This is a genomic window from Rhodococcus sp. WB1 (assembly GCF_001700945.1).
Taxonomy (GTDB): domain Bacteria; phylum Actinomycetota; class Actinomycetes; order Mycobacteriales; family Mycobacteriaceae; genus Rhodococcus; species Rhodococcus aetherivorans.
This window is the reverse complement of record NZ_CP015529.1, coordinates 2635935-2693605: the sequence shown is the minus strand read 5'-3', so window position 1 is coordinate 2693605 and position 57671 is coordinate 2635935. Positions and strand designations below refer to the sequence as shown.

Genomic DNA, 57671 nt, shown 5'->3' with positions numbered 1-57671 from the left:
GCAGATGCTGCTGCACCAGGCGTTCGGCCAGGTCGAGCAGTTCACCGGCCGGCCGGCCCCGCGGGAGGCGATGGCGGCGGCCGTCGCCGGCTGAACCACCGGTAGGTGCTACCGTCCGGTTGCACATCGTCCGGGTAGGTGCAACCATGAAGTTGCATGTCATCGGACGAGGAGGTTCCCATGGACACGCAGGACCGCATCGAACGGGAGATCCGCATCGAGGCGCCCGCCGCTCGGGTGTGGCAGCTCGTCGCCCGGCCCGGCTGGTGGATCGGCGACGGCGACCGTTCCGGGCACACCGTGACCACCGACGGCGACCTGATCGTCGTCCACGACCCGCGGTACGGGAAGTTCCCGATGTACCGGGTGGCGTCCGATGAGCCCCGATACCTCGCGTACCGCTGCTCGGCGGTGATCGACGAGCCGCCCCGTGACGGCGCCGCCACCCTCGTCGAGTTCGTCCTCACCGAGGTGGGCGGCGGCACCGTCCTGCGCGTCGTCGAGAGCGGGTTCGGCGCCCTGGACGGGACCCCGGCACAGCGCCGCGAGGCGTTCGAGGGCAATACCGACGGCTGGCGGCAGCAGCTCGACATCGCCAAACGGGACGTCGAGAGTGCCTGACCCCGCCGATTCCGCCGTCGGCGCGGTGCTCGCGGCGCTGGCCGACCCGACCCGCCGGCTCATCCTCGGCACGCTCGCCGAACTGGGGAGGGCCAGCGCCACCACGCTCGCCGGGCGGGTCCCGGTCTCGCGCCAGGCGGTGGTCAAGCAACTCCAGATCCTCGAGACCGCGGGCCTGGTCGACGCCGCCCGCGCCGGCCGGGAGGTGCTCTACACCCCGCGCCCCGAGACCCTGGACGGCTCGGCCCGGTGGCTCGCCGAGCTGGCCGACGCCTGGGACCGCCGTCTCGGGGCGGTGAAACGCGCCGCCGAAGAGGGCCGGCCCTCCCGCTGACCGGCGGAGGAAGAAAATTCCGCGCCGGATGTCGATCCACCCGCCGGCCGTTCGTGTACAGGTTGGATCACCGGCACCGGGCCGGGGACCGCCACCGCGAGGAGGATCGGCCATGACCCAGTACCTGCTGAGCATCTACCAGCCCGACGGTGACCCGCCGCCGCCGGAGTTCCTCGACCCGATCATGCGCGACGTCGAGGCCGTCGATGCCGAGATGCGTGCCGCCGGCGTCTGGGTGTTCGCCGGGGGACTGCACCCCCCGAGCACCGCCACCGTGCTCCGGCTCGCGGGCGACGGCATCCTCACCACCGACGGCCCGTACCTCGAGGGCAAGGAACACATCGGCGGGTTCACCGTGATCGAAGCGCCCGACCTCGACGCCGCCCTGGAGTGGGGCCGCAAGCTCGCCCGCGCGATCACGCTGCCGATCGAGGTGCGGCCGCTGCAGGGCGGGCACTGCGGGTGACACGCCCGTGCCCGAGGTGACGGACGCGGAGATCGCGCGCGTGTTCCGCGCCGAACACGGCCGTGCGGTCGCCGCGCTCGTCCGCGCCTTCGGGGACATCGACCTGGCCGAGGAATCCGTGCAGGACGCGTTCGCCGTCGCCGTCGCCCGGTGGCCGGTCGACGGGCTGCCGCCGAGCCCGGCCGGGTGGATCGTCACCACCGCCCGGCGCCGCGCGATCGACCGGATCCGCCGGGAGAAGGCCCGCGCCGGCAAGCACGCCGACGCCGCCCGGCTGCACGAATCCGGGGACACCGCCGTCGACGGCGAGGAGACCGTCGTGCCCGACGACCGGCTGCGCCTGATCTTCACGTGTTGCCATCCCGCGCTGGCGCCCGCCGCCCGCGTCGCCCTCACGCTGCGGTTGCTCGGCGGCCTGACCACGGCCGAGATCGCCCGGGCCTTCCTCGTCCCGGAGACGACCATGGCGCAGCGGCTGGTGCGCGCCAAGGGCAAGATCCGCGACGCCCGCATCCCGTACCGCGTTCCGGACCCCGGTGAGCTACCCGCCCGCCTCGGCTCCGTGCTCGCCGTCGTCTATCTCGTCTTCACCGAGGGGCACACCGCGGCCGGTGGGGACCGGCTGGTCCGCGACGACCTGTGCACCGAGGCGATCCGGCTCGCCCGCCTGCTGGCCGAGCTCATGCCCGACGAACCCGAGGTGCTGGGCCTGCTCGCGTTGCTGCTGCTCGCCGACGCGCGACGACCGGCCCGCACGAACGCCGCCGGGAATCTGGTGCCCCTCGCCGAGCAGGACCGCGGGCTGTGGGACCGCGACCGGATCGCCGAGGGACAGGCCCTCGTCCGGCGCTGCCTGCGGCTCGGGCGGCCCGGCCCGTACCAGATCCAGGCCGCGATAGCCGCCGTCCACGGCGATGCCGCCACGGTCGAGACGACCGACTGGCGGCAGGTCGTCGCGCTCTACGATCAGCTGCTCGTCGTCGCACCCACCCCGGTCGCCGCCCTGCACCGGGCAGTCGCGGTGGCCGAGGTCGACGGCCCCGCCGCGGGTCTCGCCCTCGTCGACGCCCTCGACCTGGACCGCTACCACCTGTTCCACGCGGTGCGCGCCGACATGCTCCGCCGGCTCGGCCGCATCCCGGAGGCCGCCGCGGCGTACGACGCGGCGCTCGCGCGGACCGCCAACGCCGCCGAGCGCAGCTTCCTGCAGCGCCGTCGCGCCGAGCTCAGCTGACCGGCGACTCCTCCGCCGGCGGCCCGGTCCTGCCGTTCTGCCACGGCCACCGGCCGGAGATCTCGAGCTGCAGGGACCAGCTCAAGAAGGTCCGGATGAGGACGATGACCGCCAGTACCCCTACCGAGGTGAAGGTGGGGGTGACGGCGACCGTCTTGATGATGTCCGCGGCCACCAGGAATTCGAGACCGAGCAGGATCGACCGCCCGAGATCGCGCCGATAGCGTTCGTAGATCGGTGCGGCGGCGGAGCGGCGCCAGGACCGCACGGCGACCCAGCTCGCCACCGCCGCACCGACGACGATCACCGCCACCCCGACCACGTCGACGGCGCCGCCGACGGTCTCGAGCACGCGGGACAGCTCCATGCGAACCTCCGGGGTGCGGACGGGACGATTCGGTCATGTTCGCAGGTCCGGCTCGATCCGTCCCGGCAACCGGTTGTCCACACCCGGACCGGTTATCCACAGATTCCGCCTGCGGGCGGCGAGATCGCCGTGCCGGCGCCGCGCGCGCGGCACGCTGCCGCCATGACCGTATTGCTGTTCGCCGTGCTCGGCGCCGCGGCCGGTGCCGGCGCGCACCGCCTCGTCGCCCGCCTCGCCGGGCGCCACCCACCGCGCGGGGTGTGTGAGGCCGCCGCCGCGGCGGCGGCGCCGTGGCCGTGCTCGCCACCGCCACGGCACCGGGTGCGGCCGCCGTCGCGGCGCTGATCTGGTGGTGTGTGTGCCTGAGCGCGGCCGACCTGTCGGCGCGGCGGCTGCCGAACGTCCTGACGGTGCCGGGCGCCGCCGTCGTCCTCGCGGTCGCCGCAGGAGCGGGACACGCGGCCCCCGCGCTCGCCGGGGCGGTCCTGCTGGCCGGGCCGTACCTGCTCGCTCACCTGGCCGCCCCGCGGAGTCTCGGCGCGGGCGATGTGAAGCTCGCCGCCGGGCTGGGGGCGGCCGCGGGCGCGAACGGCGCGGCCGCGTGGACGACGGCGGCCCTGCTGCCACCGCTGCTCACCGCCGCGGCGGGCGCCGTCGTCGTCGGCGCGGGTTGGGTACGGGCACATCGCCGCCCGCGCGGTGTGGTGCTGCCGCACGGGCCGTCGATGTGCGCGGCGGCCGTCGCCGCGGTCCTGGCGGCGGGTTGACCGGGGCGGCGTCCTGCCGGTGGCGGTGCACGTGGAAGGATGGGATTGTGCTGCGCTGGATAACTGCTGGAGAGTCCCATGGTCCCGCCCTCGTCGCGATGCTCGAGGGGATGGTCGCCGGTGTCGAGGTGACGTCGAGCGACATCTCGGAGCAGCTGGCGCGGCGCCGCCTCGGCTACGGCCGCGGCGCGCGCATGAAATTCGAGGCCGACAAGGTCACCATCCTCGGCGGCGTCCGGCACGGCCACACCCTCGGCGGCCCGGTGGCCATCGAGATCGGCAACACCGAGTGGCCCAAGTGGGAGACCATCATGTCCGCCGACCCGGTGGACGCCGAACTGCTCGCCGGGCAGGCCCGCAACGCGCCGCTGACCCGTCCGCGACCCGGCCACGCCGACTACTCCGGCATGCTCAAGTACGGCTTCGACGACGCCCGGCCCGTCCTCGAGCGCGCCAGCGCCCGGGAGACTGCGGCCCGCGTCGCCGCCGGCACCGTGGCCCGCAACTTCCTGCGCCAGGTGTTCGGCGCCGAGGTCGTCTCGCATGTGATCTCCATCGGCGCGTCCGAACCCTACGTGGGGGTGGAGCCGACCGGCGCCGACCTCGCCGCCATCGACGCCAGCCCGGTGCGGGCCTTCGACAAGTCGGCCGAGGAGTCGATGATCGCCGAGATCGAGTCCGCCAAGCGCGACGGTGACACCCTCGGCGGTGTCGTCGAGGTCGTGGTGCACGGCTTGCCCGTCGGTCTCGGCTCGTTCATCAGCGGTGCCGACCGGCTCGACGCCCGGCTCGCCGCGGCCCTCATGGGCATCCAGGCCATCAAGGGCGTCGAGGTCGGCGACGGCTTCGAGACCGCCCGCCGCCGCGGCAGCGTCGCCCACGACGAGATGCGGCCCGGCCCCGACGGCGTGCTCCGCTCGACCAACCGGGCCGGCGGCCTCGAGGGCGGCATGACCAACGGCGAGGCGCTGCGGGTGCGGGCCGCGATGAAGCCCATCTCCACGGTGCCGCGCGCCCTCGCCACCGTCGACATGTCGTCCGGCGAGGAGGCCGTCGCGATCCACCAGCGCTCCGACGTGTGCGCCGTGCCCGCGGCCGGCGTCGTGGCCGAGGCGATGGTGGCGCTCGTCGTGGCGCAGGCCGCGCTCGAGAAGTTCGGGGGCGACTCGATCGACGAGACCCGCACCAACGTCCGCAACTACCTCGAGGCCGTCGCGGCCCGGGTGCCACGGTGACGACATGACGCCACGCGCAGTTCTGATCGGGCCGCCCGGGGCCGGCAAGTCGACCATCGGCCGCCGGCTCGCCCAAGCCCTCGACCTGCCGTTGCTCGATACCGACGCCGAGATCGAGCGCACCACCGGGCGCACGATCCCGGACATCTTCGGCACCGACGGCGAACCGGCGTTCCGGCGGATCGAGGAAGAGGTGGTGGCCGACGCGCTCGCCCGTCACGACGGGATCGTCTCGCTCGGCGGCGGCGCGATCCTGTCCGAGCGCACCCGCGCCCTGCTCGAGGGGAGGACGGTGATCTACCTCGAGATCAGCGTCGCCGAGGGCCTGCGCCGCACCGGGACCAACACCACGCGGCCGCTGCTCGCCGGGGCGGATCCCGCGGCGAAGTACCGGGAGCTGATGCGCCGGCGCCGCCCGCTGTACCGGCAGGCGGCCACCATCCGGGTGCGCACCGACGGGCGCAGCCCCGGCCGCGTGGTGCAGCAGGTCCTTGCCAAACTGGAGGCGCAGACGGATCTGGCCGCCACCGGTGCCCACCCGTCCGCTGCCAGCGGGACCAGTACAGAGAATCGGAGCAATCAACCGTGACCGAACCGGTACGCGTCGACGTCCAGACGGCCCAGCCCTACCCGGTGATCATCGGCCGAGGCCTGCTCGGTGAGCTCGTCGACGAACTCACCGGCACCCGCACCGTCGCGATCCTGCACCAGCCGCCGCTCGCGGAGACCGCCGAGGCGGTGCGCACCGCGTTGGCGGAGAAGGGGATCGACGCCCACCGGGTCGAGATCCCCGACGCCGAAGACGGCAAGGACCTCGCCGTCGCGGGATTCTGCTGGGAGGTGCTCGGGCGCATCGGGTTGACCCGCAGCGACGCGATCGTCAGCCTCGGCGGGGGAGCGGCCACCGACCTGGCCGGGTTCGTCGCCGCGACGTGGATGCGCGGGGTGCGGATCGTGCACGTGCCCACCACGCTGCTCGCGATGGTCGATGCCGCGGTCGGCGGCAAGACCGGCATCAACACCGACGCCGGCAAGAACCTCGTCGGCGCCTTCCACGAGCCGTCCGCGGTGCTCGTCGATCTCGCGACCCTCGAGACGGTGCCGCGCAACGAGATCGTCGCCGGCCTCGCCGAGGTCGTCAAGACCGGCTTCATCGCCGACCCGAAGATCCTCGAGCTGATCGAGGCCGACCCGGAGGCCGCGCTCGACCCGGCGGGAACGGTGCTGCCCGAACTGATCCGACGCTCGATCGAGGTCAAGGCGAAGGTCGTCGCCGCGGACCTCAAGGAGTCGAGCCTGCGCGAGATCCTCAACTACGGGCACACCCTCGGGCACGCCATCGAACGGCGCGAACGCTACCGGTGGCGTCACGGCGCCGCTGTCGCCGTCGGCCTGGTCTTTGCCGCCGAGCTGGGCCGCCTCGCGGGGCGCCTGGACGACGCCACCGCCGACCGGCACCGCAGCATCCTCGAGCTCGTCGGGCTGCCCACGACCTACGACGCCGACGCCTTCCCGCAGCTGCTCGAGGGCATGCAGTCCGACAAGAAGAACCGCGCGGGCATGCTCCGGTTCGTCGTCCTCGACGGCCTCGCCAAGCCCGGCAGGCTCGAGGGACCGGATCCGTCGCTGCTCGCGGCGGCGTACTCGGCCGTCGCGCGGGAGGGGACCGCCGACCCGGGCACCGTGCTCCTGTGATCCGCTGAGCCCCCTCGACGGGCCGGCGCACCGAAGGGTGCGCCGGCCCGTTCCATTTTTCCGGGATCCCTCGGCTTACTCGGGCAGAGGTAATTCGAACCGGACGGAATCAAAGAATTTTCCGAATCGAAGGTCGCGGCCCCACCGGACGGCCGACCGCAGCCACGGAAATGAAAGACTTTTCGCCGCAACGTGTTCGGATTCGCCCTCGGCTCTTCGTTGATTTCCGGGTGGTACCGGCCGTACGATTCCCGTCATGATGAACGCTCAGCAGGTCACGACGACGCCGGATGCCTTCCGGCGCCGCGTCGCTCACTGCTGACCCACCACGCGAGCCCCGGGAGTCGACGTCCCGGGGCTTTCGTCGTGTTCGGGCACGTCGCTTCCTCTCGCCGACACGAGAGTCGAGGAACGGATCATGAACGGTGCAGATCACCGAGTGCTCGGTCGCGAACTCGAAATGTTCGCCACCGCACCGATAGTGGGTGCGGGCCTTCCGCTGTGGCTGCCGGACGGTGCGGTGATCCGTGCCGAACTCGAGGCCTTCGCCGCCGAGGTGGCGGCCGAAACCGGCTGTCGCCGCGTCTACACCCCGGTGCTCGCCAAGAAGGAATTGTTCGTCCGGTCCGGCCACTGGTCCAAATTCGCCGACGACATGTTCCCCGAGATGCGGGTCGGAGGCGAGAGTTTCGTTCTCCGGCCCGCCAATTGCCCCCACCACGCCCAGATCTTCGCCTCGCGGGGCCGCAGCTACCGCGACCTGCCGATCCGCCTGTCGGAGCTGGGATCGATGTTCCGCAGCGAACTGTCCGGCGTGCTCGCCGGCCTGAGCCGGGTCCGGCAGATCAGTCTCGACGACGCGCACGTGTTCTGCGCGCCCGAACAGGTCGGCGCGGAGGTGGAACTCGCGCTGAGTGCGATCGAGCGCTGCTACGGGGTCCTCGGGCTCGACGACCGGCGTTACCGCCTGTCCCTGGGTGACGCCGGCGGGCGGTATCTCGGCACCGGCGAGCAGTGGGCGCACGCCCAGGATCAACTGCGCGGAGCGCTCGAACGGCGCGGGCTGGACTTCTTCGAGGCCGAAGGGGAGGCCGCGTTCTACGGTCCGAAGATCGACATCCAGGTCGCCGGCGCGCACGGGCGCGAGGAGACCGTGTCCACCGTCCAGCTCGACTTCACTCAGCCCGAGCGCTTCGGCCTCGAATACACCGGCGAGGACGGGCGCAGGCATCGGCCCGCGATGATCCACCGGGGTGTGCTCGGGTCGATGGAGCGGCTGATCGCGATGCTCGTCGAACGCTTCGAAGGGCGCATGCCGCCCTGGCTGTCGCCCCGCCAGGTGGCGGTCCTGCCCGTCGGGGACGGCCACGGCGACGGGGCCGGCAGGCTGCGGGACAGGTTGGTGGCCGAGGGGATTCGCGTCGACGTGCTCGCCGGGGGTTCGTTGGGCAGCCGTATCCGGGCCGCGCGCCTGCACCGCGACCCGTACATCGCGATCGTCGGCGACGAGGAACTCGCGGACGAGACCGTCAGCGCACTGGTGCCGCAGTCGGGGCAGCGGGCGTGCCTCGGGCGCGAGCAGTTCGTGCAACGGGTGCGGGCCGACGTCCGGGGCCGGGTCCTGCGTCCGTCCGCGCTGCCGTGAACGCCCCCTCGTGGACGCCGGCCGAGGGGGAGCCGGCGTCTCGGGTCATGACCGGGTTCCGGCGATCGGCTCGGCCGCCGTCGGCGCTGGTCGTGCCGTCGCAGTCGGGCTCCGAGCGCGCCCGGCCCGGACTCCGTTGGCGATCACGACGATCTCGGCGACCTCGTGGACGAGGACGACCGCGGCCAGGCCGAGGACTCCGAACAGGGCGAGTGGCATCAGAACGGTGATGATCGCCAGGGACAGTCCGACGTTCTGCAGCATGATCGTCCGCGACCGTCGAGCGTGGCGGAGCGCTCGGGGCAGGTGCCGCAGGTCCTCGCCCATCAGGGCGACGTCGGCGGTGTCGATGGCGACGTCGGAGCCCATCGCACCCATCGCGATGCCGAGGTCGGCGGCCGCGAGCGCAGGGGCGTCGTTGACCCCGTCGCCGACCATCGCGGTCGGCCGTGTGGCGCGCAGGGTCTCGACGAGACGGGCCTTGTCCTCGGGGCGCAGGTCGGCGTGCACCTCGTCGACACCGGCGTCGGCGGCCAGGGCTCGGGCGGTGCGGTCGTGGTCGCCGGTGAGCATCGCGACGGTGTAGCCGTCACGGCGCAGCCCGGCGACCACCTCGCGCGCTTCCGCGCGGAGCTCGTCGCGGACGGCGACCGCCCCGATCGCGGCGCCTTCGCGTTCGACGAGGACCGCGGTGGCCCCGGCATGCTGCATCCGCTCGATGTCCGCGGCGAGCGGACCGGCGTCGATCCAGCCGGGCCGGCCCAGCCGGACAGGAGCGCCGGCGATGCGGCCGGTCAGGCCGGCACCGGGGACCGCGTCCACCTGTTCGGCCGGCACGTAGTCGTCGACGGCGGCGAGAATCGCCGGGGCGAGGGGGTGTTCGCTGCGGGCCTCCAGAGCGGCGGCCACGGCGAGAACGTCGTGGGGGGTCGTTCCCTCCGCGGTGGCGACGTCGAGCACGGCGGGCCGGTTCCGGGTGAGGGTGCCGGTCTTGTCCAACGCGATGCCGCGGATGCGGCCGAGAGCCTCGAGGGCGGCGCCGCCCTTGACCAGGACGCCGAACCTGGATGCGGCGCCGACCGCGGCGACGACCGTAACCGGGATCGCGATCGCCAGCGCGCACGGCGACGCGGCGACCAGCACCACCAGGGCGCGTTCGATCCACACGCGCGGATCCCCGGCCAGGCTGCCGACGACGGCGATGGCCGCGGCCGCGACCATCACGGCCGGGACGAGTGGGGTGGCGATCCTGTCGGCCAGGCGTTGCGCGTCGCCCTTGCGGGACTGCTCGGCCTCGACGATCCGCACGATCCTGGCCAGCGAGTTGTCCTGCGCGCCGGCGGCGACCTCGACCTCGAGGACACCGGTGCCGTTGATCGACCCGGCGAACACCTCGTCGCCCGGACCGGCCTCGACGGGCATCGATTCCCCGGTGACGGCGGAGGTATCCGGGGCGGTGCGCCCGGATCGGACGATCCCGTCGGTGGCGATCCGCTCCCCGGGTTTGACGATCATGACCTCGCCGAGCGCGAGGTCGGCAGGCGGAACGGTCTGCTCGCGACCGTCGCGCAGCACCGTGGCGGTGTCCGGGACCAGGGACAGCAGTGCGCGCAGGCCACGGCGGGTGCGGGTGACGGCGTACTCCTCGAGTCCCTCGCTGATCGCGAACAGGAACGCGAGCATCGCGGCCTCGCCGACCTCACCGAGCAGCACGGCGCCGAGGGCCGCGATCGTCATCAGGGTCCCGACGCCGATCCCGCCCCTGGCCAGGCGTTCGAGCGTGGCGGGGACGAAGGTGTAGCCGGCGACGATCAAGGCCACCGCCTCGAGTCCCACACCGAGAGCGTCGGGTCCGCCGCCGACACGGACGATCAGGGCCGCCACCAGCAGGACCCCCGCGGCGGCGGCCGCCCGGATCTCCGTGATCTGCCACAACTTCTCGGGCGCGTCCTCGTCCTCGCCGGGGAGGCGGGGTTCGGCGTGGCCGCAACCGCAGGCGTCGCTCACGACGCGCTCCCGGTGCCGGTGCCGTAGTTCGGGCACAACGCGACCGCGTTCCCGGTCGCGGCCAGCAACGTCTCGGCCGAGGCGAGCAGATCCATCAACTCGGGTCGGGTCAGCGAGTAGAACACCTGCCGGCCCTGGGGGCGGCCCTCGACGAGGTTGCAGTCCCGCAGGCACGCCATGTGCGCAGAGACCGTCGACTGCGCCAACCGCAGCTCACCGACGAGGTCCGCCACCCGCGCCTCACCCTCGGCGAGCCGTCGCACGATCGCCAATCGGGTGCCGTCCGAGAGGCTGTGGAACAGCGCCACCGCGGCGTCGAGGTCCGACACCGGCCCGGTCGACGTCCGGACCGCACCACCGTCGCGATTGATCGTCATACGGCGATGATAGCGGTTTCAGGCGATGTAACGCTGCGACTACTCGGCGCCGCGCACGACCTGCAGGCCGGGACGGCCGGCACGCGACGGCACGGGCGTTCCGCGGCGGCCCCGGTTGTCCCGGACGGGATGGGAGAGCCGGTGGGCGTGCAGGTAGGCGACGCCCACGCGGGAATACCAGGCGGCGGTCCAGGACGGGATGCCGCCCAGCATCGACAGCGCGAACCCGTGGTGGCGGTCGACGAAGTCGACGGTCACCGCGTACAGATCCACCCCCGGGCACTTCCTGGCCGCCGCCTCGATGTCGAGGTCGTCGGGCCACCAGCTCGCGGGCAGGACGGGGTCGGCCGCCTCGGGGGTGCCCGGGTGGCGGCGACCGAGCACTCGTCCGCGCACCACCTTGGCGGCGGCGCTGCACGAGCCCTTCGCGAGGCCCCACGTCGTGGACCACAGGCCGGCGGGGTGCGTCAGCGGCAGGATCGCCCCGAGCAGTCGTCCCAGCTGCGGTTCACCACCGGTCCGGGAGCACCAAGGCCCACCCTCGTCCGAGCCGTTCGGGGCCGTCTTCCCGTCGGGGCATACCGGAGCGCGCTCTCCCATGGTTCCCTACTCTAAATGTATTGGGCGCCAGTCGGATTGATTTTCGGTGATCGCATCGCGGCAGGGGGATCCGACCGGGCGGCTCCGCCTGCCCGGCATCCGGGTCGCGGACGGGGCGGTGCTGGGGCGGTCGCTGCGCGTGGGGACTCTGCCGAGGATCGGTCTCATCCGCCGTCGAGGCTCCGGTGGGCCAGTTCCTCGCGCGCGGCGGTCTCGACGCCGACCGGGAGGGCAGGGGTGCGGCCCAGTTCGAGGTCGGCCACGAACTCGGCGAGCAGGTCGGTCGGCCATCGATCGAAGTCGGCCATCGCAATCCCCCTCGGTGCGTCCGATCGGGCGAGCGGCTTTCCCTCGCCTGCTCCCGATTCTCGATCCCGATGCTTCACAATTACACCACCGGCACGTCGTGTGACACGACTCCTCGCATAATCGGTCCGTTCCGCCCGTCCCGTCCGATTCCGGCCCGGGCGCGGATCACGCCCGGATGCCCTCCACGGCCGGCGCGGAGCTCGGTTCGGCGCCGTGTTCCCGGCCCAGGTCGGCGATCGCGGAGGTGAACTCCGGGTCGAACAGCAGGAAGCTGAGCAGGTCTCCGCGATCCTCGTCATCGCCGCCGACCAGCCGCGCGACGACGGACGGCGCGGGGTTGCGCAGGAACCGGCGCACGGCGGGCCGGCGACGCACCACGTCCTCCGCGATCTCGGCGATCCGGCCGGCCTGGCCCGGTGGTGGGCCGGCGAAGTCGATCCCGATGGGACGGTCGGTCGGGGACACCGCGCGGGTCTGCGCGATCCGTGCGTTGCGGAATTCGAGCGTGTGCAGATCCTCGATCATCCGGTAGCCGAGCATCGCGCGCAGTGCCAGGGCCGCGACGCCGGCCACGTCGGGAGGCGCCGGCCGGTGCCTCCCGGTGCGCGCCGCGACCGGCGGGGGCCACACCCGCGGCTGCGTCGCCACGACGCCGACGTCGTTCGCGCCCAGCAGCAGCGCGGGTTTGATCGGGGTGTTGAGCAGCAGTCCGCCGTCGATGTACCAGCCGGAGCGCTGCGGGGCGCATCGGTCGGTGACGTGGATGGGCCGGAACAGGATCGGGACCGCCGAGGAGGCCAGCAGGTGGTCGACGGTCAGCGTCGTCTCGACGTAGCTGATGTTGCGGCGGATGTCGTACTCGGGCAGGCGCACCGAATCGTTCTTCTCCACGAACACCACCGTCCCGCCGGTGGCCACGGACGTCGTCGCGACGGCGACCGCGTCCACCAACCCGGCCCGGATGTTCTCGTGCAGCCGGGTCCACGGGACGAGGCGCTGCAGGGTTCCCCGGATCGGGGTCGTATCGAGCAGGCTGACGAGACGCGTGCGGGGAAAGCCGATCGCCTGGCCCAGGAAGGCCGCGCCGGTGCCGAGAAGGCTGTGCACCGACGAGTACACGTCGGACGAGCCCACCCCGGTCCACAGGTCCACGACCCGTTCCGCGGCCGTGGGCAGTCCCTCGTCGGCAAACGCGGCGAGCCCGAGCACGTTGATCGCGCCCGCGCTGGTCCCGACGAGGATCGCGGGCGCTGCGCCGTGCCGCGTCATCCGGGGAAGCAGGGAGGTGATCGCCCCGGCCTGATAGGCACCGCGCGCGCCCGCGCCCGCGACGACCAGCGCCGTCCGCCGGCGTCCGTGGGTACCGCGCGCCCCGCGTCCGGCCATGGGCGGAACGGTACCTGCCGACCTCCGGCCACGGACCCGATTCCGCAACCGGCCCGGTCCGATCGGGAGACGCTAGGGGCGGCGGTCCGGATCGATCCGCTCGAACACCTCGGTCGGGGCGTCGTCGTCGCGCCACCCCGGATCCGGCGCCGCGGCCGCCCCGACCGGCGCCGGCCCGGCGTCGGGCTTCGCCTTCGGCGCGGACTTGCGCTGCTCCCGGCGCACCAGGAACCGCCCGAGCATCACCGCGGCCGTCGCGGGGACGTACACCAGCAGCACGGTGAACGCCGCACCCGAGGTCAGTTCGAAGAACAGCGACTTGACCCCGACCTGGATCGGGCTGACCGTGTCGATCAGCCAGGTGAGCAGGCCGGCGACGAGGCCGGTGACCGCCGCCGCCTTCAGCCACAGCATCGTCAGGTCCGCACCGTCCTCCGACTGCGGGTGCGCCCGCTGGTCGCGGATCCCGTCGAGCCCGGCCCACACGATCGCGGCGAGCACGACGACGGCCAGCGCGACCATCCGCAGCACCGAGCCTTGCAGCGGCCATTGCACCAGGGCGGCCCCCAGCAGGACCCGCACGAGCACGTGCACGAGGGTCAGGCCGAGCCCGCGAAGCAACCAGGGTTTCATGTACCTCAGAGTAACGTCTGGATCGGCGGAAGTGTGTTCCGCCCCACATGGTCTCCGCTCCTCATCGTCCTGCCCTTCGTCGTCCTGCCCTTCGTCGTCACCGCCCGGGCGGCGGCCGTTCCGGCCGCCGCCCCGGGAGTACGTTGAGCCCATGCCCGCCGATCACGCCTCCCGCCGCGCCGCGCTGCGCCGGCTGCTCGCCGACCGGGACCTCGATGCGCTCCTGGTGACGGACCTGCTCAACATCCGCTACCTCACCGGCTTCACCGGTTCGAACGCCGCGCTGCTCGTCACCGCCGACGACGACGCCGACGAGTCCCGCACCGTCGTGTGCACCGACGGCCGCTACCTCACCCAGATCGCCGCGCAGGTGCCCGACCTGCGGGCCCGGATCGCCCGCGCCAGCGCCGATCACCTGGTCGGTTCCGCGGCCACGCCGGCCCGGTGGGGCTTCGAGAGCCACATCGTCACCGTCGAACAGCACGTGCGCTGGGCGGGGCTGGACAGCCCGCTCACCCTCACGCCCGCGCCCCGGCTGGTCGAGCAGTTGCGCATGGTCAAGGACGAACACGAGGTCGGGCTGCTGAAGGCGGCGTGCGCCGCCGCGGACCGGGCGCTGGCCGACCTCGTCGCCGCCGGCGGGCTGCGCCCGGGCCGCACCGAACGGCAGGTCGGCCGCGATCTCGAGGCCCGCATGCTCGACCACGGCGCCGACGGCATCTCCTTCGAGACGATCGTCGCGACCGGGGCGAACTCGGCTGTGCCGCACCACCGGCCCACCGACGCGGTGCTCGCCGCCGGGGACTTCGTCAAGCTCGACTTCGGCGCGCAGGTCGGGGGATACCACTCCGACATGACCCGCACCTACGTCCTCGCGCGGGCCGCCGACTGGCAGCGGGAGGTGTACGACCTCGTCGCGCGCGCCCAGGCGGCCGGGCGGGCGGCGCTCGTGCCGGGCGTCGACCTGGCCGCCGTGGACGCCGCGGCCCGCGGCGTCATCGCCGACGCCGGGCACGGTGATCTGTTCCTGCACGGACTCGGCCACGGGGTCGGTCTGGAGATCCACGAAGCACCCGGAATCGGCCAGGCGGCGACCGGTACACTTGCCTGCGGTGCGGCGGTGACCGTCGAACCGGGCGTGTACTTCTCCGGGCGCGGAGGCGTGCGGATCGAGGACACGCTCGTGGTGCGTGAGCAGGGACCGGAGCTGCTCACACTCACCGACAAGACATTGACCGTCGTATGAGGGCGGTACCTCGACTCTAGGAGACGCGAAACCAAGTGGCCGATACCAGCGATTTCAAGAACGGGCTCGTGCTGAAGATCGATGGTCAGCTGTGGCAGATCATCGAGTTCCAGCACGTCAAGCCCGGCAAGGGGCCGGCGTTCGTCCGTACGAAGATCAAGAACGTGCTCTCCGGCAAGACCGTCGACAAGACCTGGAACGCCGGGGTGAAGGTCGAGACCGCCACCGTGGACCGCCGCGACATGACGTACCTGTACCACGACGGCACCGACTACGTGTTCATGGACGGCGAGACCTACGACCAGATCTCCATCAACGAGGAGACCCTGGGCGACGGCGCGAAGTTCCTGCTCGAGAACATGCAGGTGCAGGTGGCCACCCACGAGGGCACCCCGCTGTTCGTCGAACTGCCGGTCACCGTCGAACTCGAGGTCACCCACACCGATCCCGGCCTGCAGGGCGACCGCTCCACCGGGGGCACCAAGCCGGCGACCCTCGAGACCGGCGCCGAGATCCAGGTCCCGCTGTTCATCAACACCGGCGACAAGCTCAAGGTCGATTCGCGTGACGGCAGCTACCTCGGGCGAGTGAATTCCTGAGTGTCCGGTACGCAGAAGAAACTCGGAGCCCGGCACAAGGCGCGTAAGCGTGCCGTCGACCTGCTGTTCGAGGCCGAAGCCCGCGACATCGACCCGGTCGGTCTCGCGGCCGACCGCATCGCGCTCGCCGTCACCGACGACCAGGTCGCCCAGGTGCCGCCGTACACGCAGACCGTCGTGCGCGGCGTGGCGGAGCATCTCGACGAGCTCGACCAGGTGATCGCCGAGCACCTGCACGACTGGACGCTCGAGCGGCTGCCCGCCGTGGACCGGGCGATCCTGCGCATCTCGGTGTGGGAGCTGTTCCACGCCTCCGACGTGCCGCCGGTGGTGGCCGTCGACGAGGCCGTCGAACTGGCCAAGCAGCTGTCCACCGACGACTCGCCCGCCTTCGTCAACGGCATCCTCGGCCAGATCGTGGCGCTCGCCGACCAGGTCCGTGCCGCCGCGGCGGCCACCTCGTCGCGCGCCGCCGAGCCGGCCGAGCAGCGGGAGTCCGAGCGGCCCTGACATCGCAACGTGAGCGGGCCCGGCCGGGGACGGAAGTCGCCGGCCGGGCCCGCTCGTCGCTACCGGGACGGCGGCCTGTGGCACGCCTCACCCCGCACCCGTGTCTGGGGGTCACCGGCCGCTGCTAGGCTGATGCACCGTCAGGCATCCTTTAACGATCCGTCCAGCGAGGCGGAGAAGGAGGTCGCAGTATGGCCATGTCCGAAGACGGGTCGCCGGTATCCACGCCCGGTCCGGCCCGCGAATTGCTCTCCGCAGCCGACGTCGGCCGCACCGTCGCCCGCATCGCGCACCAGATCATCGAGAAGACCGCGCTCGACGCCCCCGAGGGCGAGGCCCCCCGCGTCGTCCTCGTCGGTATCCCCACCCGCGGCACCACCCTCGCGCACCGGCTCGCCGAACGCATCGCCGAGTTCTCCGGGGTGACCGTGCCCGTCGGCTCCCTCGACATCACCCTCTACCGCGACGACCTGCGCACCAAGCCGCACCGGCCGCTCGAGCGCACGTCGGTGCCCGAAGGCGGCGTCGAGGACGCCCTCGTCGTCCTCGTCGACGACGTCCTGTTCTCCGGCCGCTCGGTGCGCGCGGCGCTCGACGCCCTGCGCGACCTCGGCCGGCCCCGCGCCGTGCAGCTCGCCGTCCTGGTCGACCGCGGCCACCGCGAACTGCCGCTGCGCGCCGACTACGTCGGCAAGAATGTCCCCACCGCCCGCGCCGAGGACGTGCGGGTCCTGCTCACCGAGCAGGACGACCGCGACGCCGTGGTGATCTCCGGAGGCAAGATTTCGTGAAGCACCTGCTCTCCATCGCGGACCTGACCGAGGCGTCCGCGACCGAGCTTCTCGACGAGGCCGAACGGTTCGAGCAGGCGCTGCTCGGCCGTGAGGTGCGCAAGCTGCCGACCCTGCGGGGCCGCACCGTGATGACGGTGTTCTTCGAGAACTCCACCCGCACCCGGGTCTCGTTCGAGGTCGCCGGCAAGTGGATGAGCGCGGACGTGATCAACGTCAGCGCCTCGAGCTCGTCGGTCGCCAAGGGCGAATCGCTGCGCGACACCGCGCTGACCCTGCACGCCGCCGGCGCGGACGCGTTGATCGTGCGGCACCCCGCCTCGGGCGCCGCGCACCGCATCGCCGACTGGACCGGCGACGGCAACGGCGGCGGGCCGGCGGTGATCAACGCCGGCGACGGCACCCACGAACACCCCACGCAGGCCCTGCTCGACGCGCTGACCCTCCGGCAGCGGCTCGGGTCGATCGCCGGCCGGCGCATCGGGATCGTCGGCGACATCCTGCACAGCCGTGTCGCCCGCTCCAACGCGCTGCTGCTGTCCACGCTCGGCGCCGAAGTGGTGCTGGTCGCGCCCCGCACGCTGCTGCCGGTGGGCGTGGAGACCTGGCCGGTGACCGTGTCGCACTCGCTCGACGCCGAACTGCCCGGCCTCGACGCGGTGCTCATGCTGCGGGTGCAGGCCGAACGCATGAACGGCGGGTTCTTCCCGTCGGCGCGCGAGTACTCGATCGGATACGGGTTGTCGGAGAAGCGGCTGGCGATGCTCGGCGAGCACGCCGTGGTGCTGCACCCCGGTCCGATGCTGCGCGGCATGGAGATCGCCTCCGCGGTCGCCGACGCCCCGCAGACCGCGGTGCTGCAGCAGGTGAGCAACGGCGTGCACGTGCGCATGGCCGTGCTGTTCCGTCTGCTCGTCGGCACGGAGAGCGCGATCGCATGACCGGCTCGCACGCGGACCGCGCAGCCGCGCAGGATACGAAGAACACTGGGACAGGAGAAGATTCGGTGTCGCCGCAGGTGCTCATCCGCAACGTGCTCGTCTACGGGGAGGGCGCGCCGACCGACGTGCTGCTCGGCGACGAGCAGATCCTCGGGATCGGGACCGACCTCGATGCCGGCTCCGACGCCGAGGTGATCGACGGCGCCGGACGGGTCCTGCTGCCCGGCTTCGTCGACCTGCACTCGCACCTGCGCGAGCCCGGCCGCGAGGACACCGAGACCATCGACACCGGATCCGCCGCGGCGGCGCTCGGCGGCTACACCGCGGTGTTCGCGATGGCCAACACCGACCCCGTCGCGGACTCCGTCGTCGTCACCGACCACGTGTGGCGGCGCGGGCAGGAGGTCGGCCTCGTCGATGTGCACCCCGTCGGCGCCGTCACCGTCGGCCTCGCGGGCAAGCAGCTCGCGGAGATGGGCACCATGGCCGCCGGCGTTGGCCGCGTCCGGATGTTCTCCGACGACGGGCACTGCGTGTACGATCCGCTCATCATGCGCCGGGCGCTCGAGTACTCGAGTTCGCTCGGGGTCCTCATCGCCCAGCACGCCGAGGAACCGCGGCTGACCGCCGGAGCCGTCGCCCACGAGGGCCCCACCGCGGCGCGCCTCGGCCTGGCCGGCTGGCCGCGCGCGGCCGAGGAGTCCATCGTCGCGCGCGACGCCCTGCTCGCCCGGGACGCCGGAGCCCGCGTGCACATCTGCCACGCCTCCACCGCCGGCACCGTCGAGCTGGTGAAATGGGCCAAGGCGCAAGGGATCCCGATCACCGCCGAGGTCACCCCGCACCACCTCCTGCTGGACGATTCGCGGCTCGAGACCTACGACGGCGTCAACCGCGTCAACCCGCCGCTGCGTGAGCGCTCCGACGTCGAGGCGCTGCGCCGCGGCCTGGCCGAGGGCGTGCTCGACTGCGTCGCCACCGACCACGCCCCGCACGCCGAGCAGGACAAGTGCTGCGAGTTCTCCCAGGCCCGTCCCGGCATGCTCGGCCTCGAGACGGCCCTGTCGATCGTCGTCGAGACGATGGTCCGCCCCGGGCTGCTGGACTGGCGCGGCGTCGCGAAGGTGATGAGCGAACGGCCCGCCGAGATCGTCGGCCTCGACGACCAGGGGCGGCCCCTCGAGGTGGGGGAGCCGGCCAACGTGGTGCTCGTCGACCCCGACGCCGAGTGGACGGTGCGCGGACCGGAGCTGGCCTCGGTCGCGCACAACACGCCGTACGAGGCGATGACCCTGCCCGGCAAGGTCGTCGCGACCGTGCTGCGCGGCCGGATCACCGCGCTCGACGGCACGGTCCGGCCGGCCACCGGAAGCGGGGTGCGGTGATGGACCGCGTGTTGCTCACACTCGGCTTCGTCGCCCTGTGGGTGGTGCTGGCCCTGCTGATGTGGAAGGGCTGGCGCGGCCGCGGCCGACGCCAGGCCGATGCCGTCGGTGCCCTCCCGCCGGTGCCGGCCGAGCTGGGGGAGCAGCTGGTGGCCCCGAGCACAGGCCTGTACGTGGGCAGCACCCTCGCGCCGAGCTGGCAGGACCGGATCGCCGTCGGCGACCTCGGCCACCGCGCGGCCGGCGAGCTCAGCCGCTACCGCGCCGGAGTGCTGCTCGAACGCGACGGCGCCTCGCCGATCTGGATCCCGCAGGACTCGATCCGGGCGATCCGCACCGAACGGGGCCTCGCCGGGAAGGTGATGACCAAGGACGGTGTGCTGGTGATCCGCTGGCAGCTGCCCTCCGGCACCGAGATCGACACGGGATTCCGCGGCGACGACAAGACCATCTACCCCCTGTGGGTGCAGGAGACGAACGAGAATTACCGGGACAGTGAAAGCTAGGACGACAGCCTGGACGGCTGGTACAGCGACGACGGTACGCGAGATTTCGGCTGATGCGGCGAGCTCCGGTGAGGTCGAGCAGAACGGAGAGAACGCATGAGCGGCAACAACTTCGACACGGACACCGCGATCCTGGTGCTCGAGGACGGGCGCACGTTCCGCGGCACCGTCTTCGGTGCGGTGGGGCAGACCCTCGGCGAGGCCGTGTTCAGCACCGGCATGACCGGCTACCAGGAGACCCTCACCGACCCGAGCTACCACCGGCAGATCGTGGTCTCCACGGCCCCGCAGATCGGCAACACCGGGTGGAACACCGAGGACAACGAGTCCGTCGGGCCCACCGGTGACCCCGCCGGCGCGAAGATCTGGGTCGCCGGCTACGTCGTGCGCGACCCGGCGCGCCGCACCTCGAGCTGGCGCGCGTCCGGCTCCCTGCAGGACGAGCTCGAGCGGCAGCACATCGTCGGCATCGCCGGGATCGACACCCGTGCCCTGGTGCGGCACCTGCGCACCCGCGGCTCGATGCGGGCGGGCGTCTTCTCCGGTGATGCCCTCGCCGACGAGCAGACCCTGCTGGATCGGGTGCGGAGCCAGCCGTCGATGCTCGGCGCCGACCTGGCCGGTGAGGTCACCACCACGAGCGGCTACGTCGTCGAGCCCGACGGCGAGGCCCGCTTCACCGTCGCCGCGATCGACCTCGGGATCAAGACCAACACCCCGCGGATGTTCGCCCAGCGCGGCATGCGCGTGCACGTGCTGCCGTCCACCGCGACGCTGCACGACATCCTGGACCTGAAGGCCGACGGGGTCTTCCTCTCGAACGGCCCCGGCGACCCGGCCACCGCGGACGGCGCGGTGCACCTGACCAAGGAGGTGCTCGGGCAGGGACTGCCGCTGTTCGGCATCTGTTTCGGCAACCAGATCCTCGGCCGCGCCCTCGGCCTGGGCACCTACAAGATGAAGTTCGGCCACCGCGGCATCAACATCCCCGTGATCGAGCACGAGACCGGCCGCATCGCCATCACCGCCCAGAACCACGGCTTCGCGCTCGAGGGCGAAGCGGGGCAGGAGTTCGACACGCCCTACGGCCGGGCCGTGATCAGCCACACCTGCGCCAACGACGGCGCCGTCGAGGGCGTGCGCCTGCTCGACGGGTCCGCCTTCTCCGTGCAGTACCACCCCGAGGCGGCGGCCGGCCCGCACGACGCCTCCTACCTGTTCGACCGGTTCACCAGCATGCTCGAGGGAGAGAAGAACTAAATGCCACGCCGTACCGATCTCTCCCACATCCTCGTCATCGGCTCCGGCCCGATCGTCATCGGCCAGGCCTGCGAGTTCGACTACTCCGGCACGCAGGCGTGCCGGGTGCTGCGCGAGGAGGGCCTGCGGGTCTCCCTCGTCAACTCCAACCCGGCGACGATCATGACCGACCCGGAGTTCGCCGACTCCACCTACGTCGAGCCGATCACCGCCGAGTTCGTCGAGAAGGTCATCGCCGCCGAGCAGGCCAAGGGCACCCCGATCGACGCGGTGCTGGCCACCCTGGGCGGGCAGACCGCGCTCAACACCGCAGTCGCCCTGCACGAGCAGGGCATCCTCGCCAAGTACGACGTCGAGCTCATCGGCGCCGACTTCGACGCCATCCAGCGCGGCGAGGACCGGCAGAAGTTCAAGGACATCGTCGCCAAGTGCGGGGGCGAGTCCGCGCGCTCGCGGGTCTGCTACACGATGGACGAGGTGCGCGACACCGTCGCCGAACTCGGCTACCCCGTCGTGGTGCGCCCGTCGTTCACCATGGGCGGCCTCGGCTCCGGCATGGCCTACGACGAGGCCGATCTCGAGCGCATCGCCGGCGGCGGCCTCGCCGCCTCGCCGACCGCGAACGTGCTCATCGAGGAGTCCATCCTCGGCTGGAAGGAGTACGAGCTCGAGCTCATGCGCGACGGCCGCGACAACGTCGTGATCGTCTGCTCGATCGAGAACGTCGACCCGGTCGGCGTCCACACCGGCGACTCGGTCACCGTCGCGCCGGCGATGACCCTGACCGACCGCGAGTACCAGGAGATGCGCGACCTGTCGATCGCGATCCTGCGCGAGGTCGGCGTCGACACCGGCGGTTGCAACATCCAGTTCGCGATGGATCCGCGCGACGGTCGCCTCGTGGTGATCGAGATGAACCCGCGCGTGTCGCGCTCGTCCGCGCTGGCGTCGAAGGCCACCGGCTACCCGATCGCGAAGATGGCCGCCAAGCTCGCCATCGGCTACACCCTCGACGAGATCGTCAACGACATCACCAGGGAGACGCCGGCCTGTTTCGAGCCGACGCTCGACTACGTCGTCGTCAAGGCCCCGCGGTTCGCGTTCGAGAAGTTCCCCGGCGCCGACGGCACCCTGACCACCACCATGAAGTCGGTGGGTGAGGCCATGTCCATCGGCCGCAACTTCACCGAGGCGTTCGGCAAGGTCCTGCGGTCGCTCGAGACCAAGCGGTCCGGGTTCTGGACCGGCCCCGAGGTCGAGACGGAAGATCTCGGAAGCCTGCTCGAGGAGCTGAAGGTCCCGCACGACGGCCGCTTCTACGGCATCGCCAAGGCCTTCGAGCTCGGCGCCACCGTCGAGCAGCTGTTCGACGCCACCAAGATCGACCCGTGGTTCCTCGACCAGATCCAGCAGATCGTCGAGCTGGGGGAGAAGGTGCGCGCCGCCGGGACGTTCGGTGCGCGGGAACTGCGCTTCGCCAAGCACCACGGTTTCTCCGACCGGCAGCTCGCGGCGCTGCGCCCCGAACTCGGCGACGAGGACGCGGTGCGTGCCCTGCGCGAGCAGCTCGGCGTGCACCCGGTGTACAAGACCGTCGACACCTGCGCCGCCGAGTTCGAGGCCAGGACCCCGTACCACTACTCGACGTACGAGCTCGACCCGGACGCCGAGACCGAGGTCGCCGAGCAGCACGAGCGGCCGAAGGTGCTCATCCTCGGCTCGGGCCCCAACCGCATCGGCCAGGGCATCGAGTTCGACTACTCGTGCGTGCACGCTGCCCTGACCCTGTCGCAGGCCGGCTACGAGACCGTCATGGTCAACTGCAACCCCGAGACGGTCTCGACCGACTACGACACCGCCGACCGCCTCTACTTCGAGCCGCTCACCTTCGAGGACGTCCTCGAGGTGTACCGGGCCGAGTCGCAGTCCGGCACCGTCGCCGGCGTCATCGTCCAGCTCGGCGGCCAGACCCCGCTCGGGCTCGCGCGGCGGCTGAAGGCTGCCGGGGTGCCGATCGTCGGCACCAGCCCGGAGGCCATCGATCTGGCCGAGGACCGTGGCGAGTTCGGCCGGGTGCTCACCGAGGCGGGCCTGCCGGCGCCGAAGTTCGGCACCGCCACCACCTTCGAGGGCGCCCGTGAGATCGCCGCCGGCATCGGCTACCCGGTGCTGGTCCGCCCGTCCTACGTGCTCGGCGGGCGCGGCATGGAGATCGTCTACGACGAGACGGCGCTCGAGAACTACATCTCCCGCGCCACCGAGATCTCCGAGGACCGCCCGGTGCTGGTCGACCGCTTCCTCGACGACGCGGTCGAGATCGACGTCGACGCTCTGTGCGACGGCACCGACGTCTACATCGGCGGCATCATGGAGCACATCGAGGAGGCCGGCATCCACTCCGGCGACTCGTCGTGTGCGCTGCCGCCGATCACCCTCGGCCGCTCCGATCTCGAGAACGTGCGCCGCTCCACCGAGGCCCTCGCGCGCGGCATCGGCGTCAAGGGCCTGCTCAACGTGCAGTACGCCCTCAAGGACGACATCCTCTACGTGCTCGAGGCCAACCCGCGCGCCTCCCGCACCGTGCCGTTCGTCTCGAAGGCCACCGCGGTGCAGCTCGCCAAGGCCTGCGCCCGGGTCATGATGGGCGAAACCATCGCCGACTTGCGCGCCGAGGGCATTCTGCCCGCCCACGGCGACGGCGGGCACGCCCCGGCCGACGCTCCCGTCGCGGTGAAGGAGGCGGTGCTGCCGTTCAACCGGTTCCGCCGCGCCGACGGCACCGGCATCGACTCGCTGCTCAGCCCGGAGATGAAGTCCACCGGCGAGGTCATGGGCATCGACGACGACTTCGGCACCGCGTTCGCCAAGAGCCAGACCGCCGCCTACGGGTCGCTGCCCACCTCCGGCTCGGTGTTCGTCTCGGTCGCCAACAAGGACAAGCGGTCGCTGATCTTCCCCGTCAAGCGGCTCGCCGACCTCGGCTTCCGGGTGCTCGCCACGATCGGCACCGCGGAGGTGCTGCGCCGCAACGGCATCCCGTGCGAGCACGTGTACAAGGTGTCGGAGGAGGAGCGGCCCGAGGGGGCACACACCATCGTCGAGAAGATCCGCGCCGGCGAGGTCGACATGGTGATCAACACCCCGTGGGGCAATTCCGGGCCGCGCATCGACGGCTACGAGATCCGCACCGCCGCCGTCGCCGCGAACATCCCGTGCATCACCACCGTGCAGGGTGCCTCCGCGGCCGTCCAGGGCATCGAGGCCGCCATCCGTGGCGACATCGGGGTCCGCTCGCTGCAGGAGATGCACGCCGGGCTCCGCGAGGACGCGGCGGCGGAATCCGCCGGCGTCGGCGGCCTGCCCGACGGCACCACGGGCCCGGCGTCGTGACGACGTTCGGGCAGCGCCTGCACGCGGCCCTCGCCGAGCGCGGGCCGCTGTGCGTCGGCATCGACCCGCACCCGGAACTGCTCACCGACTGGGGGCTGACGGTCGACGTCGCGGGTCTCGAGCGGTTCGCGGAGGCGTGCGTCGACGCCTTCGCCGGGCAGGTGGCCGTGGTCAAGCCGCAGGTCGCGTTCTTCGAGGCGTTCGGTTCCGCGGGCATCGCGGTGCTCGAACGCACCGTCGCGGCGCTGCGGGGCACCGGCACCCTCGTCCTCGCGGACGCCAAGCGCGGCGACATCGGTTCGACGATGGACGCCTACGCCCGCACGTGGCTGACCGACGCGTCCCCACTCGGGTCCGACGCGGTCACCGTCTCGCCGTACCTGGGGTTCGGGTCGCTCGAGCCGGCGCTGCGCCGCACCGCCGACGGGCGCGGGGTGTTCGTCCTCGCGGCCACCTCCAACCCGGAGGGGGCGCAGGTGCAGCACGCGCGCGTCTCCGACGGGCGCAGCGTCGCGCAGGTGATGGTCGACGAGGCCGCGGCCCGCAACGCCGGCGCCGACACCCTCGGCTCGGTGGGTGTCGTCGTCGGGGCGACCCTCACCCGGGCGCCGGACCTGAGCGCGCTGCACGGGCCGATCCTGATGCCCGGCGTGGGCGCCCAGGGCGGCACCGCCGACGACGTGCGCCGTCTGGCGGGCGAGCACCTCGACGCCGTCGTGCCGAACGTCTCTCGCGAGGTGCTGCGGGCGGGCCCGACGGTCGCGGCGCTGCGCGGCGCCGTGGCCCGCACCGTGGACTCGTTCGCCTTTCTGCGGGCCTGACCGGCCCCGCACCGCCACCTCCGGCTCGGCCCGGATCCGATTCCCGGATCCGGGTCGAATGTCCGTTCCGACGCAGGTGGGAGCGCCCCGACACGCTCGCGCGCGGAAATTTTTCCGATCCGTTTCCGGCCGGGACGAGCCGGCGTCGGCGTCGCCTCGCAGGCGGACGCCCGCACCGGCCCGCCACGCCGAGCGCAGCGCCTCTACCTGCGGTGATGCCGTGTTCGCCGAGGTGGTGGACGGTGCCCGCGGGGCCCGGCCGGACCGGGTCGGGGACGGCGATCCGGGCGCACTACCGCACGTGTTTTCGAGCCGAAACGGCGGGGGGTGGGTTCGCAATCGTCGTCCGGCGTGAGTACGGTCGCTATCGCCGCTGGTTAACCGGCGGATGAGACTGTTTGCCAACGATGAGACGGAGGAACCGTGGCCCTTCCCCAGCTGACCGACGAGCAGCGCGCCGCTGCTCTGGAGAAGGCGGCTGCTGCCCGTCGCGCCCGGGCTGAGCTCAAGGACCGCCTGAAGCGCGGCGGCACCGACCTCAAGCAGGTCCTGGCCGATGCCGAGAACGACGAGATCCTCGGCAAGATGAAGGTGTCCGCCCTGCTCGAGGCCCTGCCGAAGGTGGGCAAGGTCAAGGCGCAGGAAATCATGACCGAGCTCGAGATCGCCCCGACGCGTCGCCTGCGCGGCCTGGGCGACCGTCAGCGCAAGGCGCTGCTCGCCAGGTTCGACTTCGACGCCTGAGCGACCGGTGGTAGCTGACGCACACACCGTGTCGGACAGCGGTTCCACGACGCGGAGGGGCCGGCTGGTGGTGCTGGCCGGCCCCTCCGCCGTCGGGAAGTCGACCGTTGTCCGCCGGCTCCGCAGCCGGGTGCCCGACCTGCTGTTCAGCGTGTCGGCCACCACCCGCGATCCCCGGCCCGGCGAGGTGAACGGGGTGGACTACCACTTCGTCAGCCGCGACGACTTCGATCGGATGATCGAGTCCGGGGACCTGCTCGAGTGGGCCGAGATCCACGGCGGTCTGCAACGCTCGGGCACTCCCGCGGGGCCCGTGCGGGACGCGCTCGCCTCGGGACGCCCCGTGCTCGTCGAGGTGGACCTCACCGGCGCCCGGTCCGTGCGCGCCGCCATGCCGGAGGCCGTGCTGGCCTTCCTGGCGCCGCCGAGCTGGGATGTGCTGGTCGCCCGACTCACCGGCCGTGGCACCGAATCGGACGAGGTCGTCCGCCGCCGGCTCGAGACCGCCCGGACCGAACTCGACGCGCGCGACGAGTTCGACACGGTGATCGTGAACGAGGACGTCGACCGCGCGTGCGACGAATTGGTATCCTTGTTGGTCGGTCCCCGCGACGATCCCGCCGACCGTCCGCGGCCGATCACCACATCCCCGGCCTCGACCCCGAACCCCGGACCCCGCCAGAGCTCCGGAACGACACAGGAGAATACCGAGTGAGCAGCACCCAAGCAGCCGTGTCCGACACCGCCGGGCACGACCTGCCGGCCTACGACACCCCGCTGGGCATCACCAACCCGCCCATCGACGAGCTGCTCGAGCGCACCTCCTCGAAGTACGCGCTGGTGATCTACGCGGCCAAGCGCGCCCGGCAGATCAACGACTACTACAACCAGCTCGGCGACGGCATTCTCGAGTACGTCGGCCCGCTCGTCGAGCCGGGCCTGCAGGAGAAGCCGCTGTCGATCGCGCTGCGGGAGATCCACGCAGACCTGCTCGAGCACGCCGAAGGCGAGTGAGCCAGCGCGCCGCGGGCACCGCGGACCACTCGGAATTCGGGCAGCGCCGCCGCGTCGTCATCGGCGTCGGCGGCGGCATCGCCGCGTACAAGGCCTGTGCGCTGATCCGCGCCTTCACCGAGAGCGGACACCACGTACGGGTCATCCCGACGGACTCGGCGCTCGAGTTCGTCGGCCGCGCCACTTTCGAGGCCCTGTCCGGCAACCCCGTGCACACCGGCGTGTTCGCCGACGTGCCGCAGGTGCCGCACGTGCGGCTCGGGCAGGAGGCCGACCTCGTCGTCGTCGCCCCCGCCACCGCCGACCTGATGGCCCGCGCCGCCCACGGCCGCGCCGACGACCTGCTCACCGCCACGCTGCTCACCGCGCGGTGCCCGGTCGTGTTCGCGCCGGCGATGCACACCGAGATGTGGGAACACCCCGCGACGGTGGACAACGTCGCCACCCTGCGCCGTCGCGGCGTCGTCGTCGTCGAGCCCGCCTCCGGCCGGCTCACCGGGCACGACACCGGCGCCGGCCGGCTGCCCGAGCCCGACGAGATCTTCGGCCTGGCGTCGCTGCTGCTCGAACGGCCCGACGCGTTGCCGCGGGACCTGACCGGCCGGCGCATCGTCGTCTCCGCCGGCGGCACCCGCGAACCGCTGGACCCGGTCCGGTTCCTCGGCAACCGCAGCTCCGGCAAGCAGGGCTACGCCCTCGCCCGGCTGGCCGCCCAGCGCGGCGCCGACGTCACCCTCGTCGCCGGGGCCGTGGCCGGCCTGGCCGACCCTGCCGCGGTGGACGTGGTGCGGGTGCAGACCGCCGCCCAGATGCAGGCCGCGGTCACCAAGCACGCCGCCGGCGCCGATGCGGTCGTCATGTCCGCGGCCGTCGCCGACTTCCGGCCCACCACCTTCGCCACCAGCAAGATCAAGAAGGGCCGGGGTGAGCCGGACGCGATCGCGCTGACCAAGAACGAGGACATCCTCGCCGGGCTGGTGACCGCCCGCACCGAGGGCACGCTGCCGGCGAGCACCGTCATCGTCGGCTTCGCCGCCGAAACGGGCGACGCCGAGGGCGACGTCCTCACCCACGCCCGCGCCAAGCTGGCCCGCAAGGGCTGCGACCTGCTGGTCGTGAACGCCGTCGGCGATGGGAAGGCGTTCGAGGTCGACCACAACGACGGCTGGTTGCTGGCCGCGGACGGTTCCGAGACCGCCCTCGCGCACGGCTCCAAGGCGCTGATGGCCAGCCGTGTCCTCGACGCACTGCGGCCGCTGCTGGCGCCGGAACGTCCGTGACCCCCGGGGCGGCGCGCCCGTGACCCCCGGGGCGGCGCGCCCGTGACCCCCGGGGCGGCGCGCCCGTGACCCCCGGGGCGGCGCGCCCGTGAGCGAAAGTCTCGCGCCGGCGCGACCGGAACAGTAGCGTCGCCCATATCGTTGACATCAGTTCGTTCGTTCGAGCTAGACACAACCAGTCGAGAGGGAGTTCCGTGAGCAAGACCGGCGGTCGGCTTTTCACCAGTGAGTCCGTGACGGAGGGGCACCCGGACAAGATCTGTGACGCGATCAGCGACTCCGTCCTCGACGCGCTGCTCACCGAAGACCCTCGCGCCCGTGTCGCGGTCGAGACCCTCGTGACCACGGGGCAGGTGCACGTGGTCGGCGAGGTCACCACCTCGGCCTACGCGGACATCCCGAAGATCGTGCGCGACCGGGTCCTCGAGATCGGGTACGACTCGTCCTCGAAGGGTTTCGACGGCAACTCCTGCGGGGTGAACATCGCCATCGGCGCGCAGTCCCCGGAGATCGCCGGCGGCGTCGACGTCTCGCACGAGGCGCGTTCCGGGGTGCTCACCGACGACGAGGTGGCGCTGCAGGGCGCCGGCGACCAGGGCCTGATGTTCGGCTACGCCTGCTCGGACACCCCGGAACTGATGCCGCTGCCCATCGCGCTGGCGCACCGGCTCTCGCGCCGGCTCACCGAGGTCCGCAAGACCGGGGTGCTGCCGTACCTGCGGCCGGACGGCAAGACCCAGGTCACCATCGAGTACGACGGTGACCGGCCGGTGCGGCTGGACACGGTGGTGATCTCCACCCAGCACGCGGCGGACATCGACCTGAACAACCTGCTCACCCCGGATCTGCGCACCCACGTCGTCGAGGCGGTGCTGGCGGATCCGAGCCTGGCCGGGCTCGACACCGCCGAGGTGCGGCTGCTGGTGAACCCGTCCGGGTCGTTCGTGCTCGGCGGCCCGATGGGCGATGCGGGCCTGACCGGCCGCAAGATCATCGTCGACACCTACGGCGGCATGGCCCGTCACGGTGGCGGCGCGTTCTCGGGCAAGGACCCGTCGAAGGTGGACCGCTCGGCGGCCTACGCGATGCGCTGGGTGGCCAAGACCGCCGTGGCAGCGGGCCTGGCCGGCCGGCTCGAGGTGCAGGTGGCGTACGCGATCGGCAAGGCCGCCCCGGTGGGGCTGTTCGTCGAGACCTTCGGCACCGAGAAGACCGACCCGGCGCGGATCCAGCAGGCGATCACCGAGGTGTTCGATCTGCGGCCCGGCGCGATCATCCGGGACCTGGACCTGCTGCGTCCGATCTACGCGCAGACCGCCGCGTACGGGCACTTCGGCCGCACCGACATCGACCTGCCGTGGGAGAACACCGACCGGGCCGAGAAGCTGCGCGCCGCCGCCGGTCTGTAACCCGCCCCGTCAGGGGTCCGGGTGGCCACCGACAGGACCGCCGCCGAGACGGATCCGGTGGCGCGGATCCTGCCGCTGCTGCCGCTGCCGCATCTCGACCGCGAGTTCGACTATCTGATCCCGCGTGAGCTCGATGCCGAGGCGCGGGTGGGCGTGCGGGTGCGCGTCCGGTTCGCCGGCCGGCTCGTCGACGGCTTCCTGCTGGCCCGGGCCCCGAGCAGCGAGCACACCGGCCGGCTCGGCTGGCTCGACCGGATCGTCTCCCCGGAGGTCGTGCTGACCCCGGAGATCGCCGCCCTCGCCGACGCGGTCGCCGCCCGCTACGCCGGCACCCGCGCCGACGTGCTGCGGCTGGCGGTGCCGCCGCGGCACGCGCGGGTCGAGGCGGAGGACCCGCCGCCCGCCGCACCGCCCGCCGCGCCGGAGGTCGACCGGGCCGCCTGGGCCCGGTACCGGCACGGCGAGAACTTCCTCGACGCCCTCGCCGCCGGCCGCACCCCCCGCGCGGCCTGGCAGGCGCTGCCGGGGGAGGACTGGCCCCGCCGCCTGGCCGAACTCGCCGCGTCGGTCGCCGCCACCGGGCACGCCGCGGTGCTCGTGGTACCCGATCAGCGCGACCTCGACCGGGTCGTGGCGGCCTGTACCGACCTCGCCGGCGCCGACTGCGTCGTCGGGCTCGCCGCAGGGCTCGGTCCGGCCGTGCGCTACCGGCGCTGGCTCGCCGCGTTGCGCGGCACCGCCCGCATCGTCGTCGGGACCCGGGCCGCGGTGTTCGCCCCCACCCCGGCCGTCGGGCTGATCGTGGTGTGGGACGACGGCGACGACCTGCACTCCGAGCCGCGCGCGCCGTACCCGCACGCGCGGGAGGTGGCGCTGCTGCGGGCCCACGCCGCCGGCGCCGCCGTCGTCCTGGCCGGGCACGCCCGCACCGCCGAGACCCAGGCCCTCGTCGACGCCGGGTGGGCCCACGACCTCTCCGCGCCCCGCGACGTCGTCCGGGCCTGCGCTCCGAAGATCACTGCGCTCGCCGACAGCGACCAGGCGCTCGCACGCGATCCCGCCGCCCGCGCCGCCCGCCTGCCGGCCATCGCGTTCGCCGCCGCCCGCGCCGCCCTGAAGGCCGACCGGGGGGTGCTGGTGCAGGTGCCACGCCGCGGCTACGTGCCCGCGCTGGCGTGCGCCAAGTGCCGGACCCCGGCCCGCTGCCGGCACTGCAACGGCCCGCTCGCGTTGCCGCAGGCGGCCGGCCCGGACGGCGCCGCGACGCCCGCCTGCCGGTGGTGCGGCATCACCGACGCCACCCATCGTTGCCACGCGTGCGGCGCCCGCGCGCTGCGCGCCGTCGTGGTCGGCGCCGGGCGCACCGCGGAGGAACTCGGCCGGGCCTTTCCCGGTGTCCCGGTGGTCACCTCCGGCGGGGCGGAGGTCAAGGCCACCGCCCCGGAGGGGCCTGCGCTCGTCGTCGCCACCGTGGGTGCCGAGCCCGTCACCGCCGGCGGGTACGGCGCGGCGCTGCTGCTCGACGGGTGGGCGCTGCTCGGCCGCGCGGACCTGCGGGCCGCCGAGGAGACGATGCGCCGCTGGCTCACCGCGTCGTCGCTGGTGCGGCCCTTCGCCGACGGCGGCCAGGTCGTCGTCGTGGCCGACTCCGGCATTCCCACCGTGCAGGCGCTGGTGCGGTGGGACCCGATCGGGCACGCGCAGTCCCAGCTCGCCGAGCGCGCCGAGGTCGGTTTCCCGCCCGCGGTGCACATGGCCGCGGTCGACGGCACCGCGGCCGCGGTCGCCGACCTGCTGGCCGCCGCGACGCTGCCGCCGGAGGCGGAGGTGCTCGGTCCGGTGCCGTTGCCGCCGGGGGAGCGGTTACCGTTCGGGGCCGACGATCCCGAGCCGGACGAGGTGCAGCGCATGGTGATCCGGGTGCCGCGCGGTCGGGGCCTCGCCCTCGGCCGGGCGTTGCGCGAGGCGCAGGCCGCCCGCAGTGCCCGCCGTGGTGAGGGCGCGCTGCGGGTGCAGATCGATCCGCTGCGCATCGGGTGACGGCCGTCGTCTCTCCCGGCCGGGACGGTGCGCGCCGGCTGTGTCCCGCCCGGCCGGGTGCCCCGAGAGGGCGAGGACCCTGCCGTGCGACAGGACGGCAGAACCGCCCGCCACCTGCAGAAAGACGGTATGCCGCGAGAGGGCGACTGTGTCACGATAAATCACAGGGGCAGGGTCGATCCTGGTGAACCGAACCAGTGGCGGACGGTGCGGACCGGCACGGGCGGACCGGAAGGGAGGGGCCGTGAACGGCACACGCAGGATCGTTGCAGCGCTGGCCGGTGCGGCGGCCGTGGCCGCCGTGTCCGTCACCGGCGCGGGCGCCGCGCCCTCGGGATCGACAGCGTTCGTGCCCGTCACCCCGGGCCCCGTCGCCACCACGCATGCCCAGGCCGCCGGCTACGCCGAAGACCACCCCGGGGCGGCGCCGGCGCGGTCGAACGACTTCGGGTGCGTGCCCGCCCCGGACCATCCGCGGCCGGTGGTCCTCGCCCACGGCACCGACTCCAACTCCTACTCGGACTGGGCCGCGGTCGCCCCGATGCTCGCCGACGCCGGCTGGTGCGTCTTCGCTCTCGACTACGGAAAGGCCGACGGTGCCGACGACTACGGCACCGGGGACATCCGGGTCAGCGCCGCGCAGCTCGGCGGGTTCGTCGAGCGTGTGCGCGCCGACACCGGCGCCGACAAGGTCGATCTCCTCGGCTACTCGCAGGGCGCCACCGTCGCGCGGTACTACGTCAACCGCCTCGGCGGATCGGCCGTCGTGGACCGCTGGGTGGGCGTGGCCTCGCCGAGCTACGGTGGCACCTTCTACGGGCTCGGCACCGCGGCCGTGGCCGCTCCCGGCGCCACCGACGCGGTCGAGGACTTCTTCTCGGTGGCCCTCGCGCAGCAACTGCAGGGTTCGGAACTGCTCACCGAACTCAACACCCCGGTCGACACCGTTCCCGGCGTCCGCTACACCACCATCGGATCCCGCGTCGACGAGGTCATCCAGCCGTCCACCAACGTGGCGCTGCGCGGACCCGGGGCGGTCAACCTGATGATCCAGGACCTGTGCCCACCGGATCAGACCGGGCACTTCAACATGGTGTACGACCCGTTCTCGCTCACCGTGATCCGGCACGCGCTCGCCCCCGAGCGGTACGCCCTCGGCGAGTGCGTCCCGGTGCCGCTCGGCACGGGCATCCCCGAACTGATCATCGAGAGCAACTCCTGACCCGATCCGCCCCCGGGGCGTGCCCGGTGCCCCGATCATGGGTATGCGGGCGGCACGAGCCCCTGCGGACGACGGTCACCGGCGCCCGGGACAGCGCGCCGAAGGGAGGTAGCGGTGAACCCCCCCTCGCTTCCGGGACGCGCTCTCGCGGTGATGCGGGCGCCGCAGCTGGTGTCGCCGCGCCAGTACCTCCGGGTGGCCGCGCGGTGCGTGTACCTCGCTGCGCTGATCGGCACCGTCGTCACGATGGGCATCCCCGCCGACCGGGTGTACCAGGCGGCCTGGATCGTCGCCGGGCTGATCGCCTTCGCGATCGACCGGCCGTGGCGCGGGCACGTGCGCGTCGTCGTCGACTGGCTGCCCCTGGTCGCGGCGCTCGTGGTCTACGACCACACCCGCGGCATCGCCGACGAACTCGGCCTGCCCGTGCGGGTACACGAACCGGTCGCCGTGGAGAGCTGGCTGTTCGGCGGCACGGTCCCGACGGTGTGGCTGCAGGAACGCCTGCTCGGCGCGGACGGGGAGCGGCCCGGCTGGACCATGATCACCGCCGTCGTCTACACCAGCCATTTTCTCGTGCCGTGGTTGCTCGCGGCCCTGCTGTACCTGTACTCGCGGTCACGCTGGGCCGGGTACATGCGACGGGTGCTGCTCCTGTCGTACTTCGGACTGATCACCTACATCCTCGTGCCGGCGGCCCCACCGTGGTACGCCTCCGAGGTGGGCGTGCTGCCGGACGGCGTCGGGCGGGTCACCGGCTTCGGTTTCGGGGTGGTGCCGATCGACGTCGGCACCCGATGGCTGGAGGCGCAGGGCAACCCGGTCGCCGCGCTGCCGTCGCTGCACTCGGCGTTCGCGCTGCTCGTGGCGGTCGCCCTGTGGCCGATAGCGCGGCGCGGCTGGATGCGGGCGCTGCTGGTGGCGTTCCCGCTCGCCATGGCCTTCACGCTCGTCTACGGCGGCGAACACTACGTGGTCGACGTGCTGCTCGGCTGGGGCTACGTCGGTTTCGCCGCGCTGGCCGCCCGGGCCTGGGAGGCGCGCCGCGGAGCGCGGCTCGCCCCGCAGATCAGTCCACCTGCTCGAGCGGCATCGCCAACGTCACCCAGTCGTGCAGGCCACCGCGGTAGTACGCCAGCGAGGACGCCGGATATCCCGCCTCGAGCAGCTCCCGGATCGCCATCGGGGACTGCGGGCACTGCGGGCCGTTGCAGAACAGGATCGACACCCGGGACGGATCGAGCCGGTCCCGCAGCTCCGTGATCCGGCCGTGCGGCAGGTTGACCGCGCCCGGAATGGACCTGCCCTTGCGCGAGTCCGGGACACGGGTGTCGACGAGCACGGCTCCGTTCGCGACCAGCTCCGTCAGTTCCAGCTCACCGACGGTCACCACCCCGGGCGCGCACTGCAGCGGCTGCAGCTCGCCCCACGTGGTGTCCACCAGGACCACGTCCTGCTCCTGCGCCGCCGGCCAGGGCACGCCCGCGGGGTCCGCCGAGCGCACACGGGGGGACCGTGCCATCCGTTCTCGCGTCTCTGCCATCGGCTCAGCCTATCGACGCTGCACGGCGGTTGCCGGGATTCGTCACGTCCGGCCCGACCCCTCGGGTTCGCGGACGGCTGTCACCGCCCGCAGGCCCGGTCCCTAGACTGAGGGCACCATTCGTCGTCGAGATCCGGGAGCAGCATTCGTGAACAGTTCGGTCGGCCCAGCGCAGTCCGCCTCCCGGGGCCGGGGCCTCGCTCCTCGCGCGCGGACGGGCCGCTGACGTGCGGCTGGTGTTCGCCGGGACCCCCGAACCGGCCGTACCGTCGCTGCGCCGCCTGCTCGACTCGCCGCGCCACGAGGTGGTCGCGGTGGTGACCCGGCCCGACACCACCGCCGGCCGCGGGCGGCGTGTCGTCCGCTCGGCCGTGGGGCGGCTCGCCGACGACCACGGCATCGAGGTCCTCACCCCGGAGCGGCCGCGCGACCCCGACTTCGTGGCCCGGCTGACCGAACTCGCCCCCGACTGCTGCCCGGTCGTCGCCTACGGCGCGCTCATCCCGCAACCGGTGCTCGACATCCCGAAGTTCGGCTGGGTGAATCTGCACTTCTCGCTGCTGCCCGCGTGGCGCGGCGCCGCGCCCGTGCAGGCCGCGCTCGCCGCGGGGGACGAGGTGACCGGCGCGAGCACGTTCCGGCTCGAGGAGGGCCTGGACACCGGCCCGGTCTACGGGGTGGTCACCGAGACGATCCGGCCCGCCGACACGGCGGGGGATCTGCTCGCCCGGCTCGCCGATTCCGGTGCCGCGCTCCTCGAATCGACTCTCGACGGTCTCGAGGACGGGGTGCTCACGGCCGTGCCGCAGCCCACGGACGGCGTCTCGCACGCCCCCAAGGTCACGGTCGAGTCGGCCCGCGTGAGCTGGGACCGGCCCGCGCACCTCGTGGACCGCCACATCCGTTCGGTCACGCCCGCACCCGGTGCCTGGACGATGATCGGCGACCTGCGCGTCAAGCTCGGGCCCGTGACCGGCACCGAGGAGACCCTCGCGCCCGGGCAGATCCTGGCCCGCAAGGACGGTGTCCTCGTCGGCACCGGCAGCACCGCCGTGCGGCTCGGGCAGGTCCAGCCGCCCGGCAAGAAGACGATGGCGGCCGCGGACTGGGTTCGCGGCGCCCGGCTCGACCCGGAGGTACGCGCCCAGTGACCGAGTCCCGACGCCCCGCCCGCCGCTCGCGCCGCGGACCCGGCGACCGCAACAACAAGCCTCGGCAGGCCCGCCGGCCGTCCCCCGCGGAGGCCGGCCTCGACCAGGCCCGTCTCGCCGCCCGCGACGTGCTGCGCGCGGTCCGGGAGCGCGACGCCTACGCCAACCTGGTGCTGCCGGCGCTGCTGCGGGAGCGGCGTCTCGACGGTCGCGACGCCGCCCTGGCCACCGAGCTGACGTACGGCGCCGCCCGCGCCCAGGGTCTGCTCGACGCCGTGATCGCCGCGTGCGCCAACCGGCCCGTCACCGAGATCGACGGGGCGCTGCTGGACACCCTGCGGCTGGGCACGTACCAGCTGCTGCGCACCCGCATCGCCCCGCACGCGGCCGTCGCGACGAGCGTCGACATCGTCCGCAGCGAATTCGGCCACGGCAAGTCCGGATTCGTCAATGCGGTGCTGCGGCGCGTCGCGGAGAAGCCCGAGGAACAGTGGATCGTCGAGCTCGCCCCCGACCCGGCTCGTGACCCCGTGGGACACCTGGCATTCCGGTATGCGCATCCGGAGTGGATCGCGAAGGCCTTCGCGGTCGCGCTCGGTCCCGACGCCGGGGAGCTCGAGGAGGTGCTCGCGGCGGACGACGCCCGGCCGGTGGTGCACCTGGTGGCTCGTCCGGGGGTGATCACCGCGGAGGAGCTCGCGCTGGCCACCGGCGGGGAGATCGGCCCCTGGTCGCCCTACGCCGTGCATCTCGACGGCGGCGGCGACCCCGGCAAGCTCGACCCCGTGCGCGAGGGCATGGCCGGCGTGCAGGACGAGGGCAGCCAGCTGGTGGCGCGGGCGCTCACGCTCGCCCCGCTCGACGGACCCGACCACGGCCGGTGGCTGGACCTGTGTGCCGGTCCCGGCGGCAAGGCCGCCCTGCTCGGCGCGCTGGCGGACATCGACGGCTTCACCGTCGACGCCGTCGAGCCGGTCGAGCACCGCGCCGAGCTGATCCGCAAGGCCACCCGCGGCCTCCCGGTCACGGTGCACGTCGCCGACGGTCGCGATCCCGGCCTCGGGTCCGGCTACGACCGCATCCTGGTCGACGCGCCGTGCACCGGGCTGGGCGCCCTGCGGCGCCGGCCCGAATCGCGGTGGCGTCGCAGCCCCGGCGACGTCGCCGAGCTGGTGCGGCTGCAGAAACAGCTCCTCGCCTCGGCGATCGGCCTGCTGCGGCCCGGCGGCGTGGTGCTGTACGCGACGTGCTCCCCGCACACCTCCGAGACCCTCGCCGTCGTCGCCGACGCCGTCCGTCGGCACCAGGTCGAGCAGCTCGACACGCGCGAGCTCGTACCCGGCGTGCCGCGTCTCGGCGACGGCCCGTCCGTGCAACTGTGGCCGCACCGGCACGGCACCGACGCGATGTTCATGGCCGCGCTGCGTACACCGGCGGGCTGATCCGCGAGCCTGTGGCGCGAACGCCGGAAGAATCGGTCCGCGCTCGGATACGGTCGGACGCAACCCGGCCGCTCCCTGCAGGAGGCACGTCGTGCCCGACATCGTCACCCTGACCATGAACCCGGCGCTCGACGTGACCACCTACACCGCCGAGGTGCGGCCCACCAGCAAACTGCGCTGCGAGGCGCCGCGGCTCGAGGCCGGGGGAGGCGGGATCAACGTCGCGAAGGTCGCCGGGGTGCTCGGCGTGTCGGCCGGGGCGGTGTATCCGGCCGGCGGTCCGACCGGGGATACGCTCTCGGCGCTGCTGGCCGCCGGGGGTGTCGACAGCCGGCGCATCGACATCGACGGCATGACCCGCGAGTCGTTCACGGCGATCGAACGCAGCACCGGCCACGAGTACCGGTTCGTGCTGCCCGGCCCGGAGCTGAGCGTGGAGGACCAGGAACGGTGCCTGGACCTGCTCGTCGAGACCGCCACCGGCGCACGGTACGTCGTCGCCAGCGGCAGCCTTCCGCCGGGCGTGCCGGGCGAGTTCGTCCAGCGCGTGGCCGACGCCGCCACCGACGCCGGTGCGCGCTTCGTCCTCGACTCGTCGGGGGACGCACTGCGCCGCATCAAGTCGGGCGTGCACCTGGTCAAGCCGAGCCTGCGGGAGCTGCGCGAATGGGTGGGCCGGGAACTGCGCACCCCGCACGAACAGGCCGCGGCCGCCCACGAACTCGTCGACGCCGGCGTCGCCGAGGTCGTGGTGGTGTCCCTCGGGCCGGAGGGGGCGCTGCTCGTCTCCGCCGACACCACCGCCCGGCTGAAGGCCCTGGACGTGCCCGTGCGCAGCGCCGTGGGCGCCGGCGACAGCATGGTCGCCGGGCTGGTCGTGGGCCTGCTGCGGGGCCGCTCGCTGCGCGACGCCCTGGCGCTCGGCATCGCGGCGGGCTCGGCGGCCCTGCTCACCCCGGGCAGCCAGGTCTGCCGCCGCGACGACGTCGAGCGGTTCGACGTCCTCGCGCGGCAGCGGTGACGCCCCGAGCGACCGGATCGTTCCCCCCGTCAGGGCGGTCCCGAGCGGCCGACGGCATGGTCCGCTCGCTCGGAGCGCACGACGCGGTCAGTGCTCGTGCCGTGCACGGTCCAGGACGATCCGTTGCTCGGCCTGCGCCACCGTGCGCCGGGTCTGCGCCGCCGCGTCCGGCGTCACCGACACCGACGTGATGCCCCGGCGCACGAGATGCTCGGCCAGTTCCGTGCTGGTGGAGACGGCCTGCCCGCACAGCGACGTGGTCAGGCCGGCCGCCGACGCCCGCTCGATGATGTGGTCGATCGCGTCCAGCACCGCCGGGTCGAGCGTGTCGAACAGATCCTTGCACACCTCGGAGTCGCGGTCGACGCCGAGCACGAGCTGGGTCAGGTCGTTGCTGCCGATCGACACGCCGTGGATGCCGAGCTTCGCGTACTCGGGCAGCCAGTACACCACCGACGGCACCTCGGCCATGATCCAGCGCAGCATCCGGCGATCCGGGCCGAGCGGATGCGCGTCGAGCTGGGCCAGGCACTCCCTCAGTTCCCAACGGGTGCGCACGAACGGGATCATCAGGTGCACGTTGGGGTGCTGCGCGCGCACGCGGTGCAGGACGTCGAGGTCGAGCGAGAACAGCTCGGGATCGCGCACGTAGCGGAAGCAGCCGCGGTACCCGATCATCGGGTTCTCCTCGTCCGGCTCCACCTCGCCCCCCTTCAGGTTCGCGAACTCGTTGCTGCGCAGGTCGATTGCGCGGTACACCACCGGCCGCGGGGCGAAGGCCGCCGCGATCCGCGCGACGCCCTCGGCCATCTTCGACACGTACTCCTCGCGCCGGCCCTGCGCGATCATGTAGGCGGGATGCTCCCCGGCGAGCGCCTCGGTGATCATGAACTCCGCCCGCAGCAGCCCCACCCCGTCGACGTCGGTGGCGGCGACGGCCTGCGCGGCGTCGGGGGTGGCGAGATTGACGTACACGGCCGTCGCGGTGACGGTCGGGGAGGGGGCCGCGGCCGCCGGGGCGGCGGTCTGCGCCGCGGTCGGCCGGTCGGCGCGGACCTCCCCGTCGAACACGACGCCGGCATCGCCGTCCACCGTGATCACCTGGCCGTCCCGCAGGTCCTGCGTCGCGGTGCGGGCGCCGACGACGACGGGCTTGCCGAGTTCGCGGCCGACGATCGCGGCGTGACAGGTGATGCCGCCACCGTCGGTGACGATGCCCCCGGCGCGGCGCAGGATCGGCAGCCAGTCGGGCCGCGTCATCGGGGCCACGAGGATCTCCCCCTCGGTCAGGCGCTTGCCGTCGACCAGTTCCTGCAGCACCCGGACCCGTCCGGTCGCCCGGCCGGGGCCGGCGCCGAGCCCGGTCAGCAGCGGTGTCGCCTGCCCGTTGCCGGACGCCGCGGCGGCCCCGGGCATCCCCAGGGTGGTGATCGGGCGGGTCTGCACGATCCACAGCTCGCCCTCGGCGAACGCGAACTCGAGGTCCTGCGGCCGGCCGTAGTGCTGCTCGACGCCCGCGGCGAGCCGCGCGACCTTCTCGAGCTGCTCCTCGTCGAGCACCCGCGTCTGCCGCGACGAATCGACCGCGACGCGGCTGTCGCCGGTGTCGGTGGAGGCGATCTGGAACTCCTGATGCCCGAGATGCACGTCGAGCACGGCGAAGCCGTCCTTGGCGACGACGTAGGTGTCCGGCTCGACCTGGCCGCCCACGACGACCTCGCCGAGGCCGAGGGCGGCCTCGACGACGATGCGGTCGAGCTCGCCGGTGCGGGGGTCGGCCGTGAACGCCACCCCCGAGGCCTCCGAGCGCACCATCACCTGCACCACGACGGCGATGGACGGTTCGTCGGTCACCCCGCGCAGGCCCCGGTAGGTCCGGGCCCGCTCCGACCACAACGACGCCCAGCACGCCTGCACGGCGCGCACCACCGCGTCGGCGCCGGCGATGTTGGTGTACGACTCGTGGATCCCGGCGAACGAGGTGTCCGCGGCGTCCTCGGCGGGCGCGGAGGACCGCACCGCCACCGGCACGTCCACGCCCAGCTTCTCGTAGGCGGCGACGATGTCGGCGCGGATCTCGTCGGGCACCGCGGCCCCGGTCACCAGCGCGGCCAGTTCCGCGGAGGTGCGGATCAGCGTCGCGTCGTCGATGTCGGAGGCCGGGACGGCCTCGGCGCGCAGCCGGTCGCGCACCCCCGCGGCGGCCATCGAATCGAGATAGGCGGCGGTGGTGATCGCGAAGGCGGGCGGCACGGGGAACCCGGCCCGGGTCATCTCCCCGAGGTTGGCGGACTTGCCCCCCACGGTCGGCGCATCCTCCGCGCCCACCTCGCCGATCGGTCGAACCCACACCGTGTGCGTGGCCATCGTCGCTCCCCACTGCCGCTTCGGGCCCAGCGGATCCGGGCCCGCCACCGTCCACTCAAGCATCGCCCAGAGGGTCGAACCAGGGGTCGAAAGTCATGAAAACCTGTCCCCGGGCGGGCGGGCGCCGCGACGCGCGGCGGGCCCCGCCGGCGGGACCGTTAAACTCGGTGGACGTGGCCCACCCGATGATCGCCCCCTCCATCCTCTCCGCGGATTTCGCGCGCCTGGCCGACGAGGCCGCCGCAGTCGCGGACGCGCACTGGCTGCACGTCGACGTCATGGACGCGCACTTCGTGCCGAACCTGACCCTCGGCCTGCCGGTGGTGCAGTCGCTGCTGAAGGCAACCGACATCCCACTCGACTGTCATCTGATGATCGAGGACCCGGGCCGCTGGGCGCCGCCCTACGCCGAGGCGGGCGCGCACAATGTCACCTTCCACGTCGAGGCCACCGAGAATCCCGTCGCCGTCGCCCGCGACATCCGGGCCGCCGGCGCCAAGGCCGGCCTGAGCGTCAAGCCCGGCACCCCGCTCGAGCCCTACCTCGAGATCCTGAAGGAGTTCGACACGCTGCTGGTGATGAGCGTCGAGCCCGGCTTCGGCGGCCAGTCGTTCATCCCCGACGTGCTCGACAAGGTCCGCGCGATCCGCCGTCTCGTCGACGCCGGGGAGCTGACCCTGCTCGTCGAGATCGACGGCGGCATCAACGCCGACACCATCGAGGCGGCCGCCGAGGCCGGGGTGGACTGCTTCGTCGCCGGGTCGGCCGTGTACGGGGCCGACGACCCGGGCGAGGCGGTGCGCAAGCTGCGCGAACGGGCCGCCCACGCCTCCCCGCACCTGACCCTGGCCACGTGAGCGATGCACCGCTCGAGGCGGCCGTGAGCGGTGCCCCGCTCGAGGCGGCACTGCGCCTCGCGCTCGACGCCGGGGAGTCGGTGCGCGGCACCACCAGCCCCAACCCGCCCGTCGGCGCGGTGATCCTCGACGCGGCGGGACAGGTCGCCGGGGTCGGGGCGACCCGGCCGCCGGGCGGCCCCCACGCCGAGGTCGTCGCACTCGAGGCGGCCGGGGAGCGGGCCCGCGGCGGCACCGCCGTCGTGACCCTGGAGCCGTGCAATCACACCGGCCGTACCGGTCCGTGCGCGCAGGCCCTGCTGCGCGCCGGCGTCGCCGCCGTCTACTACGCGGTGGCCGATCCCCACCCGGCGGCGGCCGGGGGTGCGCGGACGCTGCGGGACGGCGGCGTGCGGGTGCACGGCGGGTTCGGCGCCGAGCCCGCCGAGGCGGGAGCCCTGCGTGCCTGGCTGCACCGGCAGCGCACGGGACGGCCCCACGTGACGTGGAAGTACGCCGCGAGCCTGGACGGGCGCAGCGCCGCCGCCGACGGCACCAGCCGCTGGATCTCCGGCCCGCAGTCACGCGCCCGCGTGCACGCCGAGCGCTCGCGGCTCGACGCGATCGTCGTCGGCACCGGCACCGTCCTCGCCGACGACCCGTGGTTGACCGCCCGGCTGCCGGACGGCTCGCTGGCCCCGCACCAGCCCCTGCGCGTGGTCGTCGGCAGGAGCGAGATCCCGAAGACCGCAAGAGTTCTCGATGATGCCGCGCCCACCCTGGTGCTGCGCACCCACGATCCGGACGAGGTGCTCGGCGCGCTCGCGGATTGGGTGGACGTGCTGCTCGAGGGCGGCCCGCGCCTGGCCGGTGCGTTCCTCGCCGCGGGCCGGGTCGACCGCATCCAGGCCTATCTCGCGCCGGTGCTGCTCGGGTCCGGACCGTCCGCAGTGCGGGACGCCGGCGTGCGCACGATCGCCGAGGCGCTACGGTTTCGTCGGGAGCGCGTCGAAACCGTCGGCGCCGACGTGTTGCTGACCCTGGTCCCCGACCGGGAGTGAGGAGCGAGCTGTGTTCACCGGGATCGTGGAGGAACTGGGCGAGATCGTCGCGCGGGAGGACCTGGCCGACGCGGCGCGGTTCACCGTCCGCGGACCCGTCGTGACCTCCGACGCCGGCCACGGCGACTCCATCGCCGTCAACGGTGTGTGCCTGACCGTCGTCGACGTCCCGGGCGGCGACTCCTTCACCGCCGATGTGATGAAGGAGACCCTCGACCGTTCGAGCCTGTCGCAGCTCGGTCCCGGCAGCCGCGTCAACCTCGAGCGGGCCGCCGCGCTGAACAGCCGCCTCGGCGGGCACCTGGTCCAGGGCCACGTCGACGGCACCGGCACCGTGCTCTCGCGCACCCCGTCGGAGAACTGGACCGTGGTGCGGATCTCGTTGCCTGCCGACGTGTCCCGGTACGTGGTGCACAAGGGCTCGATCACGGTGGACGGGGTCTCGCTGACCGTCTCCGCGCTCGGCGGCGAGCCCGGCGACGAGTGGTTCGAGATCTCCCTGATCCCGACCACGCTGTCGCTGACCACCCTGGGCAGCGCCGCCCCCGGCACGCTCGTCAACCTCGAGGTCGACGTCATCGCGAAGTATGTGGAGCGGCTGCAGGCCGCCGGCCGCTGAGTCGTACTGTTGAACTCGGCAATCAGTTTGTCCGTACACGAGATTTTGGAGCCCACGCAAGTGACGAGGTTCGACACCATCGAGCGCGCGATCGCCGATATCGCAGCCGGCAAGGCGGTCGTCGTGGTCGACGACGAGGACCGCGAGAACGAGGGCGACCTCATCTTCGCAGCCGAGAAGGCCACTCCCGAACTGGTGGCGTTCATGGTGCGCTACACCTCCGGGTACCTGTGCGTGCCGCTGGCCGGGGAGGACTGCGATCGCCTCGGCCTGCCCCCCATGTACTCGACCAACCAGGACAAGCACGGCACCGCCTACACCGTGACCGTCGACGCGCGGGAAGGGATCGGCACCGGCATCTCCGCCTCGGACCGGGCCACCACGATGCGGCTGCTCGCCGATCCGAACAGCACCGCACAGGACTTCACCCGCCCCGGGCACGTGGTGCCGCTGCGCGCCAAGGAGGGCGGCGTGCTGCGCCGGCCCGGCCACACCGAGGCCGCCGTCGACCTCGCCCGCATGGCCGACCTGCGCCCGGCCGGCGTGATCTGCGAGATCGTCTCGCAGAAGGACGAGGGCCACATGGCTCAGACCGAGGAACTGCGGGTCTTCGCCGACGAGCACAAGCTCGCCCTGATCTCCATCGCCGACCTGATCGCCTGGCGCCGCAAGCACGAAAAGCACGTCGTGCGCATCGCCGAGGCCCGCATCCCCACCCGGCACGGCGACTTCACCGCCGTCGGCTACCAGAGCGTCTACGACGAGGTCGAGCACGTCGCGCTGGTGCTCGGCGACATCCCCGGCCCGGACGGTGAGGGTGCCGACGTGCTCGTGCGGGTGCACTCGGAGTGCCTGACCGGCGACGTGTTCGGCTCGCTGCGGTGCGACTGCGGCCCGCAGCTCGACGCCGCACTCGAGATGGTGGCCATGGAGGGCCGCGGTGTGGTGCTGTACATGCGCGGGCACGAGGGCCGCGGCATCGGCCTGATGCACAAGCTGCAGGCCTACCAGCTGCAGGACTCCGGCTCGGACACCGTGGACGCGAACCTGCAGCTCGGCCTGCCCGCCGACGCCCGCGACTACGGCATCGGCGCGCAGATTCTCGTGGACCTGGGCATCTCGTCGATGCGGTTGCTGACCAACAACCCCGCCAAGCGGGTCGGCCTCGACGGCTACGGGCTGCAGATCACCGAGCGGGTGGCGATGCCGCTGCGCGCGAACTCCGAGAACATCACCTACCTGCGCACCAAGCGGGACCGCATGGGTCACGACCTGATCGGCCTGGACGACTACGAGGCGGGGGACGCGTAGATGAGCGGCGAAGGACTGCCCGAGCTGCAGCTGTCCGAGGCGGCCGGGCTGCGGCTGGCCATCGTCGCCGGCCGCTGGCACGCCGAGATCTCCGAGGCGCTCGTCGCCGGGGCGCAGCGCGTCGCCGAGCAGGCCGGCGTCACCGACGTCACCCTCGAACGTGTCGCCGGCGCGATCGAGCTGCCGGTCGTCGCCCAGCAGCTGGCCCGCACCCACGACGCGGTCGTCGCCCTCGGCGTCGTGATCCGCGGCGGGACCCCCCATTTCGAGTACGTGTGCGACGCCGTCACCTACGGGCTCACCCGCATCGCGCTGGACGAGGGCACCCCCGTCGGCAACGGGGTCCTCACCACGAACGACGAGCAGCAGGCGATCGACCGGGCCGGACTGCCCGGCTCCGTCGAGGACAAGGGCGGGCAGGCGTGCGCTGCCGCCCTCGACACCGCCGTGACCCTGCGGCGGCTGCGCGGGGCCGCGCGGTGACCTCCGCCGCCGACACTCGCTGGGACCTCGAGGTCCGCAGCCGCAAGATGTCCCGGTGGGCGATCGTCGCGGCGATCGTGCTCATGCTCGGCCACATCGGGGCCGCGCTCGTGCTGCGCGCCGGCGGCGACACCGGCGTGAACCTGCGCGTCGCCGACCAGATCGCCATCGTCTGTGTCGGCGTCGTCGTCTCCGGCAGTGTGCTGCTGCTGACCCGGCCCCGGTTGCGTGCCGGGGCGTCCGGCGTGGTGGTGCGCAACGTCCTCGGTGAGAAGGCGTTCGGCTGGGACCAGGTGCGGGGCATGACCTTCCCCCAGGGCAAGCCGTGGCCCCGGCTCGAGCTGCCGCAGGACGAGTACGTGCCCGTCGTCGCTGTGCAGGCCCGCGACGGCGAGCACGCCGTCGCGGCGCTGGCCGCGTTCCGCGAGCTCGAACAGCGGTACGGCGGGGGTGTCGGCTCGGCCGACTAGCCTGGACCCGTGCCCGACCCCTCGACCTACCGCCCTGCCCCCGGCACCGTCCCGGTGGAGCCGGGGGTGTACAAGTTCCGCGATCCGCACGGCCGCGTCGTCTACGTCGGCAAGGCCAAGAGCCTGCGGTCGCGGCTGAACTCGTATTTCGCCGACGTCGCGTCGCTGCACCCGCGGACCCGGCAGATGGTGACCACCGCCGGGTCCGTCGAGTGGACGGTCGTGGGCACCGAGGTCGAGGCGCTGCAGCTCGAGTACAACTGGATCAAGGAGTTCGATCCCCGGTTCAACGTCCGCTACCGCGACGACAAGACCTACCCCATGCTCGCGGTGACGTTGAACGAGGAGTACCCACGGCTGTTCGTCTACCGCGGGCCGCGCCGCAGGGGCGTGCGGTACTTCGGTCCCTACTCCCACGCCTGGGCCATCCGCGAGACCCTCGATCTGCTGCTGCGGGTGTTCCCGGCCCGCACCTGCTCGGCCGGAGTGTTCAAGCGGCACGCGCAGATCGGCCGCCCGTGCCTGCTCGGCTACATCGACAAGTGCTCGGCACCGTGCGTGGGCCGTGTCGACGCGGCCGGGCACCGGCGCATCGTCGAGGACTTCTGCGACTTCCTCGCCGGCCGCACCGACAAGCTGGTCCGCGACCTCGAACAGCGCATGCAGGCCGCCGCCGAGGACCTCGACTTCGAGACCGCCGCGCGGCTGCGCGACGACCTCGGTGCGCTGCGCCGCGCCCTGGAGAAGCAGGCGGTGGTGCTCGGCGACGGCACCGACGCCGACCTCGTCGCCTTCGCCGGCGACGACCTCGAGGTGGCCGTGCAGGTGTTCCACGTGCGCGGCGGCCGCGTGCGCGGCCAGCGGGGCTGGGTGGTGGAGAAGTCCGGCGACGTGGTGGACCGGCCCGAGGACGCGGCGGGTGCCTCCGGCACCGCCGAGACGGAACTGTCGCTGCTGGTCGAGCAGTTCCTCACCCAGTTCTACGGCGAGGAGGCCGCCCTGTCGGCGGCCGGCGCCGAACCGGCGGGCAGCGCCGTGCCCCGCGAGGTGCTCGTGCCCGCCCTGCCGCCCGAGCCGGAGGAGATGAGCCGCTGGCTCGGCACCCTGCGCGGCGGCCCGGTGCGGCTGCGGGTGCCGCAGCGCGGCGACAAGAAAGCCCTCGCCGAGACCGTGCAGCGCAACGCGCACGAGGCCCTGACCCAGCACAAGCTGCGCCGCGCCGGCGACTTCACCGCCCGCTCGGCCGCCCTGCAGGGCATCCAGGAGGCCCTTGACCTGGACTCGGCGCCGCTGCGCATCGAGTGTGTCGACATCAGCCACGTGCAGGGCACCGACGTCGTCGCGTCGCTGGTGGTGTTCGAGGACGGCCTGCCCCGCAAGGCGGACTACCGGCACTACGCCATCCGCGAGGCCGCCGGCGACGGCCGCTCCGACGACGTCGCCTCCATCGCCGAGGTGACCCGGCGCCGGTTCCTGCGGCACAACCGGGACCTCGCCGCGGCCGGCGGTGACCCGGCCGCGGCCCGCGGCGGTGACCCGGCCGCGGCCCGCGACGGTGACCCGGCCGCGGCCCGCGGCGGTGACCCGGCCGCGGCCCGCGGCGGTGACCCGGCCGCGGCCCGCGACGGTGACCCGGCCGCGGCCCGCGACGGTGACCCGGCCGCGGCCCGCGACGGTGACGGCGGCGACCTCGCCCCGGAGGCCGCGCTCGATCCGGCCACCGGGCGGCCCCGCCGCTTCGCGTACCCGCCGAATCTGTACGTCGTCGACGGCGGTGCCCCGCAGGTCGCCGCCGCGGCGGAGGTGCTCGACGAACTCGGCATCACCGACGTCGCGGTGATCGGACTGGCCAAGCGGCTCGAGGAGGTCTGGGTGCCGGGGGAGGAGGACCCGGTCATCCTGCCCCGCACCAGCGAATCGTTGTACCTGCTGCAGCGGGTCCGGGACGAGGCGCACCGCTTCGCCATCACCTACCACCGCAGCAAGCGGTCCCGGCGCATGACCGCTTCCGCGCTCGACGGGGTGCGCGGGCTCGGGCAGGCCCGCCGCAACGCGCTCGTCGCGCACTTCGGGTCGGTGGCCCGGCTGCGGGAGGCGACCGTGGAGGAGATCACCGCGGTCCCCGGCATCGGCGTCGCCACCGCCCGCGCCGTGCTCGACGCCCTGCGCGGCGACGTCCCGGACACCGCGCCGGCCCCGGCGGGTGAGGCTGCGGCGGACACGCCGGTGGGTGATGATGGCACCGTCGGCGTGTCGGGCGGACGAACGGAGTCGGAACTGTGACACACGAGGCGGAGACGGCGCAGCCTCGGCCCCGGCCCCGGGACGACCACCGCCCGCGGGCGGAGGTCGCCCTGGTCACGGGCCTGTCCGGAGCCGGTCTGAGCACCGCCGCGACGGCCCTCGAGGATCTCGGCTGGTTCGTCGCCGAGAACCTGCCCCCGCAGCTGGTCACCTCGATGGTCGATCTCGCGGTGCGGGCCGACCCGCCGCTGCAGCGCCTCGCCGTGGTCATGGACGTACGCAGCCGCCTGTTCACCGGCGACCTCGGCTGGGTCGTCACCGAACTGGCCGCCCGGCCCGTGCGCACCCGCGTGCTGTTCCTCGAGGCCACCGACGAGGTCCTCGTGCGTCGTTTCGAGCAGGTCCGCCGCAGCCACCCGCTGCAGGCCGACGCCGCCGACCGCACCCTCACCGACGGCATCGCCACCGAACGCGCCCAGCTCGCCGCGGTCAAGGCCGCCGCCGATCTGGTGGTCGACACGTCGTCGCTGTCCGGTCCGGAACTGCGCCGCAAGATCGAGTCCGCGTTCGGCGACGGCGACGCCGACTCGATCCGGGTCACCGTGGAATCGTTCGGATTCAAGTACGGTCTGCCGATGGACGCGGACGTGGTGTGCGACGTGCGGTTCCTGCCCAACCCGCACTGGGTGCCCGAGCTGCGTCCGCACACCGGCCAGGACGTCGACGTCCGCGACTACGTGCTGAGCCGGGACGGGGCGCAGGAATACCTGCAGACCTATCATCGGCTGCTCGAACTGACCACGGCCGGTTACCGCCGGGAGGGGAAGCGTTACATGACGATCGCGGTGGGCTGTACCGGTGGCAAGCACCGCAGCGTGGCGATGAGCGAGGCGCTCGCCGCGCGGCTCGACGCCGACCCGACGCTGTCGGTGCACGTCGCGCACCGGGATCTGGGGCGCGAATGACGGGGCCCGGTTCCGCGGCCCCGGCGCCCGGGACCGGCGGCCCGGCCGGCGGGCAGGGCACCGCGCCGAATCCGTCGATCGTGGCCCTGGGCGGCGGCCACGGCCTGTACGCCACGCTCAGCGCCGTCCGCCGGCTCAGCGACCGCGTCACCGCCGTCGTCACCGTCGCCGACGACGGCGGTTCCTCCGGCCGGCTGCGCGCCGAACTCGGCGTCATCCCGCCCGGCGACCTGCGCATGGCGCTGGCCGCGCTGGCCGCGGACACCCCCGGGGTGCACACCTGGACCGAGACGGTGCAGCACCGGTTCGGCGGCACCGGCGCGCTCGCGGGCCACTCGGTGGGCAATCTCATCCTGGCCGGGCTGACCGAGGTCCTCGGCGATCCCGTGGCCGCCCTCGACCGCGTCGCCGAACTGCTCGAGGTGCGCGGCCGGGTACTGCCGATGTCGCCGATCGCCCTCGACATCGAGGCGGACGTGTCCGGCCTCGAATCGGATCCGCGGGCCAGCCGCATCATCCGGGGGCAGGTCGCCGTCGCCACCACCCCCGGCAAGGTCCGGCGCGTGCGGCTGATCCCGGCCGACCCCCCGGCGTGTCCCGACGCGCTCGACGCGGTGGGCGCCGCCGACCTCGTCGTGCTCGGGCCCGGCTCGTGGTTCTCGAGCGTCATCCCGCACGTGCTCGTCCCCGACCTGCTCGAGGCGCTGGTGACGGCGCCGGCCCGCAAGGTGCTGGTGCTCAATCTGGCCGCCGAACCGGGGGAGACCGCCGGGTTCTCCTCCGAGCGGCACCTGCACGTGCTGGCCCAGCACGCCCCGGAGTTCCGGGTCGACCACGTGGTGGTCGACTCCGCATCGGTGCCCGAGGGCCGGGAACGCGAACACCTGTGCCGGGCCGCCGCCGGATTCGGCGCCCAGGTGGTCTACGCCGACGTGGCGGAGACCGGCACCCACCGACACGACCCCGCCAAGCTGGCGGCGGTCCTGGCTCAACACCTGCCCGACGCGGCCCGCCCCCGGGACCTCGCGCAGCGGGACGGAAGGGAGATCCCCACGTGGCAATGACAGCGGAGGTCAAGGACGAGCTGAGCCGGCTGGCGGTCACCCGCACCAGCAGCCGCAAGGCCGAGGTGTCCGCCCTCCTGCGCTTCGCCGGCGGGCTGCACATCGTCGGGGGCCGTGTCGTCGTGGAGGCCGAGGTGGACCTCGGGTCGATCGCCCGCCGGTTGCGCCGCGAGATCTTCGAGCTCTACGGCTACTCCGCGGAGGTGCACGTCCTCGGCGCCGGCGGGTTGCGCAAGAGCTCGCGCTACGTGGTGCGCGTCGCCAAGGAGGGCGAGGCCCTGGCCCGCCAGACCGGTCTGCTCGACGTGCGCGGCCGCCCGGTCCGCGGCCTGCCCGCGCAGGTCGTCGGCGGCAGCATCGCCGACGCCGAGGCGGCGTGGCGCGGCGCATTCCTCGCCCACGGCTCGCTCACCGAGCCGGGCCGCTCGTCCGCCCTCGAGATCAGCTGCCCGGGCCCGGAGGCCGCGCTCGCGCTCGTCGGCGCCGCCCGGCGCCTCGGCATCGCCGCCAAGGCCCGCGAGGTGCGCGGCGCCGACCGGGTCGTCGTCCGCGACGGCGACGCCATCGGCGCGCTGCTCACCCACATGGGTGCCCAGGACACCCGGCTGACCTGGGAGGAGCGCCGGATGCGGCGGGAGGTCCGCGCCACCGCCAACCGGCTCGCCAACTTCGACGACGCCAACCTGCGCCGCTCCGCGCGCGCCGCGGTGGCCGCGGCCGCCCGCGTCGAGCGGGCCCTGGCGATCCTCGGCGACGACGTGCCCGACCACCTCGCCGCGGCCGGTGCCCTGCGCGTGCAGCACCGGCAGGCGTCGCTCGAGGAACTGGGCCAGCTCGCCGACCCGCCGATGACGAAGGACGCCGTCGCCGGACGCATCCGCCGGCTGCTGTCCATGGCGGACCGCCGGGCCAAGGATCTCGGCATCCCGGACACCGAATCCGCGGTGACCCCGGAGCTGCTCGACGAGGCCTAGCCGGCCGGCCCCGGGCGGCGGCCGCGCCGCCCCGGGCCTCCTGCCGCGCCCCGCCGGCCCCGCAGATAGGGTAGGGGTCACATCGACCGATGAGTCCTGCCGACCGGCGCCGATGTCTCCGGCACCGCGGTGGGCACCACTGGCACAACCAGCAGAGATGGGCAAAGGAGCGTAATTGTGACTGTCCGGGTAGGCGTGAACGGCTTCGGTCGTATCGGACGTAACTTCTTCCGGGCTGTCGAGGCGCAGAGGGCGCTCGGCACCACCGACATCGAGATCGTCGCGGTCAACGACCTCACCGACAACGCGACTCTGGCCCACCTGCTCAAGTACGACTCGATCCTCGGCCGCCTGCCGCAGGACGTCAGCCTCGACGGTGAGGACACCATCGTCGTCGGTGACCACCGCATCAAGGCGCTCGAGGTCAAGGAAGGCCCGGCCGCGCTGCCGTGGGGCGACCTGGGCGTGGACGTCGTCGTCGAGTCGACGGGCATCTTCACCGACGCGTCGAAGGCCAAGGGCCACCTCGACGCCGGCGCCAAGAAGGTGATCATCTCGGCGCCCGCCAAGGGTGAGGACCTCACCGTGGTGATGGGCGTCAACGACGACAAGTACGACGGCAGCCAGAACATCATCTCCAACGCCTCGTGCACCACCAACTGCCTCGGCCCGATCGCCAAGGTCCTCGACGACAGCTTCGGCATCGTCAAGGGCCTGATGACCACGGTCCACGCCTACACCCAGGACCAGAACCTGCAGGACGGCCCGCACAAGGACCTGCGCCGCGCCCGCGCCGCCGCCCTGAACGTCGTGCCCACCGGCACCGGCGCCGCCAAGGCCATCGGCCTCGTCCTGCCGCAGCTGGTCGGCAAGCTCGACGGCTACGCCCTGCGCGTGCCGATCCCGACCGGCTCGGTCACCGACCTGACCGCCAACCTCGCCACCCCCGCCTCCATCGAGGAGATCAACGCGGCGATGAAGGCGGCCGCCGAGGGCCCGCTCAAGGGCATCCTCAAGTACACCGAGGACGAGATCGTCTCCTCCGACATCGTCACCGACCCGCACTCGTCGATCTACGACGCCGGCCTGACCAAGGTCATCGACGACCAGGTCAAGATCGTCTCCTGGTACGACAACGAGTGGGGCTACTCCAACCGCCTGGTCGACCTCATCGGCCTGGTCTCGAAGTCCCTCTGACCGAACAGGACAGTCGAACAGTGGCAGTTCAGACCCTGAAGGATCTGCTCGACGCCGGCGTCGAGGGTCGTGGCGTGCTGGTGCGCTCGGACCTCAACGTCCCGTTGGACGGCGCGACGATCACCGACCCCGGCCGCATCGTCGCGTCCGCCCCGACGATCGCCGCGCTCGCCGAGGCGGGCGCGAAGGTCGTCGTCACCGCCCACCTGGGCCGGCCCAAGGGCGAGCCCGATCCGAAGTTCTCCCTCGCCCCGGTCGCGGCGAAGCTCGGTGAGGTGCTCGGCCGCAACGTCCAGCTCGCCGGCGACGTCGTCGGACAGGACGCGCTGGCCCGCTCGGAGGGCCTGACCGACGGCGACATCCTCCTGCTCGAGAACATCCGTTTCGATCCGCGCGAGACCAGCAAGGACGAGGCGGAGCGGCAGGCGCTGGCGCGCGAGCTCGTCGAACTCGTCGGCGAGGACGGCGCGTTCGTCTCCGACGGATTCGGTGTGGTGCACCGCAAGCAGGCGTCGGTGTACGACGTGGCGAACCTGCTGCCGCACTACGCGGGCAACCTCGTCGCCGCCGAGGTCGAGGTGCTGGCCAAGCTCACGGCCGATCCGGAGCGGCCCTACGCGGTGGTGCTCGGCGGCTCGAAGGTCTCCGACAAGCTCGCCGTGATCGAGGCCCTCGCCCCCAAGGTCGACACCCTCGTCATCGGCGGCGGCATGTGCTTCACCTTCCTTGCGGCGCAAGGTATCTCGGTGGGCAACTCGCTGCTCGAGGAGTCGATGACCGAGACCTGCAAGGGCCTGCTCGAGCGGTTCGGCGACGTCATCCACATCCCGCAGGACGTGGTCGTCGCCGACGCGTTCGCCGCCGACGCCGAGGCCGAGACGGTGCCCGTCACCGAGATCCCGGACGGCTGGATGGGCCTGGACATCGGACCCGAGTCGGTGGCCCGGTTCGCCCAGTACCTCACCGGCGCCAAGACCGTGTTCTGGAACGGCCCGATGGGCGTGTTCGAGTTCGAGAAGTTCGCGGCCGGCACCAAGGGGGTCGCCGAGGCGATCGTCGAGGCCACCCGCGCCGGCGCGTTCAGCGTCGTCGGCGGCGGCGACTCGGCCGCGGCGGTGCGCCTGCTCGGCCTGCCCGAGGACGGGTTCTCGCACATCTCCACCGGCGGCGGCGCCTCCCTCGAGTACCTCGAGGGCAAGGAACTGCCCGGCATCGCTGCACTGGAGGCCTGAGATGACCCGTAAGCCGCTCATCGCCGGCAACTGGAAGATGAACCTCAACCACCTCGAGGCCATCGCCCTGGTGCAGAAGATCGCCTTCGCGCTGCCGGAGAAGTACCTCGAGAAGGTGGACGTGACGGTGCTGCCGCCGTTCACGGACATCCGCAGCGTCCAGACGCTGATCGAGGGCGACAAGCTGCTGCTCACCTACGGTGCCCAGGACGTCTCCGCCCACGACTCCGGCGCCTACACCGGCGAGATCAGCGGTGCGATGCTGGCCAAGCTGGGCTGCGCCTACGTCGTCGTCGGCCACTCCGAGCGGCGCACGCTGCACGGCGAGACCGACCAGAGCGTGCTCGCCAAGACCAAGGCGGCCCTGCGGCACGGGCTGACCCCGATCGTCTGCATCGGCGAGGGCCTCGACGTCCGCGAGGCCGGCCGGCACGTGTCCCACAACGTCGCCCAGCTGCGCGGGTCCCTCGCCGGGCTCTCGTCCGACGAGATCGCGAAGATCGTCGTCGCGTACGAGCCGGTGTGGGCCATCGGCACCGGCAAGGTGGCCTCGGCCGCCGACGCCCAGGAGGTGTGCGCCGCGGTGCGCGCCACCCTCGCCGAGCTCGCCTCCCCGGAGGTCGCCGACGCCGTCCGCGTGCTCTACGGCGGCTCGGTCAACGCCAAGAACGTGGGCGAGCTCGTCGCCCAGCCCGACATCGACGGCGGTCTCGTCGGCGGCGCCTCGCTCAAGGCCGACGAGTTCGCACAGCTCTCCGCGATCGCCGCGGGCGGCCCGCTGTAAGCACCCGTGGCGCCCTTCCGGATCCTCCCGAGGCCCGGAAGGACGCCGCGACGGCGCCCTGTAGTCTGGCGCCATGGCACTGTTCCTCGACATCCTGCTGATCACCACCAGCCTGCTGCTGATCCTGCTCGTGCTGCTGCATCGCGGTAAGGGCGGCGGTCTGTCCACCCTGTTCGGTGGCGGTGTCCAGTCCAGCCTGTCCGGCTCCAGTGTCGCCGAGAAGAACCTCGACCGGCTGACCGTCTTCACCGGCATCGTCTGGCTGATCGCCATCCTCGGCATCGGCCTGCAGATCAAGTTCAGCTGATCGCTCCGCACGACGGCGCGACCCGGAATTCCGGGTCGCGCCGTCGTGCGTCGGCCGCGATACTGACCGGATGACGGATACCGCCCGCCCGGCCGACCCCTCCGGGTCCCGCTCCGCCACCGAGCCCCTGCGCCAGGACATCCGGCTGCTCGGCGGGATGCTGGGCCGCATCGTCCGGGAACAGGCCGGCGAGCACCTCTTCGCCCTCGTCGAACGCGCCCGCGTCGAGAGCTTCCGGGTGCGCCGCTCCGAGATCGACCGGGCCGAGGTCGCGGCGATGTTCGCCGACGTCCCCACCGACGACACCCTCCCCGTCATCCGCGCCTTCAGCCACTTCGCGCTGCTGGCGAACCTCGCCGAGGACCTGCACCGCGAACGCCGCCGCGCCGTGCACGTGCGCGCCGGGGAACCGGCACAGGACAGCTCGCTGGCCGCCACCTACCGCAAACTCGACGCCGCCGAACTCGACCCCGCCGAGGTCGCCGCCGCGCTCGACGGCGCCCTCGTCTCCCCGGTGATCACCGCCCACCCCACCGAGACCCGCCGCCGAACCGTCTTCGACGTGCAGAGCCGCATCACCGACCTCATGCGCCGCCGCGAACGCGCCGAGCCCGACGAGCATTCCGACATCGACCTGCAGCTGTGGCGGCAGATCCTCACCCTGTGGCAGACCGCCCTCATCCGGCTCGCCCGCCTCCGCATCCAGGACGAGATCGAGGTCGGCCTGCGGTACTACGACGCCTCCCTGTTCCGCGTCGTCCCGGCCCTCAACGCCGAGGTCCGGCGCGCCCTGCGCGAACGCTGGCCCGGCGTCCCCCTGCTGCCGGACCCGTTGGTGCGCACCGGAACCTGGATCGGCGGCGACCGCGACGGCAACCCCAACGTGACCGCCGAGGTCGTCCACCGCGCCACCGACCGGGCCGCCGCGACCGCCCTCGGCCACCACCTCGCCGAGCTCGAACAGCTCGAGCGGGAACTGTCGATGTCCGCGCGCCTGGTCCGCATCACCGACGACCTCGGCCGGCTCGCCGACGCCTCCGGTGACGACGCCCCGTCGCGCGCCGACGAACCGTACCGCCGCGCGCTGCGCGGCATCCGCGGCCGCCTGACCGCCACCGCGGCACGACTGCTGGACGAACCGCCCCCGCACGCGCTGCCGAGCCCACTGGCCGGCTACGACACGCCCGCCGACCTGCTCGCCGACCTCGACATCCTCGACGTCGCCCTGCGCGCCGGCGGCGGCGCCGCCCTCGCCGACGACCGGCTCGCGCACGTCCGCGGCGCCGTCGAGGCCTTCGGCTTCCACCTCGCCTCCCTCGACCTGCGGCAGAACTCCGAGGTGCACGGCCGGGTGATCGCCGAACTGCTCGCCTGGGCGGGCGTCACCGACGACTATCCAACCCTGCCCGAGGACGAGAAGGTCGCCCTGCTCGCCGCGGAGTTGCGCACCCGTCGGCCCCTCAGCGCGCCCGGCGCGCGGCTCGGCGCCGACACCACCCGCGAACTCGGCGTGCTGCGCGCCGCCGCCGACGCCGTCGCGCGCCTCGGACCCCAGGCGGTGCCGCACTACATCGTCAGCATGTGCGGGTCGGTGTCCGATCTGCTCGAGGCCGTGATCCTGCTCGACGAGGTCGGTCTCGTCGAGCACGACGTCGCGGGACCGCGCTGCCCGGTCGCGGTGATCCCGCTGTTCGAGACCATCGACGATTTGAGGCACGGCGCCGAGATCCTCACCGCCGCCCTTGCCGTCCCCGAGTTCCGCAACCTCGTCGACGCCGCCGGCGGCGTGCAGGAGGTCATGCTGGGCTACTCGGATTCGAACAAGGACGGCGGGTACCTCGCCGCGAACTGGGCGCTGTACCGGGCCGAACTCGACCTGGTGGAGGCCGCGCGCACCGCCGGGATCCGGCTGCGCCTGTTCCACGGCCGCGGCGGCACCGTCGGCCGCGGCGGTGGCCCGAGCTACGACGCGATCCTCGCGCAGCCGCCCGGGGCCGTCGCCGGCTCGCTGCGGCTGACCGAGCAGGGCGAGGTGATCGCCGCGAAGTACGCCGAGCCGAAGCTGGCGCGCCGCAACCTCGAATCACTCGTCGCCGCGACCCTCGAGTCCACCCTCCTCGACGTCGAGGGACTCGGCAGCGACGCCGCCCCGGCGTACGCGGTGCTCGACGAGCTCGCCGAACTCGCCCGCACCGCCTACAGCGACCTGGTACACGAGACCCCCGGCTTCGTCGAGTACTTCCGGACCGCCACGCCGGTCGCGGAGATCGGGGCCCTGAACATCGGCAGCCGGCCCACCTCCCGCAAGCCGACGTCGTCGATCGCCGACCTGCGGGCGATCCCCTGGGTGCTGGCGTGGACCCAGTCCCGGGTCATGCTGCCCGGCTGGTACGGCACCGGCACCGCCGTCGAGACCTGGATCGGCGGCGACGACGAGCGTCTGGCCACCCTCACCGGCCTGTACCGCCGCTGGCCGTTCTTCCGCACCGTGCTGTCCAACATGGCGATGGTGCTGGCCAAGTCCGACCTCGGTCTCGCGGCGCGCTACGCCGAGCTGGTGCCCGATCCCGATCTGCGGCACCGGGTGTTCGACAAGATCACCGCCGAACACGACCGCACCGTGCGCACCTACCTGGCGATCACCGGTCACCCCGACCTGACCGCGGACAACCCGGCGCTGGCCCGATCGGTGCACAACCGCTTCCCGTACCTCGAGCCGCTGAACCACCTGCAGGTCGAACTGTTGCGCCGATTCCGCGCGGGCGAGGACACCGACCGGGTCCGCCGCGGCATCCAGCTGACGATGAACGGGCTCGCGACCGCGCTGCGCAACAGCGGCTAGCGGCGGGGTGACAGCGGCCGAACGCCGGGGCCCCGTGCCCGCTCAGCGGGAAGACGGCGCCCCGCACGGCCGTGAGCCCGCTACAACGGGACAGGTGACACACGACCGCGAACAGATCATCGAACGGCTCGCCGAGCTCGCCGCCGCCCTCGACCGCCGCGACTGGGAGGCCCTCGGGGCCGCCTTCACCGACTCTGCCACCGGCTACGGTGCCGCGGGCCGCGACGGCATCGTCGCCGTGGTCCGCGCGCACCTCGGTGGCTGCGGACCGTCGCAGCATCTGCTGGGCAACCACCGTGTCGAGGTCGACGGCGACCGGGCCCGGTCACTGACGTATGCCCGCGTCCACCATCAGGGCGCGGGTCCGGCCGCCGGAGCGAGTTACGAGTGTTTCGGCGAATACGACGATCGGTGGACCCGCACCCGGGACGGCTGGCGCCTGACCTCCCGCACCTTCACCGTGTCCCACGACCTCGGCGACGCCGGCGTGCTCAGGCCCGGCTGACCTCCGGACCGCGCCGCGGTCCCGGCAGCGGCGGGAGTCAGGGCGTGACGATCGCGAAGTCCGGATCCACCGGTGCGAGCACCTCGAAGAGCCGGCCCGCCACCGTCGGGTCGCCCGTCACCGCGATCGTCCCGTCCGCGAGGGCCGTCGCCGGATCCAGCTGCCCGGTGAGCGCACCGATCAGCGTGCGGCGGGTGAGGGTGAACACCGTGCTGCCCGGCAGCGGCGCGTCGACGGTCCGGTGGTTGAGCACGCCGTGCCGCAGCTCCGTGAGATACGTGATCCCGAGGTCGGTGAGGATCCACGAGATCACGAGCCGCAGGTCCCACGCGCGCGGCCCGTCCACCCGCACGGCCAGGCTGTCGAAGAGCTGCGGGACGGTCAGCGCATCGAGGAAGTCGCCCGAGGACTGCACGGGC

57 protein-coding genes and 1 pseudogene (2 of these 58 cut by a window edge) are annotated in these 57671 nt (G+C 72.9%); 48 read left to right on the top strand and 10 right to left on the bottom strand.

Features of this window, described 5'->3' with window-relative positions; genetic code table 11:
• The 5 genes from A4U64_RS11850 to A4U64_RS11830 all read left to right on the top strand — a co-directional run.
• Positions 1 to 94, top strand: the 3' end of a protein-coding gene (locus A4U64_RS11850; RefSeq protein WP_050035200.1) for a shikimate dehydrogenase. 740 nt of this gene lie to the left of the window's left edge; 94 of the gene's 834 nt are visible here — the last part of the coding sequence; the start codon falls outside the window, past its left edge; the stop codon is at positions 92 to 94.
• A gap of 86 nt (positions 95 to 180) precedes the next feature.
• Positions 181 to 621 (top strand): SRPBCC domain-containing protein, encoded by a 441-nt coding sequence (locus A4U64_RS11845; RefSeq protein ID WP_082120241.1) that lies wholly within the window; start codon positions 181 to 183, stop codon positions 619 to 621.
• A complete protein-coding gene (locus A4U64_RS11840; RefSeq protein WP_006947009.1) occupies positions 614 to 955 on the top strand; it encodes an ArsR/SmtB family transcription factor in 342 nt (113 codons plus the stop codon). Before A4U64_RS11845 ends, A4U64_RS11840 begins: the two co-directional genes overlap by 8 nt.
• A 112-nt stretch (positions 956 to 1067) precedes the next feature.
• Entirely contained in the window at positions 1068 to 1421 is a 354-nt protein-coding gene (locus A4U64_RS11835; protein WP_006947008.1) for a YciI family protein, read from the top strand.
• A gap of 7 nt (positions 1422 to 1428) precedes the next feature.
• Complete coding sequence (locus A4U64_RS11830) at positions 1429 to 2655, top strand: RNA polymerase sigma factor (protein WP_065922583.1); 1227 nt, start codon at positions 1429 to 1431, stop codon at positions 2653 to 2655.
• Here A4U64_RS11830 and A4U64_RS11825 read toward each other — a convergent pair.
• Positions 2648 to 3022, bottom strand: a complete 375-nt coding sequence (locus A4U64_RS11825; protein WP_006947006.1) for a DUF1622 domain-containing protein — start codon at positions 3020 to 3022, stop codon at positions 2648 to 2650. The two genes, A4U64_RS11830 and A4U64_RS11825, sit on opposite strands and share 8 nt — an antisense overlap.
• Before the next feature lie 162 nt (positions 3023 to 3184).
• Between A4U64_RS11825 and A4U64_RS28790 the strand changes: the two genes are divergently transcribed.
• From A4U64_RS28790 to thrS, 6 genes are all read left to right on the top strand, one after another.
• A complete protein-coding gene (locus A4U64_RS28790) occupies positions 3185 to 3367 on the top strand; it encodes a hypothetical protein (protein WP_232334191.1) in 183 nt (60 codons plus the stop codon).
• Positions 3313 to 3789 carry a prepilin peptidase gene (locus A4U64_RS11815; protein ID WP_232334190.1) on the top strand — a complete coding sequence of 159 codons (477 nt, stop codon included), beginning with the start codon at positions 3313 to 3315 and terminating at the stop codon, positions 3787 to 3789. Before A4U64_RS28790 ends, A4U64_RS11815 begins: the two co-directional genes overlap by 55 nt.
• A 47-nt stretch (positions 3790 to 3836) precedes the next feature.
• Complete coding sequence (gene aroC, locus A4U64_RS11810) at positions 3837 to 5024, top strand: chorismate synthase (protein WP_065922582.1); 1188 nt, start codon at positions 3837 to 3839, stop codon at positions 5022 to 5024.
• A gap of 4 nt (positions 5025 to 5028) precedes the next feature.
• Positions 5029 to 5613, top strand: coding sequence for a shikimate kinase (locus tag A4U64_RS11805; protein ID WP_006947003.1), 585 nt, complete (start codon positions 5029 to 5031; stop codon positions 5611 to 5613).
• The gene (aroB, locus tag A4U64_RS11800) at positions 5610 to 6719 is read left to right on the top strand and encodes a 3-dehydroquinate synthase (protein ID WP_006947002.1); all 1110 of its coding nucleotides are present in this window, start codon (positions 5610 to 5612) and stop codon (positions 6717 to 6719) included. The genes A4U64_RS11805 and aroB overlap by 4 nt, the downstream gene beginning before the upstream one ends.
• Before the next feature lie 418 nt (positions 6720 to 7137).
• Complete coding sequence (gene thrS / locus A4U64_RS11795) at positions 7138 to 8364, top strand: threonine--tRNA ligase (protein WP_029543582.1); 1227 nt, start codon at positions 7138 to 7140, stop codon at positions 8362 to 8364.
• A 45-nt stretch (positions 8365 to 8409) separates the two neighbouring features.
• Here the strand turns inward: thrS and A4U64_RS11790 are convergent, their stop codons facing one another.
• The 6 genes from A4U64_RS11790 to A4U64_RS11770 form a co-directional block, all read right to left on the bottom strand.
• Entirely contained in the window at positions 8410 to 10371 is a 1962-nt protein-coding gene (locus A4U64_RS11790) for a heavy metal translocating P-type ATPase (protein WP_065923476.1), read from the bottom strand.
• Entirely contained in the window at positions 10368 to 10748 is a 381-nt protein-coding gene (locus tag A4U64_RS11785; protein WP_043801063.1) for an ArsR/SmtB family transcription factor, read from the bottom strand. The genes A4U64_RS11790 and A4U64_RS11785 overlap by 4 nt, the downstream gene beginning before the upstream one ends.
• Positions 10749 to 10787: 39 nt before the next feature.
• Positions 10788 to 11348 carry a hypothetical protein gene (locus tag A4U64_RS11780; protein ID WP_029543588.1) on the bottom strand — a complete coding sequence of 187 codons (561 nt, stop codon included), beginning with the start codon at positions 11346 to 11348 and terminating at the stop codon, positions 10788 to 10790.
• A gap of 164 nt (positions 11349 to 11512) precedes the next feature.
• Complete coding sequence (locus A4U64_RS28505) at positions 11513 to 11656, bottom strand: hypothetical protein (RefSeq protein ID WP_006937614.1); 144 nt, start codon at positions 11654 to 11656, stop codon at positions 11513 to 11515.
• A gap of 166 nt (positions 11657 to 11822) precedes the next feature.
• Entirely contained in the window at positions 11823 to 13043 is a 1221-nt protein-coding gene (locus A4U64_RS11775) for a patatin-like phospholipase family protein (protein WP_065922581.1), read from the bottom strand.
• 72 nt (positions 13044 to 13115) lie between these two features.
• Complete coding sequence (locus A4U64_RS11770) at positions 13116 to 13676, bottom strand: B-4DMT family transporter (protein ID WP_029543592.1); 561 nt, start codon at positions 13674 to 13676, stop codon at positions 13116 to 13118.
• A gap of 151 nt (positions 13677 to 13827) precedes the next feature.
• Between A4U64_RS11770 and A4U64_RS11765 the strand changes: the two genes are divergently transcribed.
• The 18 genes from A4U64_RS11765 (at position 13828) to A4U64_RS29160 (ending at position 34097) form a co-directional block, all read left to right on the top strand.
• Positions 13828 to 14922, top strand: a complete 1095-nt coding sequence (locus tag A4U64_RS11765) for an aminopeptidase P family protein (protein ID WP_006937618.1) — start codon at positions 13828 to 13830, stop codon at positions 14920 to 14922.
• Positions 14923 to 14957: 35 nt separating this feature from the next.
• Positions 14958 to 15521 (top strand): elongation factor P, encoded by a 564-nt coding sequence (gene efp / locus A4U64_RS11760; RefSeq protein ID WP_006937620.1) that lies wholly within the window; start codon positions 14958 to 14960, stop codon positions 15519 to 15521.
• Positions 15522 to 16031, top strand: a complete 510-nt coding sequence (nusB, locus tag A4U64_RS11755; RefSeq protein ID WP_006937621.1) for a transcription antitermination factor NusB — start codon at positions 15522 to 15524, stop codon at positions 16029 to 16031.
• Positions 16032 to 16222: 191 nt separating this feature from the next.
• On the top strand, positions 16223 to 16822 hold the full coding sequence (gene pyrR / locus A4U64_RS11750) for a bifunctional pyr operon transcriptional regulator/uracil phosphoribosyltransferase PyrR (RefSeq protein ID WP_006937623.1): 600 nt from the start codon (positions 16223 to 16225) through the stop codon (positions 16820 to 16822).
• The gene (locus A4U64_RS11745; RefSeq protein WP_006937625.1) at positions 16819 to 17763 is read left to right on the top strand and encodes an aspartate carbamoyltransferase catalytic subunit; all 945 of its coding nucleotides are present in this window, start codon (positions 16819 to 16821) and stop codon (positions 17761 to 17763) included. The genes pyrR and A4U64_RS11745 overlap by 4 nt, the downstream gene beginning before the upstream one ends.
• A 65-nt stretch (positions 17764 to 17828) precedes the next feature.
• The gene (locus A4U64_RS11740; RefSeq protein ID WP_065922580.1) at positions 17829 to 19148 is read left to right on the top strand and encodes a dihydroorotase; all 1320 of its coding nucleotides are present in this window, start codon (positions 17829 to 17831) and stop codon (positions 19146 to 19148) included.
• Positions 19148 to 19654: a PH-like domain-containing protein gene (locus tag A4U64_RS11735; RefSeq protein ID WP_029543596.1), complete on the top strand. Its 507-nt coding sequence runs from the start codon at positions 19148 to 19150 to the stop codon at positions 19652 to 19654. The genes A4U64_RS11740 and A4U64_RS11735 overlap by 1 nt, the downstream gene beginning before the upstream one ends.
• 96 nt (positions 19655 to 19750) lie before the next feature.
• Positions 19751 to 20914: a glutamine-hydrolyzing carbamoyl-phosphate synthase small subunit gene (gene carA / locus A4U64_RS11730; RefSeq protein WP_006937638.1), complete on the top strand. Its 1164-nt coding sequence runs from the start codon at positions 19751 to 19753 to the stop codon at positions 20912 to 20914.
• On the top strand, positions 20915 to 24304 hold the full coding sequence (carB, locus tag A4U64_RS11725) for a carbamoyl-phosphate synthase large subunit (RefSeq protein WP_006937639.1): 3390 nt from the start codon (positions 20915 to 20917) through the stop codon (positions 24302 to 24304).
• On the top strand, positions 24301 to 25125 hold the full coding sequence (pyrF, locus tag A4U64_RS11720) for an orotidine-5'-phosphate decarboxylase (protein ID WP_029543601.1): 825 nt from the start codon (positions 24301 to 24303) through the stop codon (positions 25123 to 25125). Before carB ends, pyrF begins: the two co-directional genes overlap by 4 nt.
• 423 nt (positions 25126 to 25548) lie before the next feature.
• Complete coding sequence (gene mihF / locus A4U64_RS11715) at positions 25549 to 25869, top strand: integration host factor, actinobacterial type (RefSeq protein ID WP_003935409.1); 321 nt, start codon at positions 25549 to 25551, stop codon at positions 25867 to 25869.
• Between the two features lie 67 nt (positions 25870 to 25936).
• Positions 25937 to 26584 carry a guanylate kinase gene (gene gmk, locus A4U64_RS11710; RefSeq protein ID WP_006937649.1) on the top strand — a complete coding sequence of 216 codons (648 nt, stop codon included), beginning with the start codon at positions 25937 to 25939 and terminating at the stop codon, positions 26582 to 26584.
• Positions 26581 to 26883, top strand: a complete 303-nt coding sequence (gene rpoZ / locus A4U64_RS11705; protein WP_003935406.1) for a DNA-directed RNA polymerase subunit omega — start codon at positions 26581 to 26583, stop codon at positions 26881 to 26883. Before gmk ends, rpoZ begins: the two co-directional genes overlap by 4 nt.
• Complete coding sequence (gene coaBC, locus A4U64_RS11700; protein WP_006937650.1) at positions 26880 to 28163, top strand: bifunctional phosphopantothenoylcysteine decarboxylase/phosphopantothenate--cysteine ligase CoaBC; 1284 nt, start codon at positions 26880 to 26882, stop codon at positions 28161 to 28163. Before rpoZ ends, coaBC begins: the two co-directional genes overlap by 4 nt.
• 194 nt (positions 28164 to 28357) lie before the next feature.
• Positions 28358 to 29572, top strand: coding sequence for a methionine adenosyltransferase (gene metK / locus A4U64_RS11695; RefSeq protein ID WP_006937654.1), 1215 nt, complete (start codon positions 28358 to 28360; stop codon positions 29570 to 29572).
• 21 nt (positions 29573 to 29593) lie between these two features.
• The gene (locus A4U64_RS11690) at positions 29594 to 31612 is read left to right on the top strand and encodes a primosomal protein N' (RefSeq protein ID WP_065922579.1); all 2019 of its coding nucleotides are present in this window, start codon (positions 29594 to 29596) and stop codon (positions 31610 to 31612) included.
• A 244-nt stretch (positions 31613 to 31856) separates the two neighbouring features.
• Entirely contained in the window at positions 31857 to 32834 is a 978-nt protein-coding gene (locus A4U64_RS11685; protein WP_006937662.1) for an esterase/lipase family protein, read from the top strand.
• A gap of 114 nt (positions 32835 to 32948) precedes the next feature.
• Positions 32949 to 34097: a phosphatase PAP2 family protein gene (locus A4U64_RS29160; RefSeq protein ID WP_029543608.1), complete on the top strand. Its 1149-nt coding sequence runs from the start codon at positions 32949 to 32951 to the stop codon at positions 34095 to 34097.
• Here A4U64_RS29160 and A4U64_RS28780 read toward each other — a convergent pair.
• Positions 33997 to 34356, bottom strand: a pseudogene (locus A4U64_RS28780) (rhodanese-like domain-containing protein); the annotation flags it as partial. The gene A4U64_RS29160 and the pseudogene A4U64_RS28780 overlap by 101 nt on opposite strands.
• Before the next feature lie 248 nt (positions 34357 to 34604).
• On the opposite strand from A4U64_RS28780, the gene fmt reads away from it, so the two are divergent.
• The 3 genes from fmt to A4U64_RS11665 all read left to right on the top strand — a co-directional run bounded on the left by fmt (position 34605) and on the right by A4U64_RS11665 (position 37991).
• On the top strand, positions 34605 to 35528 hold the full coding sequence (fmt, locus tag A4U64_RS11675; protein WP_006937666.1) for a methionyl-tRNA formyltransferase: 924 nt from the start codon (positions 34605 to 34607) through the stop codon (positions 35526 to 35528).
• Positions 35525 to 36970, top strand: coding sequence for an RsmB/NOP family class I SAM-dependent RNA methyltransferase (locus A4U64_RS11670; RefSeq protein WP_006937668.1), 1446 nt, complete (start codon positions 35525 to 35527; stop codon positions 36968 to 36970). The genes fmt and A4U64_RS11670 overlap by 4 nt, the downstream gene beginning before the upstream one ends.
• Positions 36971 to 37061: 91 nt before the next feature.
• Positions 37062 to 37991: a 1-phosphofructokinase family hexose kinase gene (locus A4U64_RS11665; RefSeq protein WP_006937670.1), complete on the top strand. Its 930-nt coding sequence runs from the start codon at positions 37062 to 37064 to the stop codon at positions 37989 to 37991.
• Between the two features lie 87 nt (positions 37992 to 38078).
• On the opposite strand, the gene ppsA is transcribed toward A4U64_RS11665, so the two are convergent.
• The gene (gene ppsA, locus A4U64_RS11660) at positions 38079 to 40358 is read right to left on the bottom strand and encodes a phosphoenolpyruvate synthase (RefSeq protein ID WP_006937672.1); all 2280 of its coding nucleotides are present in this window, start codon (positions 40356 to 40358) and stop codon (positions 38079 to 38081) included.
• 173 nt (positions 40359 to 40531) lie between these two features.
• On the opposite strand from ppsA, the gene rpe reads away from it, so the two are divergent.
• The 16 genes from rpe to A4U64_RS11580 all read left to right on the top strand — a co-directional run bounded on the left by rpe (position 40532) and on the right by A4U64_RS11580 (position 57252).
• Complete coding sequence (rpe, locus tag A4U64_RS11655; protein ID WP_029543611.1) at positions 40532 to 41215, top strand: ribulose-phosphate 3-epimerase; 684 nt, start codon at positions 40532 to 40534, stop codon at positions 41213 to 41215.
• A complete protein-coding gene (gene ribD, locus A4U64_RS11650) occupies positions 41212 to 42255 on the top strand; it encodes a bifunctional diaminohydroxyphosphoribosylaminopyrimidine deaminase/5-amino-6-(5-phosphoribosylamino)uracil reductase RibD (protein ID WP_231772842.1) in 1044 nt (347 codons plus the stop codon). Before rpe ends, ribD begins: the two co-directional genes overlap by 4 nt.
• Before the next feature lie 10 nt (positions 42256 to 42265).
• Complete coding sequence (locus A4U64_RS11645; protein ID WP_006937678.1) at positions 42266 to 42874, top strand: riboflavin synthase; 609 nt, start codon at positions 42266 to 42268, stop codon at positions 42872 to 42874.
• Positions 42875 to 42934: 60 nt separating this feature from the next.
• On the top strand, positions 42935 to 44185 hold the full coding sequence (locus tag A4U64_RS11640; RefSeq protein ID WP_006937680.1) for a bifunctional 3,4-dihydroxy-2-butanone-4-phosphate synthase/GTP cyclohydrolase II: 1251 nt from the start codon (positions 42935 to 42937) through the stop codon (positions 44183 to 44185).
• Positions 44186 to 44668 carry a 6,7-dimethyl-8-ribityllumazine synthase gene (gene ribH / locus A4U64_RS11635; protein ID WP_006937682.1) on the top strand — a complete coding sequence of 161 codons (483 nt, stop codon included), beginning with the start codon at positions 44186 to 44188 and terminating at the stop codon, positions 44666 to 44668.
• Positions 44665 to 45138, top strand: coding sequence for a PH domain-containing protein (locus A4U64_RS11630; RefSeq protein WP_083662509.1), 474 nt, complete (start codon positions 44665 to 44667; stop codon positions 45136 to 45138). The genes ribH and A4U64_RS11630 overlap by 4 nt, the downstream gene beginning before the upstream one ends.
• 9 nt (positions 45139 to 45147) lie before the next feature.
• The gene (gene uvrC, locus A4U64_RS11625; RefSeq protein ID WP_084648633.1) at positions 45148 to 47421 is read left to right on the top strand and encodes an excinuclease ABC subunit UvrC; all 2274 of its coding nucleotides are present in this window, start codon (positions 45148 to 45150) and stop codon (positions 47419 to 47421) included.
• A 71-nt stretch (positions 47422 to 47492) separates the two neighbouring features.
• The gene (gene rapZ, locus A4U64_RS11620) at positions 47493 to 48347 is read left to right on the top strand and encodes an RNase adapter RapZ (protein ID WP_170914089.1); all 855 of its coding nucleotides are present in this window, start codon (positions 47493 to 47495) and stop codon (positions 48345 to 48347) included.
• On the top strand, positions 48344 to 49411 hold the full coding sequence (locus A4U64_RS11615; protein WP_029543623.1) for a gluconeogenesis factor YvcK family protein: 1068 nt from the start codon (positions 48344 to 48346) through the stop codon (positions 49409 to 49411). Before rapZ ends, A4U64_RS11615 begins: the two co-directional genes overlap by 4 nt.
• Positions 49408 to 50385, top strand: coding sequence for a DNA-binding protein WhiA (gene whiA, locus A4U64_RS11610; RefSeq protein ID WP_170914087.1), 978 nt, complete (start codon positions 49408 to 49410; stop codon positions 50383 to 50385). The genes A4U64_RS11615 and whiA overlap by 4 nt, the downstream gene beginning before the upstream one ends.
• 177 nt (positions 50386 to 50562) lie before the next feature.
• Positions 50563 to 51582 carry a type I glyceraldehyde-3-phosphate dehydrogenase gene (gene gap / locus A4U64_RS11605; protein ID WP_006937692.1) on the top strand — a complete coding sequence of 340 codons (1020 nt, stop codon included), beginning with the start codon at positions 50563 to 50565 and terminating at the stop codon, positions 51580 to 51582.
• Between the two features lie 20 nt (positions 51583 to 51602).
• Positions 51603 to 52814: a phosphoglycerate kinase gene (locus A4U64_RS11600; protein ID WP_006937693.1), complete on the top strand. Its 1212-nt coding sequence runs from the start codon at positions 51603 to 51605 to the stop codon at positions 52812 to 52814.
• 1 nt (position 52815) lies between these two features.
• Positions 52816 to 53598: a triose-phosphate isomerase gene (gene tpiA, locus A4U64_RS11595; RefSeq protein WP_050035214.1), complete on the top strand. Its 783-nt coding sequence runs from the start codon at positions 52816 to 52818 to the stop codon at positions 53596 to 53598.
• Positions 53599 to 53671: 73 nt separating this feature from the next.
• Entirely contained in the window at positions 53672 to 53905 is a 234-nt protein-coding gene (secG, locus tag A4U64_RS11590; RefSeq protein WP_003939471.1) for a preprotein translocase subunit SecG, read from the top strand.
• A 70-nt stretch (positions 53906 to 53975) separates the two neighbouring features.
• Positions 53976 to 56747: a phosphoenolpyruvate carboxylase gene (ppc, locus tag A4U64_RS11585; RefSeq protein WP_050035215.1), complete on the top strand. Its 2772-nt coding sequence runs from the start codon at positions 53976 to 53978 to the stop codon at positions 56745 to 56747.
• Positions 56748 to 56841: 94 nt separating this feature from the next.
• A complete protein-coding gene (locus tag A4U64_RS11580; protein ID WP_065922577.1) occupies positions 56842 to 57252 on the top strand; it encodes a nuclear transport factor 2 family protein in 411 nt (136 codons plus the stop codon).
• Between the two features lie 37 nt (positions 57253 to 57289).
• Here A4U64_RS11580 and A4U64_RS11575 read toward each other — a convergent pair whose 3' ends face one another.
• Positions 57290 to 57671: the 3' portion of an alkyl/aryl-sulfatase gene (locus tag A4U64_RS11575; RefSeq protein ID WP_065922576.1), read on the bottom strand. The gene runs 1505 nt beyond the window's last position; the window shows 382 of its 1887 coding nt (coding positions 1506-1887); its start codon lies off the right edge, out of view; the stop codon is at positions 57290 to 57292.

Excerpts from the sequence above, each read along its gene's own strand:
- secG (WP_003939471.1), top strand. The coding sequence starts at position 53,672 with ATGGCACTGTTCCTCGACATCCTGCTGATCACCACCAGCCTGCTGCTG.
- A4U64_RS28505 (WP_006937614.1), bottom strand. The coding sequence starts at position 11,656 with ATGGCCGACTTCGATCGATGGCCGACCGACCTGCTCGCCGAGTTCGTG.
- A4U64_RS11785 (WP_043801063.1), bottom strand. The coding sequence starts at position 10,748 with ATGACGATCAATCGCGACGGTGGTGCGGTCCGGACGTCGACCGGGCCG.
- A4U64_RS11780 (WP_029543588.1), bottom strand. The coding sequence starts at position 11,348 with ATGGGAGAGCGCGCTCCGGTATGCCCCGACGGGAAGACGGCCCCGAAC.
- carB (WP_006937639.1), top strand. The coding sequence starts at position 20,915 with ATGCCACGCCGTACCGATCTCTCCCACATCCTCGTCATCGGCTCCGGC.
- A4U64_RS11765 (WP_006937618.1), top strand. The coding sequence starts at position 13,828 with ATGCCCGCCGATCACGCCTCCCGCCGCGCCGCGCTGCGCCGGCTGCTC.
- whiA (WP_170914087.1), top strand. The coding sequence starts at position 49,408 with ATGACAGCGGAGGTCAAGGACGAGCTGAGCCGGCTGGCGGTCACCCGC.
- A4U64_RS11775 (WP_065922581.1), bottom strand. The coding sequence starts at position 13,043 with ATGGCCGGACGCGGGGCGCGCGGTACCCACGGACGCCGGCGGACGGCG.
- A4U64_RS11805 (WP_006947003.1), top strand. The coding sequence starts at position 5,029 with ATGACGCCACGCGCAGTTCTGATCGGGCCGCCCGGGGCCGGCAAGTCG.
- ppc (WP_050035215.1), top strand. The coding sequence starts at position 53,976 with ATGACGGATACCGCCCGCCCGGCCGACCCCTCCGGGTCCCGCTCCGCC.
- ribH (WP_006937682.1), top strand. The coding sequence starts at position 44,186 with ATGAGCGGCGAAGGACTGCCCGAGCTGCAGCTGTCCGAGGCGGCCGGG.
- ppsA (WP_006937672.1), bottom strand. The coding sequence starts at position 40,358 with ATGGCCACGCACACGGTGTGGGTTCGACCGATCGGCGAGGTGGGCGCG.
- A4U64_RS28790 (WP_232334191.1), top strand. The coding sequence starts at position 3,185 with ATGACCGTATTGCTGTTCGCCGTGCTCGGCGCCGCGGCCGGTGCCGGC.
- A4U64_RS11835 (WP_006947008.1), top strand. The coding sequence starts at position 1,068 with ATGACCCAGTACCTGCTGAGCATCTACCAGCCCGACGGTGACCCGCCG.
- pyrR (WP_006937623.1), top strand. The coding sequence starts at position 16,223 with ATGGCCATGTCCGAAGACGGGTCGCCGGTATCCACGCCCGGTCCGGCC.
- A4U64_RS11615 (WP_029543623.1), top strand. The coding sequence starts at position 48,344 with ATGACGGGGCCCGGTTCCGCGGCCCCGGCGCCCGGGACCGGCGGCCCG.
- A4U64_RS11735 (WP_029543596.1), top strand. The coding sequence starts at position 19,148 with ATGGACCGCGTGTTGCTCACACTCGGCTTCGTCGCCCTGTGGGTGGTG.
- thrS (WP_029543582.1), top strand. The coding sequence starts at position 7,138 with ATGAACGGTGCAGATCACCGAGTGCTCGGTCGCGAACTCGAAATGTTC.
- A4U64_RS11845 (WP_082120241.1), top strand. The coding sequence starts at position 181 with ATGGACACGCAGGACCGCATCGAACGGGAGATCCGCATCGAGGCGCCC.
- carA (WP_006937638.1), top strand. The coding sequence starts at position 19,751 with ATGAGCGGCAACAACTTCGACACGGACACCGCGATCCTGGTGCTCGAG.
- A4U64_RS11770 (WP_029543592.1), bottom strand. The coding sequence starts at position 13,676 with ATGAAACCCTGGTTGCTTCGCGGGCTCGGCCTGACCCTCGTGCACGTG.
- tpiA (WP_050035214.1), top strand. The coding sequence starts at position 52,816 with ATGACCCGTAAGCCGCTCATCGCCGGCAACTGGAAGATGAACCTCAAC.
- A4U64_RS11825 (WP_006947006.1), bottom strand. The coding sequence starts at position 3,022 with ATGGAGCTGTCCCGCGTGCTCGAGACCGTCGGCGGCGCCGTCGACGTG.